Below are 57,671 nucleotides of genomic sequence, written 5' to 3'. Positions count from 1 at the left end.
GCCTGAGCCACAGAAGATGTCTGAGCAGAAACGGCGGGGGTAGAAGCAGCAGAGGCAGAAACGGCGGGAGTGTGGGCGGGCTGAGCAACCTGCGCAGGACGGGGTGCATGAGCCGCACGAGAAGAGCGAACAGACTGCGAAGACGCAGGCACACGAGAACGCCCCTGCACGGTGCGGGCGGACACGGTGCTGGCGGACGCAGTGCGGGCGGGGTGAAGTACCACCAAACCTGCCGGAAGGTGTGCAGAAGTGCCACGAGAAGCAATAGGTGCTGCAGTAGTCATTGTGGTTCCTTTCTCTCAGCTCGCCCCGGGGTTACCCCGCGGGTCTAGCAATGCCGAGCGATACCCGCTCGGAGGTCCTAGTTGAGTGATAACTATGGAGTGGTGATTGTTAGGCGATAACTATTGGGTAGCTATTCTCTAGTTAGGTCAGAGCGTCGGATGCACCAGGCTGCGCAGGGTCGCACTGGGTGACCCCGGAACCCCATCCCCTGCGCTCTCTCTTCGCCAGATGCTCCCTAGAGCATCCGAGGTAGATCATGCGAAGAGAGAGGCAGAGGATTCGAATACATTCGAACACCCATTCACTCTCCTCTCCCGAAAGACTCCGGGTTGAATCTTCGAATATTTTTCGAACATTCACCCGTAAATCCTGAATTCCAGGAGAGATTCAAGAGTATATACGAACTCTTGTTCTAAAGTCTAGCAGAGATGTACTAAAAATTTCTTCGAGTTTCGAAGAAAAAATCTAGAATATTTGTTTGAGTTTTTCGGTGTAGTGTTCTACACTGGTGTCAAGAGACGTTCCACACGCTCCTGATGAGTCCTACTCACAGCAGGTTTCTGTACCCGTTACGGTTTGATTCTGTATCGAATGCAGGTGCTGCTGACTGAGTTTTATAGGGCGGAGGCGCATACTCGTTGCCTGCGTATCGCTCCGGTATCGCTCCGGCACGGATAGAATTCCTCCACCCCCTGACGAGATAAGACCCATTTCGGCAGAACCAAAAAATTTTTAGGACTTCACCAGAAAACGTGTGAAGCACCCATCCGTGCCCCGACCGGACTGTGTCTCAAACAGACTGCAGAGACCGGAGTACAGAATTCGGGGCACAGACCGAAGGAAAAGAAATGGCAACAGCACCCCGTCCGGCGCTGACCGCGCGCCAGCAGAAGATTCTTGACGCGATCCGCACCGAGATTGAACAGAAGGGTTACCCGCCGTCCATGCGCCAGATTGGTGACATGGTGGGTCTTGCGTCCCTGTCCTCGGTCACTCACCAGCTCGGTCGCCTCGAGACCATGGGCTACATTCGCCGCGACCCCAAGCTCCCCCGTGCCATTGAGGTGCTGGATGAGAACGGCATCGGCATCCACGGTAGCGCTTCCTCTTCCCTGCCCGAGCTGCCGAACTTCGAAGTCGGCGATGAGGACCTCGTACCCGTTCCCCTGGTTGGACGAATTGCAGCGGGCGGCCCCATCACTGCCGAGCAGTCCGTGGAGGATGTGCTCGCTCTGCCCCGCCAGCTGGTCGGTAGCGGCAAGCTGTTCATGCTCAAGGTCAAGGGTGATTCCATGATTGACGCCGCAATCTGCGACGGCGACTGGGTGGTTGTCCGCGAGCAGCACACCGCAGACAACGGCGATATTGTTGCTGCGCTACTTGACGACGAGGCAACCGTGAAGGTGTTCCGTCAGGTCGACGGCCATACCTGGCTCATGCCGCGCAACTCCAACTACGAGCCGATTATGGGCGACCGCGCAACCGTCATGGGTAAGGTCGTCTCCGTGCTGCGTAGTCTCTAGAAAACCACAGCCTCTAGAAGATGCAGTCTCTGAAAGACGCGGGCTCTAAACAGCCACAGCATCTCAAAGAAGCTGTTTTAAACAACACAGCCTCTAAAAGACATAGCTACGAGGCTTTTAGCTCTCTATAGAAATCACCCCGGTGCTACGTGAATGTTCACGTATCACCGGGGTGATTTTTATATTTCCAAAGCGGAAGGTGCGGCGCTGCCAGGACTGGATCCCGCCCGAGCTAACGCTCAATACTCGCCGAAAGACGAGCCAGCGCGCCGGTCACCGCGGCCTTATTCTGCGTTGACCACATCGGCGGCATCGCCTTCATCAAGAAACCGCCGTAGCGTTTAGTCGCCACACGCGAATCCAGCACAGCCACCACGCCGCGGTCAGACACCGAACGGATCAGGCGACCCGCGCCCTGCGCCATACGAATCGCCGCGTGGTGAGCAGAAACCGCCATAAAGCCGTTACCGCGATGACGGTTCACCGCCTCTGTACGAGCCTGCGCAATCGGGTCATCCGGGCGCGGGAACGGAATGCGGTCCATCACCACCAAGCGGCAAGAGTCACCGGGAACGTCCACGCCCTGCCACAGGCTCATCGTTCCGAACAGGCATGAGTCAACGTCCTCGCTGAACTCCTCCACCAGGGCCTTGAGCGAAGACTCACCCTGCAGAAGAATGTTCAGGTCGCTGTGCTCACGCATGTATTCGGCGGCACGCTCGGCGGCGCGCTTCGAGGAGAACAGGCCCAGGGCACCGCCCTCCGACGCCTCGCACAGCTCACGCAGACGCTCCAGCTGGCCCTCGTGCACACCGAATCCCGGAGGCTTCAAATCCCCGGCAACGTACATGATGCCCTGCTTGCGGTAGTCGAAAGGCGAACCCACGTCGATGCTCGTCCAGCGCGGCGCGCCCTCGCCCTGCAGTCCCAGGGCACCGGCGGCAACGTCAAAAGAGTCACCCACCGTCAGGGTCGCACTCGTCAGAATCACGGTGCGGTCAGCGAACAGACCGTCACGTAGCTGCAAACCGACGCTCAAGGGGGCGATGTTCAGGGTCGCCGGGTCGGTATCGGAAGCAGCCACGTAGCGGCCGTTCTCCCAACCACCCTGACGAGAAATCCACAGAACGTCCTGCTCGCCCGAAGCCTCCAGAATGCGGCTACTCATGTCGTGTACCTCAGAGACACGCGAGCGCGCCATCTGCAGGCCGGCGTCAACGTCCTGACCGTCCGGCTTCGTATCGGACAGGGCGGTGCGGGCGGCATCATTGACCGCAGAAATAGCGGTCAAAAGGCGACCGTCCAGGCCCTTCAGCAGGCCCTCGGCAAGACCCTCGAACGCGGTCTCCAGGGTGCCGGCAGCCATTTCCAGTGCGCCGGAATCAGCCTTCGAATGCTTCTTCACGCTACGCGCCGCACGGCGAACCATCGCAACCGTCAAAGAACCAGACACGGCACCTGTCACGCGGTCCACCAGCTCATGAGCCTCATCAATAATGACCGTCTCGTGCTCGGGCAGAACCTTCATGCCCTCGAAAGCGTTAATCGCCAGCAGGGCGTGGTTCGTGATGACAATGTCAGCCTCAGCGGCACGGCTACGCGCCATCTCGCTAAAGCACTCTTCCACCAGCGGGCAGCGGCGGCCCAGACACTCGGCGGCGCTCACCGATACCTGAGCCCAGGCGCGGTCAGAGACGCCGGGCTTCAGCTCGTCACGGTCGCCGGTCTCCGTGCGGTCGGCCCACTCGCGCAGGCGCACCACTTCCTCACCCACGCGGGAGGTCGAAGAAGGCATGTCGAAGAGAGCATCCGGCTCGTCTTCCGGGTAGCCGCCCTCCAGCTTGTGCACGCAGAGGTAGTTATTGCGGCCCTTGAGCAGAGCCACCTGCGCCTGCGATTCCGGGCGCGGCTCCAGCGCTTGTAGAAGACGCGGAATATCGCGGTTCACGATCTGCGCCTGCAGGGCAAGGGTCGCCGTCGCAACGACAATCGGCTGGTCCGACTCCCCCACCCTCGCCAGGGCAGGAACCAGGTAGCCCAGGGACTTACCGGTACCGGTACCCGCCTGGACCAGCAGGTGACGCTGCAGTTCAAGAGCCTGCGCCACATGCGCCACCATAGTGCGCTGACCGGCACGATTCTGACCGCCAGTGGCGGCAACCGCCTCATCCAGCAGGGTCAGGGCATCCTTCGAACCGGGCAGGGTCTCAAGCTCCTGCCCGGTGAATCGGGTGCCGTCGGTTGCCGGTCCGGGTACAGTTCCCGGGGCGTTTTTGGGCGCGTTGATGCTCTCGGTCACGCTCATCCGCCCTTAGAGAGCCTCAGCAGTAGAGGACTGCTCGGAGTCAGAAGCGGTCGCTTCAGCCAGGGCGTGTGCCTCCGCAAGTTCCTCTTCCAGAACCTCCAGCAGGTCGCCCTCCAGCACATACTCGGACAGTTCGGAGGCGACATCCTCACGGACCAGAGCCACCACGAAAGTGCCATCCGATACGAAATCGGTGCTCTTAATTTCGGCGTCCCACTCGTGCAGGCGCGAAATAATCTCACCGTGCGAGTACGGAATCAGCAGCTTCACCTCAATGGAGGGGCGCGGAATGGTGTCCGCAATCTTCTGCTTCAGCTCCTCAATACCCTCACCGGTACGCGCCGAAACAATCACGTGCTCCGGCTCGCGCTGGCGCATACGCTCCAGCACGAACGGGTCGGCGGCATCCGCCTTATTCAGCACAATAATCTCAGGGATATGGCGGGCGTCGACCTCCGCGATGACCTCGCGGACAGCACGAATCTGCCCCTCCGGGTCCGGGTGCGAAGCATCCACCACGTGCAGGATGACGTCAGCGTCAGCGACCTCTTCCAGGGTGGATCGGAACGCCTCGACCAGCTGGGTCGGCAGCGAACGCACGAAACCCACAGTGTCGGAGAGGGTATAGCCGATACCGTCCGGGGTCTGAGCCTTACGGACGGTCGGGTCCAGGGTTGCGAACAGGGCGTTCTCCACGAGCACGCCGGCATCGGTCAGACGGTTCAGCAAGGAGGACTTACCCGCGTTCGTGTACCCGGCAATAGCCACCGAAGGCACGCGGTTACGGCGACGGTTCAGACGCTTCGTCTCACGCGCCGGCGCCATCGCAGCGATCTCACGCTTAAGCTTCGCCATGCGAGCGCGCAGGCGGCGGCGGTCCATCTCAATCTTGGTTTCACCGGGACCACGCGAACCGATACCCTCACCGGCTGCGGCACGGCCACCCGCCTGACGGGACAGGGACGCACCCCAACCACGCAGACGCGGCAGCATGTACTCCAGCTGAGCCAGCTCAACCTGCGCCTTACCCTCGCGGGATTTAGCGTGCTGAGCGAAAATGTCGAGAATCAGGGCGGTGCGGTCAATGACCTTGACCTTCACGATGTCTTCGAGGGCACGACGCTGCGAGGGAGCCAGTTCGGAGTCGACAATGACGGTGTCAGCGCCGGTCGCCTCCACAATGTCCTTGAGTTCCAGCGCCTTACCGGAGCCGAGGAAGGTGCCGGGGTCCGGCTTGAGGCGGCGCTGAACCAGGCCGTCCAGAACCTCGGAACCTGCGGTTTCAGCCAGTGCCGCGAGCTCACGCAGGGAGTTCTCTGCGTCCTCTACGGTGCCTTCAGTCCACAGACCAGCCAGCACCACGCGCTCCAGGCGTAGCTGGCGGTACTCGACCTCGGTGACGTCTTCAAGTTCGGTGGAGAGGTTCGCGATACGGCGCAGTGCGCGGCGCTCAGCGAGGTCTTCCTGGTCACCGTCATATTCGGAATGCTCGCGCTGAACGTCAGAAATTTCGCGCGCGCGAGTATCCAGCACACGGCGGCTATTGTTGCCGTGAGTGCTGGAAGAATTATCGCTGTGATGCGCGGTACCCGCTGCGTCATAAGTAGTGACGGAGGCGGCGACCTGGGAGCGGCCCAGAACGCGGTCTACGGTGCGGCGCAGCTGCTCATCGCTGGGTAGCTTTTCGGTATCAGATACGGGGATGTTCTTAGAATTCATACGACTCTAATTCTACCGCCGTTGCCCGCATCAGGTAGGGGGTTCGGTCGTCTGTGCGCTCAGGGCGTGCAAGCTGCCGACCCGCCCCGTGCATACTCTGCCCGTGTGCGGCGGGTTCTTGCCCTACCGGTACACTGGATAGCATGAGCGAGCAGCATTATTTCTCTGAAACCCCCGAGACCGAATTCAAGCCCCGCCCGGTGCAGGTGGAGCTTGCCGGCCGCAAGGTCACCGTCACCACAGCTAACGGCATTTTCAGCCCCTCCGGTATTGATAAGGGCACCGCTATTTTGCTGCAGGAAGCACCCGACCCGCAGGGTACACGCATGCTCGACATCGGCTGCGGTTGGGGCCCCATCACCTTGACCTTGGCGATGCTCGCACCGCAGGCGCAGGTGCACGCGGTGGATGTGAACTCCCGCTCCATTAGCCTGACTGAACGCAACGCCGCCGCTCTCGGCCTGTCGAATGTCACCGTGGGAACCCCCGAATCGGTTGACCCCGAACTGCGTTTTGACACCATCTGGTCGAACCCGCCGATTCGCGTGGGCAAGGAGGTTCTGCACGAGATCCTGCTGACCTGGCTGCCGCGCCTGGCGCCCGGTGGTGACGCCTACTTGGTGGTTCAGAAGAACCTGGGCTCCGATTCTTTGCAGAAGTGGATGGACGCGCAGCTTGAGGAGCTGCACCCCGGCGAGTTTGAGGTGTCGCGCTACGCGACTTCGAAGGGCTTCCGTATTCTGCAGGTGCACCGCTACGAGGACTAAAACCTCTGGCGCTAAATCCTCTAGCGCTTATTGCTTAAAAATATAAAAGCGGCGGGTGTTTTCTGAATGTGTTCTCAGAAAACACCCGCCGCTTTTGTCTATAAAATCTCTGGTCTAGGACTGCTCGCTACCGCAGCCGACTATCGCTGCAGGCTATCGCAGCACGACAGTCGCAACCATCTGCGCCGGACCAGCCAGAACAACATGCTCCAGGTCGTCCGGGCCCAGCACGAAAGTCACCGCGAGGGTACCGCCGGGCACATGCACCAGCCACTCATCCGGTGCTTCCTCGCCACCCCAGAAACGGGTCGCCGCAGCCGCCGCACACGCACCGGTACCGCACGACAGAGTCTCGCCCACGCCGCGTTCGTGCACGCGCATACGGATAGCGCCCACATGCGCACCGCTCTCAACGTCCAGGTCGACCGGCACCACAAACTCAACGTTCGTGCCGTTGACCGGGGCGGGGTTCACCTGAGGCAGGCTGTGCAGGTCCAGGCCGTCCAGCTTACCGTCGGAGCCGAGCATCACCACGGTGTGCGGGTTACCCATCGAAATGGACAGGCCAGCACGCGGAGTCTTCAAGCCGCGGGCAGACACCAGGCAGTCCTCGCCACCCTCGCGGGCAGCCTCACCGTGGATGAAGCTCCACGGACCCATATCAATCGCGTAACCCTCTTCGGTGCGCGCCACAGTCTTCACGCCGGCACGGGTACCAATCTTGACGGTCTCGCCCACCTCAAGCTCAATCAGGCCCTCAGTGCGCAGGTACTCCACGAACGCGCGCACACCGTTGCCGCACATTTCAGCGATAGAGCCGTCACCGTTGCGGTAGTCCATGAACCAGACAGCGTCCGGGTGCTCCTCGAGCAGCTTCTGACCCGCGCGGGAGGCGGTGCTGCGGGCAGCACGAATGAAGCCGTCCGCGCCAATTCCGAAGTGTCGGTCGCAGGCGCGGGCTACCAGCTCGGGGGTGAGGGCAATTTCTGCGTTCTCGTCCGTCAGAAAGATGAAGTCGTTACCGGTGCCGTGACCCTTGGTGAGGGTCAGGCCTGCCAGCTCGCCCCAGGTGGAAGGGTTCTCGCTCATATGCTGTCCTTAAGGTTGGTGACCTGTCCGTTTATGATTTTACCGCGCCGACCGACTCGACGAGGTATCGGTTCGGCGACGGCTCGTTATTGTGGCTTATCGGGTGCTTTCGCAGATGATGGCTTCCGCCTCATCGGCAAGGGTGGGTGAGAGCGCATCCAGCCAGTGCACACGCGGGTCCGCACGGAACCAGGTCAGCTGGCGGCGCGCAAACTGGCGGGTCGCAATGGTCGTATCCTCAATCGCCTGCTCCACGCTATAGTCTTCATCTTCAAGTACGCGAGCAAACTGCGCGTAACCAATCGCGCGGGAGGCGGTCTTACCCTCCTGCAAACCCTGCTCGTTCAGGGTGCGCACCTCGTCCAGCAGGCCGCGCTCGTGCATCAGCTCCACGCGGCGGTGCAGACGCTCGTGCAGCAGGGCACGATCCATATCCAGACCAATCTGAATACTCTCGGTCACGTACTCGCGCACCGGCATGAACGCCGAGAACGGGCGACCCGTCACCTCGAACACCTCCAGGGCGCGAATGATGCGGCGCTCATCCTTCACACGCGCAGCCGACTCCGGGTCGACCTCCGCCAGGCGGGCATGCAAAACACCAATACCCTCGGTACGTGCCTGCTCCTCCAGGCGCTCGCGCACCCGCGCATCCGTGCCGGGGAACTCCAACTTATCCAGGGCGGCACGCACATACAGGCCGGAACCACCCACCAGAATCGGGTAGCGGCCACGGCCACGAATCTGCTCAATCAGCTCACGGCTACGCTCCTGAAACTCCGCCACGGACGCCTCATCCCGCACATCCATAATGTCCAGCAGGTGGTGCGGAACGCCGCGCATCTCCTCCGCAGTAACCTTCGCGGTACCAATATCCATGCCATGGTAGAACTGCATAGAATCAGCGTTAATGCACTCACCGTTCAGGCGCAGAGCCAGCTCAATGGCGAGCGCGCTCTTACCGGTGCCGGTCGGGCCCACAATAGCGATAACGGGCAGAGTTTCGGAGATAGTCATGCGCCCCATTCTACCGGTTCCCTCACCCCCACTCGCGGTGAGGATGAGGGCCCGAAGAACAGGGCGCATGATTCGAATCTAGGTTTTAGGGGCGCAGACCGATGGTCGGCATGCCCAGACCCACCGGCGCACCGGGCACCTGGGTGGTGCCGGTACCGCAGGAATCAGCCTGGGAGCGGTCCCACGCGTCGCCGGCGCGGGTGCGGCGCAGGTGGTACTGCTCGGCGGTCGGGTCAGAAATCAGGTGGAAGGAACCAGCCTCGGTAATCGGCACGGTGACCATGTCGCCGGGGCGGGGAGTCTCGCAGCCCTCGGGCACGGAGAAGTGCACGAGGCGCTGGTCCGGGCCGCGGCCCGAGAGGCGGTGAGTCTGGTCAGCCTTACGACCGGCCTCCGCAACGACCATCAGCTCAACGGTCTTGCCGAGCTGCTTGCGGTTCTCTTCACCGGCGATGCGGTCCTGCAGGGCAATCAGACGCTCGTAGCGTTCCTGCACGACCTCCTTCGGGATCTGGTTCTCCATGGTCGCCGCCGGGGTGCCGGGGCGGATCGAATACTGGAAGGTGAACGCGGAGGAGAAACGAGCCTGCTCCACAACCTTCAGGGTGTCCTGGAAGTCCTCTTCAGTCTCGCCGGGGAAGCCCACAATGATGTCGGTGGTAATCACGGCGTTCGGGATGCGCTCGCGCACCTTGTCCAGAATGTTCAGGAACTTCTTGGAACGGTAGGAGCGGCGCATATCCTTGAGCACCTTATCGGAGCCGGACTGCAGCGGCATGTGCAGTACGGGCATGACGTTCGGGGTCTCCGCCATCGCGTCAATCACGTCATCGGTGAACATTGCCGGGTGCGGGGAGGTGAAGCGTACACGCTCCAGGCCCTCAATCTCGCCGCAGGCACGCAGCAGCTTGGAGAATGCCTGGCGGTCGCCGAACTCCACACCGTAGGAGTTCACGTTCTGGCCCAGCAGGGTCACCTCGATAGCGCCGTCATCGACCAGCGCCTGAACCTCAGCGAGAATGTCGCCGGGGCGGCGGTCTTTCTCCTTACCGCGCAGAGACGGCACAATGCAGAAGGTGCAGGTGTTGTTACAGCCAACCGAGATGGACACCCAGCCGGAGTACACGTGGTCGCGCTTAGTCGGCAGGGTGGAGGGGAAAACTTCGAGGGATTCGAGCAGTTCTGCCTGCGCCTCGTGGTTGTGGCGGGCACGCTCCAGCAGAGCCGGCAGGGAGCCAATATTGTGGGTACCGAACACGACGTCAACCCAGGGCGCCTTCTCAATGATGGCGTCCTGGTCCTTCTGCGCCAGGCAGCCGCCCACGGCGATCTGCATACCCTTGTGGGCGCGCTTGACCGGTGCCAGCTGGCCGAGGTTGCCGTACAGGCGGTTGGAAGCGTTTTCGCGGACCGCGCAGGTGTTGAAAACCACCAGGTCGGGCTGGGTGCCTTCCTCAGCGCGAACGTAGCCGCTAGCCTCCAGCAGGCCGGACATTCGTTCGGAGTCGTGCACGTTCATCTGGCAGCCGAAAGTGCGCACTTCGTAGGTGCGGGGGCTGGTTTCGGGGGTCTGGGCGGAATCGCTGAGGGTCGAAGTCATGCCCTATAGGGTATCCGATGGGGGATAATGGCTCTATGCAGGTTTCCCTTAGTAGCAACTTTCCGGCTCTGTCACCGAACGATTCTTCCGCCCCCACCCCTGACGGGGAGCGTCTGAACACCCTCATTGAGGAGGCGATTGCCGCCTACTCCCCCGTGCCGCCTCAAGCGAGCGCTGATTCTGCCTCGATGCGTCAGACCCTGATGCAACTGCTCAGCTGGGCGCATTCTTTGGAGCAGGTGGCTGCCCGCGCGGTTGAGCGCGTGCAGATTCTGGGCACCGGCATGCGTTCCGTTGTGGTGCGTGTGGTGTATGAGCCTGCCGCCGAGTCTGCGCAGTCTTTCGAGTCTACACAGTCTTTGCCGACCTCGATTATTGTGAAGCGTTACCGCCGTAAGGATTCGACGGTGAACGCGGGCGGTTTCGGGTACCTGCGTGAGCGCTACGGTTTGGAGGCGCTGAACCGGCAGGTTCCGGGTCTGTTCCCGCAGCTCTACGGCGCGGATCCTGAGCTGCGCGTGCTGGCGCTGGAGGATGTGAGCGCCGGAACCGTTGAGGGCGAGCAGTATTCGGTTGCCCACGCCCTGCTGGAGGGCACCAAACAGCAGGCGCTGGACGCGCTGAACTACTACATTGAGGCGTACCGTTCCCTTGCCGCCAGCGGCATTATGGGCGAGGCGGTGGAGGATTACCGTCTGAACCTGGCGCGTGCCGACCGCAAGGCGCAGTTCCCGGGCGCTATTGCCTCGCCGGGTTTGGCCGAGCGCGGTTTGAAGAAGCTGTACGGTGTGGCTGATGAGGCGCGCACCCCCGAGCACGATGCTGACAGCCCGGCTTCCAGCTCTGCCGCGCATGAGGACGCGCCTGTTCTTCCCGCCGCCGTTGAAGAGCTGTCCTTCCGTTTCCGCCGCGTTCTACAGCCCTTCTTCACCAAGCGCCCGCCGGTACCCGAGCAGTTCAAGCTCAACCGCGGCAGGGTATATATGCTCTCTTCGGGTGATTTTTCGCCGCAGAACGTGCTGATCGGTTCGGCAGACGGCGCGCAGGTACGCATGGTCGATGCGGAGGGCACCTGCCTGCACCACCGCGGCTTCCCCTTCGTTGAGGCGATGCTGGGATTCCCCTCCTCGCCGGAGTACCCGCGCTACCGTGTGGACCGCAAAAAGGCGCTACCGGCGCTGTACTCTGCCCTCTTTGAGGACGCCCCGCTGGATGAGCACCTGGCGGAGGATTTGGCGGTGTGCACGGCGGTGACCGTGTGCGCCCTGTTGGAGCTGTACTTTTCTTCGGCACGTTCCGATCTGTTGCCTCGTATTCGCCGTGAGGGTGCGCAGCTGATGCGCTTGCTGTTGGAGATCGCCGGTTCTCAGGATGCAACCCTCGCCGAGTTCGCGAACCGTCTGGGGGCCGTTGAATAAGCAGCAGAGTAAACAGCGGATATAGCCTTCGACAAGGCTTTTTATAAGGATCAAAAACGTAAAGGGTGAGCCCGCCACAGAGTGTGTCTGTAGCGGGCTCACCCTTTATAGTGCCTATTTTCTCGGTCACCCCGGCATGGGTCTATCCGTGCGTGCGGAATGTATTACTTCGCTCTCTACCAGAGCTCGTCCTCTGCACCGTAGGCGGCGAGTTCCTCACGAATCACCGACATCGACACCGAGGAGGAGTACCCGCGGCGAGCCAGCATCCCCAGCAGTCGGCGAGTCACCCTATCCTTTTCAGCGCGGTCGCTCAGATCCATGCCGGGGCGCAGCTTCTTACGCACCAGATCGGCGGCGTCCTCACGTTCCTGCTCGTCGGTGCGCTGAGCCAGGGCATTCTCCGCCTCTTCACCGCGCACCCCGCGTTCAGCGAGCTCACGGCGCAGCGCGGCGCGGGAGAGCTTCTTGGTGCGGCTCTTCTGCGCCACAAAGCTTTGGGCGTATTCGGCGTCGTCAATGAGTTTTGCCGCCTCGAACTTATCGAGCAGCGGCTCAATGAGCTCCGCATCGAAGCCTTCTGCCTGCAGCTTCTTCCGCAGCTGACCTCGGGTTTTTGCCGAGTACGCCAGCTGGTTGTACACGATGGTTTTAGCGCGTGTGTAGGGGCCTGTTTCTTCCGCGGCTCGGGCGGCACGCACCTTCTGCTTCCAGGAAGGCACGTTACTTTCCGGTTGTGAGGAAGCATGTCCCATCTGAGAGCCGCCCGGTTGGGAGCCGCGTGCTCGAGAACCGCCCTTTGGGGATCCAGCCGAAGCGGCACGGCGCTTTCCGGTACCAACGCCCTGCGCCTCCTCCTCGGCAATACCGCGGATGAGTGCTTCTTCGGCGGGGGTGAGTTCTTCGTTCAAGCTACTTCCCTCCCTGAATAGGTTGCTCCCCGAGCCGCGGCCCGCAGGACTCTTGCGGGTTTCCTCGTCGTCACTTCGAGCCCCAAAGGCGGGCGCGTAGGGCGAACGGCTCCGCATTTTCTCTTGCTGCACCGCGCTCATGCGGCGGAACCCACGCTTGTAGTCGGTGTTCTTGGAGGCACGCGAAGATTTGCGTTTCTTCTGCTTATCCCGCTGAGCGGCTTGCCTCTCGATCTCTTCCTTCTCTTCGGCAGTGAGCCCCGATCCGATGGAGGCGGCACCCGCTCGACTCATGCGCCCCGCCGCCATAGGGCGCGGCTCGGCACCGCCGGGGGTGAAGGCACGAGCGGGCGCTTCGTCAATGGAGACGGCGGGCAGGTTCGGGTCAACGAGCAGGCTGCGGCGCGGGGATTCACTACCTTCCTCAGAACTGCCATCTTCAAAGTTGGCGGGCACAGCCTGCAGGGGCAGCTCGGGTACGCGGAACTCCCCGGCGTAGTCGCCGCCGTTATCGCGGGCGATGCTTTCTTCAACAAAGCCGTGCGCGGCGGGGTGCCAGTCCGGGAACTCCTCAGCGGCTACCGAATCCGCGGTCCTGTTCCGCACCCACTTTTTGGGGGCGTTTTCTGTGGCCGCTGACTTCTTCTTAGGCGCTGGCTTCTTCTGAGGCGCGGGCTTTTCAGCCTGCCGCGCTTTCGGCTTGGTTTTCTGGGGTGCGGTTTCTTGGCCCCCACGCTGCTCCGCTATTGCTTCTGCGAGTGCCGCTTCGTCCGAGGGTACCCAATATTCCCCTGCGTACTCTGCTTCAATGTACGAAGGCTCTGCCGGATACGCAGGTTCGTCCTCGTAGGGAGGTTCGCCCTCATAGGGAGGCTCATCAGGGTATGGGGGTTCATCAGGGTATGGGGGCTCATCCTCATACGGGGGCTCTTCAACAGAAGGAGGTGTAACAGCGGCAGGCACCTCCCAGCTGAGGGTGGGCTCAGCCAGGGGCGCGGGTGCCTCAAAATTGAGGGCCTCGAAGCCGTCTACCTCAACCGGCGGGGCAACAGGCTCAAAGGAAACAAAGTTACCAAGCGCTGAGGAACCGAAGTGCGGTTCGGTCGCCTCCAGCGCCGCAAAACCGGCGTCGCCGTCACGCGCGCTGTTTTGCTCACGCTCTTCATGACCGTTCTGTTCCGTCATGCGCTGTTCCATCATGCACTGCTCCGTCATGTTCAGTTCCTCCTCTCCCCTGTGTTGGCGCTCGCTTGATGACCCGTGCGCCCGGCTATACAGCGCTCCCCCATTGTAACGAGGCGTTGTCCCGGCGCCCCCTGATACTCCCCTTAATGCGCACCCGTTAACGTGTTTCTTCCGTTAACGACAGATTGCCGTGCACCGTGCGGAATGCACAGCACACGGCAATTAGTCGTGGCGTTAGCAAGAAGCTACGCGGGCCGGTTTAGAACTCCTCAGCCAGCTCGTCCAGCGGGTCGTTACCCTCGGACTCAGCGGCTACCTGCTCCTCAGCTTCTTCCTCAATGATGCCCAGCTTCACCAGAACCTTGTACTGCAGTTCCTCGGTGAGCTCGGGGTTGTCCTTGAGCAGCTTACGAACGTTCTCGCGGCCCTGGCCCAGCTGCTCACCGTCGTAGGTGAACCATGCGCCGGACTTCTTGACGATGTCGTTCTCCACCGCCAGGTCCAGGATGCCGCCCTCAACGGAGATACCCTCACCGTAGAGGATGTCGAACTCAGCCTGCTTGAAGGGCGGAGCCATCTTGTTCTTCACGATCTTGGCGCGGGTGCGGTTACCGATCGGGTTAGCGCCGTCCTTGAGGGTCTCAATGCGGCGGATGTCGATACGGACCGAAGCGTAGAACTTCAGCGCCTTACCACCGGTGGTGGTTTCGGGAGAGCCGAAGAAGACACCAATCTTCTCACGCAGCTGGTTGATGAAGATTGCGGTGGTGCCGGTTGCGGAGAGGCGGCCGGTAATCTTACGCAGAGCCTGGCTCATGAGGCGAGCCTGCAGACCCACGTGGGAGTCACCCATGTCGCCTTCAATTTCGGCGCGGGGTACCAGTGCTGCAACGGAGTCGACGACCACGATATCAACGGCGCCGGAACCAACCAGCATGTCCATGATTTCCAGCGCCTGCTCGCCGGTGTCGGGCTGAGAGACCAGCAGCTGGTCGATGTCCACGCCCAGCTTTGCCGCGTAGATCGGGTCCAGCGCGTGCTCGGCGTCGATGAACGCTGCCACGCCGCCTGCCTTCTGAACGTTCGCTACAGCGTGCAGTGCAACGGTGGTCTTACCGGAGGACTCGGGACCGTAAATCTCGATGACGCGGCCGCGGGGCAGACCGCCAATACCCAGAGCGGCATCCAGGGCGATAGCGCCGGTGGAGATGACCTCGGTCTTGGTGATTTCCTTATCACCCAGGCGCATGACTGCACCCTTGCCGTAGTTCTTGTCGATCTGTGCCATCACGGCTTCAAGTGCCTTGGCGCGACCCTCTTCGGGAACGCGAGCTACGCTCTGAGACTTGGTGTTCTTAGCCACGGTAGTACCTCGTTCTTTGTGTTGTCAGTGGTTGACGGGAGTAATGTTTCTTCGGAATCGGTGGGACTCGTGATCGAGACCTTGAAGGTTTTGGCCTACCGGTTCCTTCTGAGACTACTCTAGGGTCACAGCCTGACAGGATAAGGCCATTTTTTAAAATCTGTGGAAAACTTTGAAGATTTTTCCGAAAAATTCCTGATGTGGAAAAGTCTAGCACGAGTCGAACAAAATTACGACCCAGTTTCGAATAAATCGGATAGGGTTTCGGCATATATTTTCGAAAAACCCCGGATTCTCGGCTAATTATTCGAAAATACCTCCCGCACAGGCGCTAGCACTCGAACAAATGCCAGGGAACAGACGCTAGGCCCGCCCATACGCTAGAACACGCCAGGCTCACTACCTAGCGCAACGGCTCCTTATCGGGACCCAGGCGGCGCTCCTGCGGAATCTCCTGCTCCTCACAGATTGCAAGCCACACGTCCTTCGGGTTAACGCCCTGATCCAGCGCCTCCGCAGCGGTCACATGGCCCAGCGAACCCAGCACCAAGTCACGCGCCAGCACCGGAGCATACCCAGCACCGAACTCATACTCCATGCACGCCCAAAATTCGCTCAGCTTCACAAGCGCTCCTTCCGCTTCACCGCTAGTTTGCTTCATAATTCGTCACATCGCCCGATAGTAAACCGAGAATAAGCGATGCCGCACACCCCCACCTTACGGGGATGCACGGCATCGCTTCACGTTTAGCGCGGCATGTGCCGCCTCTCGTTACTTCGAGAGAATGTAGTAATCGCTCTTGTACTGCTCAGACATTTCAGCCGGAACAGTATCCGGAATCTGAACGCCCTCGAGAACCGCCATACGGTCGGCAACCTCACGCAGCATCTGGGACATCGGAATGTCCAGAGCCTGGCAAATCCACGCCAGCAGTTCGGAGGAAGCTTCCTTCTGACCGCGCTCAACTTCGCTCAGGTAACCGAGGGAAACACGGGCACGCTGAGAAACCTCGCGCAGGGTGCGGCCCTGACGCTGGCGAACATCGCGAAGAACCTCACCGATTGCCTGTCGCAGGGGAACAACCTTAGCTTCCTCAACGACCGGGGCGACCTGTCGGGGGGTCTCCTCGATTTCCTTCCACTTAGTAATGCCATTAATCGATACGCGCTGCTTAGCCATGAGCTTCTATATCACTTTCCTGAGTAGGTATTCCCGACCTGCGGGACTGTACAGAGTTAAGCCTAACTGATTTTTGAGGCATGAGCTAGGAGCCTCGCCATTTTCGTCCTCTTCTTATGGCTTGTATCTATTCAAACAGGCGAACCTATGCCTTTATTCCTGCGGAGCTGAAAGAACCCTGTGAATATATTTGAACCGTAAATTTTTTTAGGTAGGCGCCGCACCGACGACGACACAGCCGTTCCAGGCACAGCCCAGCCCAGCCCAGCCCAGCCCTAGCACGCTACGCCAGCTCGTCCTTCAGAACCCCACCGGCACCGCCGCGCACCGCACGCGCCAGCAAAGCAATCGCATCCGCGCTCGCCGCCGCACGAATCTGCGCGCGATCCCCCGAATAGTGGCGCTCAAACACCTCAGAACCGCCAGGGGAACACACACCGATATAGACCGTACCCACCGGCTGGCCATCCGCAGAATCAGGACCGGCAACACCCGTGGTCGACACCGCATAATCGGCACCGCACACACGCGCCGCACCGACCGCCATCTGCACAGCCACCGCAGGATGCACCGCACCCTCACGCGCCAGCAGCTGAGCGTCCACGCCCAGCACCTGAGCCTTCACCTCGTAGGCATAGGAAATCACGCCGCCGCGGTAATACGCGGATGCACCCGGCACCGTACAAATCGCGCCGCCCACATCCCCGCCGGTCAGCGACTCAGCCGTCGCCACCTGCACCGGGCCCTCCTGGGCGGCGCGCAACTGCACCGCATCGCGCAGTAACAGCGCCGCCGCCTCCGGGGTACCGGAGAAAACCTCAGCGGAGGAAAGCTCAAGGGACAGAGCATCTTCAAGTACGAGGGGAACCATTATTCTCTCCTTTCAGCGGCGAACCGCCGCCCAAAACCTCACGCGGCACACAACGCGCCGCAGGTACAGCGAAGGGGAGCAGCGCACGCCACTCCCCTCGCCTCTAATGACCGCCGCCCTGGGAGGCCTGAGCCTGCAACCAGTTACGACGCAAAATATACGCATCACGCACATACACCAGGCCGGTCCACACGGTAATCGCGGTGACCGCGCCCATCAGAACCCAACCAGGAATCAGCCAGCCAAGACCCAGCTGGCCCAGCGGCAGAAGCATCAGCACCAGCGCCACCGTCTGCAGCACGGTCTTAATCTTGCCGCCCTTACTAGCGGCCATCACACCGTACTTAATGACGAACAGACGCATAATCGTAATGCCCCACTCGCGCAGCAGAATCACAATCGTGACCCACCACCACAGCTCGCCCAGCGCCGACAGCACAATGAACGCCGCGCCAGTGAGGAACTTATCGGCAATCGGGTCAGCAATCTTACCGAAGCTCGTAATCAGGTTACGCGAGCGCGCCAGGTAGCCGTCCGCCCAGTCCGTGAGCATGGCAAGAATGAAAATAATCCATGCGAGCCAGCGGTGCGTCGGATCAGCGGCACCAAAAGTACCGCCCGCAACCAGGGCAACAATGAAGAAAGGAACCGCAATAATACGCAGAACCGTCAACACATTCGGCACATTCCAGTTCGAAGGCTTCGCTGTGCTGACCGCACCGGCGGATGCGGAATTGCGAGCTTCACTCATAACGGCTCCTTACGGGTAGATGGCTTTCGACGGTGAGAGACCGCGTACGCACCGACACCTAAACGTATCGGGGATACGCAAACACCCCGTACCGTCCATTATACGTGTGCCGTAGCAGACATCACAGAGACGATACGGGGTGCATGTCGCGCACTCACTCAGCCGAGTGGACTCAGCCGAAGGGATAGGGCGCTGAAGGGCTAGCGGCCGGTCAGCTGCCAGGCGTCCTCCGAGCCCTCATCATCGGGCTCATCGAAATAGTCGGTGACCGCCTCGCCCGGGTCCACCGCGTTCGCGTACGGGTCGGCAGCCGGAGGCTCCTCACCGCGAATACGCGCCAGGGTCGCCTGCAGGTCATCCGGGCGGATGAGCACCTCACGTGCCTTCGAGCCTTCGGAGGGGCCCACCACCCCCTGCGACTCCAGCAGGTCCATGATGCGGCCCGCCTTCGCGAAGCCCATGCGCAGCTTACGTTGCAGCATCGAGGTCGAACCGAACTGGGTCGTAATCACAATCTCCGCCGCCTGCAGCAGATCGTCGAGGTCATCGCCGATTTCCTCATCAATCTGCTTCTTCGCGGCAGAGACCATCACGTCCTCACGGTAGATGGTCGGCGCCTGCTTCTTCACGTGCTCAACCACGGCGTGAATCTCAGACTCAGATACCCACGCGCCCTGAACACGCATCGGCTTCGAGGCACCCATCGGCAGGAAGAGCGCATCACCTTGACCGATCAGCTTCTCAGCGCCGGGCTGATCCAGCACCACGCGAGAGTCAGTGACCGAGGAGGTCGCAAACGCCATACGAGACGGAACGTTCGCCTTAATCAGACCGGTCACCACATCCACCGACGGACGCTGGGTCGCCAGCACCAGGTGAATACCCGCCGCACGCGCCAGCTGCGTAATACGAACAATCGCCTCTTCCACGTCACGCGGAGCGACCATCATCAGGTCGGCGAGCTCGTCAACAATCACCAGCAGGTACGGGTACTCGTGCACCGTACGCTTGCTGCCGGGATCGGGCTGAACCTTACCCTCACGCACCGCCTTGTTGAAGTCGTCAACGTGCTTGTAGCCGTAGTGGGCGAGGTCGTCGTAGCGGGCGTCCATCTCACGAACCACCCACTGAAGAGCCTCAGCGGCCTTCTTCGGGTTCGTAATGATGGGCGTAATCAGGTGCGGAATACCCTCGTAGGCGGTCAGCTCCACACGCTTCGGGTCAACCATCACCAGGCGCACCTGGTCCGGGGTTGCACGCATCAGAATCGAGGTAATCATCGAGTTCACGAACGAAGACTTACCGGCACCGGTCGCACCAGCGACCAGCATATGCGGCATCTTCGCGAGGTTCGCCAGCACGAAGCCGCCCTCAACGTCCTTACCCACACCCATGACCATCGGGTGCTGGTTCGCGTGAGCCTGCGGGGAACGCAGCACGTCGCCCAGGGCAACGGTCTCACGGTCCGTATTCGGAATCTCAATACCAATTGCGGACTTACCCGGAATCGGGGACAGAATACGAACGTCCGGGCTTGCCACAGCGTACGCAATGTTCTTGCTCAGCGCGGTCACACGCTCCACCTTCGTGGCGGGACCCAGCTCAATCTCGTAGCGGGTCACGGTCGGGCCGCGCGAGAAGCCGGTGACCTGCGCATCCACCTTGAACTGTTCCAGCACATTCGTCAGAGCCTCAACCACGTGCTGGTTCACCTCGGAAGATTCCTTGGCGGGCGGACCAGCAACCAGAATCTCCTCCGAGGGCAGCACATAGGTGCCGCGGGAGGACTGCACGACCTGCTCGCCGCGCGCCCGCTCGGTGGTCGCCACCTGAGTGTTGTTCTGCAACGGGCGGGATGCGCCTGCCTCGGGCGCTCGCGAAGCCGCGGGGGCCGCGTTCTTCGGGTGCGCACCCGGCGAGTGCATGCGGGTCGGAATCGGCGGCTGCGCCGCGGGTGCGGCAGGAGCCTGGGATGCGGAAGCCGAGGTAGCAGACTGCGCAGGGTTCACCACCTGGTGAGGCTTGGTCTGCGGTGAAGCTTCCTCAGAAGCACCGAAGCCGTCATATGCCTCAACGTCAAAGAGAGGCTCCTCGCCAGGAATACGGTTCACGCGGCCGTTCGCCACGGCGGCGCGCTGCACCTGGTCCAGGCGGGCTGCGGGCGCATCCGACGCCTCAACGTCAAAGAGGTCAGGGCTGCTCGAATAAGCACCGTTCTGTGCAGAAGAACCCTGGGCGGACGCACCCTGCGCGGCCGGTGCCTGGTTGAGGCGACCGGGCAGACGGGACAGGCGGTTTGGCTTAGCCGCCAGGCGCGCCTGCTGAGCGGATCCCTGCGCAGAATCCTGTGCAGAGTCCGCGGGCTGTACCGGCATCTGCGTGGTTTCCGGGTGAGTCTCATCCACCACGGCGCTCACGAATGCCTCATCACCGGCGTACTCGTCCAGGGAAGAATCGGTCGACGCAACGGGAGCAATACCCAACCAACCGCGCAGACGAGCGAACAGGCCGCCAGACTTCTGAGTCGTACGTGCCGGCTTCTCGTCCTCGTACAGGTAGCTGCGGTCGTGCTCCTCAGCGTTCAGGTCCACGGTCTGAGTCGCATCCGAAGGGCTATCCTTCGCGGAGGTTCGAGTCGTGCCGTTCGGCTTCTCGCCCAACGCCAGACCGACCAGGTGCAAAGTACGCGGCACCACCTGACGAATCGGAGTGTTCGTCAGAACCATCAGACCGGCAATACCCAGTAGCAGGTGAATCAGAATCTCAACGAACGCAATACCACCGCTCACACGCACAATGGGGGTGCCCAGCAGCACGCCAGCCACACCACCACCAGCCCAGACGGCGTCAAAACCATCCGCGAAGGTCGGGTGACCCGCATGGCGAGCAAAGAACAGGGAGGTCGCCACCAGAATGATGAAGGAGCCCAACGCCACGCGGTTATTACGTTTAATCAGGTCGGGTCCACGGAAAACACACCACGCCATGATGAGGCAAAGCACCGGGACCAGCAGGGCGCCCTGACCGAAAATACCGCCCAGCATGGTGTGCCAGGCGTCCAGGGGCGCACGCAACAAACCGAGGGAGGTGTGGGCACGCCAGTTGTACCACTCCACTCCGGCGCTAATCAGGCCGAACAGCAGGATGGTGAGCGCGCCGCCGTCACGGCGGTCTTCGGGCGCAAGGTCGGTGCGCACCGCGCCAATGGAGCGGAAGAGCCCACCGATAGCGTGAGCGATGCTCAGCCAGACGGAGGAGATAGCGCCCGCTACAGGGTTCGCCGCGTTGGCACCGCGCTGGGCACCGCCTCGGGAGGTGGTGCGCTTGCGGGTGGTCTTCTTAGTGTTTGCTTTAGTAGAGGTCGTGTTACGACCCTTCGTGGTCCGTGGAGCCATACCTTTTAGGGTATCAACCTTCCCGTTAATGTACCGATTCTTTCGTTATCAGTGAGCTAAAAAGTGTGCCCCGCCCTGTGTCTGTGAGGGCGTTGATAGGGCGCTGATGAGGCGCTTCTCCCCTACCGCGTTCGCTTTCGCGTAGCTTTCGCGCATACGTTCGGTAGATACACAGCAGGCGGGGCCGACACAACGTATCGACCCCGCCTTTTCGCTGTTTACGGGCAGCTAGCCTCGCGCAGAGTATTAGTTCTTCGTAGCCTTCGAGGAGTTCTCAACAACCACGGGAACAATCATGGGCTTGCGGCGCAGACGGCGAGAAATCCAGGCACCGATGGTGCGGCGCACAATCTGCTGCAGCTGCTGCACGGTGTGCACCTTCTCGGGTGCGCGGTGCAGAGCATCCTCCAGAGCAGCGGTAATCTTCGGAACAATCTCGTCGAATACTGCGTCGTCCTCCGCGATACCGCGAGCGTGAATATCCGGGCCGGTCACCACGCGCTTGGTTGCGCGGTCAATGACGGTCACGATGGACACGAAGCCCTCTTCACCCAGGATGCGGCGGTCCTTCAGGTCGCTCTCGGTGACCTCACCGACGGAGCGGCCGTCAACGTACAGGTACTCGCAGGGAACCTCGCCCACCACGGACGCCACGCCATCGCGCAGATCCACGACGGTGCCGGACTCGCAGAGCAGCACGTTCTTCTTCGGAACGCCGGTCTCCATCGCCAGGTCACCGCTAGCAATCAGGTGGCGAACCTCGCCGTGAACCGGCATAACGTTCTTCGGCTTGAGAATGTTGTAGCAGTACAGCAGCTCACCCGCGGCAGCGTGACCGGAAACGTGAACCTTCGCGTTGCCCTTGTGCACCACGTTAGCGCCCAGCTTCATGAGGGCGTTAATGATGCGGAAGACACTGGTCTCGTTACCGGGAATCAGCGAGGAGGCGAGCACCACGGTGTCGCCGGGCTCAATCTGAATCTTGTGGTCACCGTTCGCCATGCGCGACAGTGCCGCCATCGGCTCGCCCTGCGAACCGGTGCACATCATCACAATCTGGTCGGGGCGGTAGTCGTCAACCTTCTTCAGGTCCACCAGCACGTTAGCGGGGACCTTCAGGTAGCCCAGCTTCTCGGCAATGGTCATGTTACGCACCATGGAGCGGCCCACGAGCACGACCTTGCGGCCACGCTCAGCGGCTGCGTCCAGTACCTGCTGCACGCGGTGAACGTGCGAGGAGAAGGATGCCACAATGATGCGGCCGCTTGCGTCACGGAAAACGTTCGACAGCACCGGACCGATGTGCTTCTCGGTCGGGGTGAAGCCGGGAACCTCAGCGTTGGTGGAGTCCGGCAGGAACAGGTCTACGCCCTCCTCGCCCAGGTGAGCGAAGTGGCGCAGGTCGGTGATGCGGCCATCCAGCGGCAGCTGGTCCATCTTGAAGTCACCGGTGTGCAGAACCTTGCCCGCCTTGGTGCGAATGTAGACAGCCAGCGCATCCGGAATCGAGTGGTTCACAGCAACGAACTCACACTCAAACGGACCGAAACGCTCCACCTGGTGCTCCTTCACCGCGAGGGTGTAGGGCTTGATGCGGTGCTCGGCGAGCTTCGCCTCAACCAGTGCCAGGGTCAGTTCGGAACCAACCAGGGGGATGTCGGGGCGGCGGCGCAGCAGGTAGGGAACCGCGCCGATGTGGTCCTCGTGGCCGTGGGTCAGTACCATGGCAACCACGTCGTCCAGACGGTCGACAACGTAGCTGAAGTCGGGCAGGATCAGGTCCACGCCGGGCTGGGACTCTTCGGGGAAGAGCACGCCGCAGTCAACAATCAGCAGCTTGCCGTTGATTTCGTACACGGTCATGTTACGACCGACTTCGCCCAGGCCGCCCAGGGGCACCACGCGCAGGGTGTCCTTCTTCAGGCGGGGAGGGAGGGGAAGATTCGCTTCAAAGACGCTCATCGTGTGTCTCCTCTTTCTTCTATGTTTTCTTGTGATGTCTGTGATTCGTAGGCGACGCTTCGTACCGCAAGCGCTCCCGCCGGTTCGGCTCTCACATGCCGAGGAGGTGGGGTGCTGCCGGTGCGTCCAAATCACCGAAAGTATTCAAAAGTATTTGGGGGCGTAGTGCTCGGGTGCCTCTACCTAAGCTGGGCCCCTGTCTGAGTGGGTGGTCGAATCATCGACGGTAAACCGCGGCAATACGCCAGAGCGGACCCCTCACCTAGTGTTAGGTGTGGAGTCCGCGTCCGTTGGCTACATTACACACCCCGAAGGCGGGGCGTACGGTAGCCGAAGTCCTCTATATATACACGCTCTGCACGATAAGTTGTGCAGGTTCTGCGTTAAAGTTTAGGCGTTCTTCAGGGTGTGAGCGATGCTCGAGGAGAGCAGGTCAGCTCGCATAGCCTGGGCAACCTCCGGCTCGGAGAGTACGTGCGGCAGGCGAACAACAGGCTCATCCAGCACACCCTGCCAGGAAAGAATTTCCTTGGCGGCAACGCAACCGGGGGCACGGCCCATGGTTGCTCGGACAATCGGAGTCAGTTCCAGGTGAAGACGCTGCGCCTCCACCAGGTCCTGTGCAACGACAGCATCAATCAGGGCACGGAAGAGTGCGGGTGCCACATGTGCGGTCACCGAAACGAGGCCGACGGCACCCATTGCCATCCAGGGAAGGGTCAGTCCGTCGTCGCCGCTGTAGTAGTGCAGGTCGGTGGTTGCCATGACCTCGGTTGCGGCACCGAAGTCTGCCTTGGCGTCTTTCACCGCTACAATACTATCAATTTCTGCAAGGCGACGGTAGGTTTCGGGTGCGATGGGGATGCCCGCACGACCCGGAATATCGTAAAGCATGACGGGGGTCTCAGTTGCTTGAGCAACAGTCGCAAAATGGGCGTAGACACCCGGCTGAGTCGGCTTGTTGTAGTAGGGGGTTACGACCAGCAGGCCGTCCACACCAATCTTTTCGGCGCGGTGCGCCAGCTCAATAGTGTGTGCGGTGTCGTTCGAACCAACACCGGCAATAATCTTCGCACGAGAGCCGACGGTGTCCTTCACGATCTGGAAGACACGCTCGTTCTCGTCATCGGTCATGGTGGAGTATTCACCGGTGGTACCGCAGACCACCAGACCGTCGTGGCCGTTCTCCACAAGGTAGTTCGCCAGGTCCGCGACCTGCTTTTCGTCAACGGAACCGTCCTTGGCGAAGGGGGTCACCATTGCGGTCAGGAGGCGACCGAAGACGGGCTCAACAAAAGTACCGGGGTTCGAAAGGTTCTCAGACATATGTCCAGAGTACGCCCGAAATGCAGATTTTTGCTATAGAACGCATAAATTTTCATACGTGTTCTACTATTCGGACTCTTTCAAACCCGCGGTACTTCCGCGAGAGCCTATGAAACCGGGCACACAGCCTCGGCGTTATCAGCCTCATACCGAAACTAAATGCGGTACCGGCTACGGACTGCCAAGGACAGCGCCTACCGCATACCCTTCGCTGCACCGCCCGAACGCAACGCCCACGCATTACGCATCGCCGCGCGGGCACGCTTGCGCTCACCACCGGCATCGTACATGCACGCCAGGTTGAACCACGCCTTCCAGTTATTCGGCTCCTGCTCAACCGCCGCCGCGAAGCCCTCAAACTCCACCGCCGCAGCCTCACGATCCACGCGACCCGCAGGGGTGCGAGGCAGGGTATCCTCCGCCAGTTCGTCTGAAGCCGCCAGCTCCTGAGCCATACGCTGAATACGAGCGCCGAAAAGCACCTCACGCACCAGCGCCCACGCACCCAGAATCGGAAGCAGGATCATACCCGCACCAAGAACAATGCCCGCCACAGAGCCGGAGGTCAGCATCACGAACCCCTGCTGCGCAATATGCACCAGGTACAGGGTCAGCAGCGCGCAGGTCAGCGCCGCGAAGGTCTTACCGAATCCGCACGCATCCACCGTCACGAAGACGGCACTAAAAATCAGCACGCCCAGAATAGAGGCACGCGCCGTCAGCGGCAGCGGAAGAATCAGCACGGTCAGAACCATCAGCACGCATGCGCAGACGGTCCACAGGCGCAGCGACGTCCACCAGGAGCTAGGAGCCTCGGAAGATACCTGCGAGTTCTCGGGTGAAGTCTGTTCAGACATAACGCTCCCCTACGACAAATCCATGTAGGCGTCCAAGCCCACGCTCAAACCCGGATGCGCCGCCACCTCACGCACACCCAACAGCACGCCGGGCATGAAGGAGGTACGGTCAAAGGAATCATGACGAATCACGAGCTGCTGACCGGGGTCACCCAGCAGAATCTCCTGATGCGCCACCATGCCGCGCAGACGCACCGCATGTACGTGAATATCGTCGATTACGGCACCACGCGAACCCAAAGGATCGGAGGTGGTGGCATCCGGGCTTGCACCCACGCCAGCCTCCGCGCGGGCGGCAGCCACCTTACGGGCGGTGTGCACAGCGGTACCGGAGGGGGCGTCCACCTTATTTGGGTGGTGAATCTCGATAATCTCTACAGACTCGAAGTAGCGTGCCGCCTTCGCCGCGAACTCGGTGGCGAGAATCGAACCAATCGCAAAGTTCGGGGCGATGAGCACACCCACCTCGGGGTGCTCAGCCAGCAGTTCGCGCAGGGAGTTCAGACGCTCGGGGGTCCAACCGGTCGTACCGACCACCGCGTGCATACCGTGCTCCACCGCGAAACGCACATTCGCCTCGCTGGAATCGGGAACGGTCAGGTCAATAACAATCTCTGCACCAGCATCGACCAGCTCCTGCAGGTCGTCGCCGCGGCCCAGTGCCGCCACCAGGTCCATGTCTGCGGAGGTGTTGACGGCGCGCACCGCCTCAGAACCCATACGGCCCGCGGCACCGAGTACCGCTACCTTCCAGATTTTTTCGTTACCCTCGCGGGCCATCTTCTCTCCTCCGTAACTTATGAGCACCCCGACGATGGGGCAGACGCTGTGACGTACAGCCTCTATTATCCCCGTGTGAGCGCGGTGCACGCCATCGCACACGCTGGGTGAGATGCCCTGCGGAACCTCAGCGGCATAAAAAGCGAAGTAATCTAACCGTCATACAAGCCGTTTAATACGTTATCTAAAGTTAGCAACCATATAATTAGGAAGTATTTCTATAATTTCCATCCTACGGAGTGCTTTGACAGTATGAAGTCCCTCTTTACCTCCTCCGTGCGTCCAGATGAGGCTAACCGGCGTTATATTCTGCCGGGTCTGGACGGTCTGCGAGCAATCGCTGTGCTCCTCGTGATGGTGTACCATTTCTGGCCCACCGTACTACCCGGCGGCATGATCGGCGTGGATATTTTCTTCGTCATCTCCGGTTTCCTGATTACCTCCCTGCTTCTGCGTGAAGGTGCTCTCACCGGCAAAATTGCCCTGGGCAACTTCTGGATTCGCCGTGCCCGCCGACTACTTCCCGCCATTACCCTGCTGATTCTGGTCATGGGACCGGTCAGCCTGCTCATTGGCGGCGATATTCAGGTGAACCTCGGCCGACAGCTCGCCGGTGCGGCGACCTTCTCGTCCAACTGGATTTCCATTTTTGCCGGTAATGACTACTTCGCGCAGACCTCCCCGGAGCTCTTCACAAACTTCTGGTCCCTGGCAGTGGAAGAACAGTTCTACGTGGTGTGGCCGCTGCTCATTGTTGGCGCCGGCGTGCTGTTGCGCCGTTCGTGGCGTCGCTTCAGCGTGGTTATGGTGCTGGGCATTATTGCGTCACTGAGCGTTGCTACCGCTCTTCTGATGTCCGGCGCACCCATTAGCCGCGTCTACTACGGCACCGACACTCACCTGTACGGCCTGCTGCTCGGCGCCCTGCTGGCGTTTGCGCGCCCCTGGTCGCTGTACCCGCCGTTGCAGCAGTCCGTGCTGTACCGCGTGGCTCAGCCCTTCGGCCTGGTTGCCTTCGCCCGCGTCATGATCAGCTGGCTGTCCCTGTTCGCTCTGATTCCCTACGCAATTCTGGTTCCCGAGTCGGCTCCCGGTGCGATTCCCTGGGGTCTGTTCGGCGCCTCCCTGCTGGCGCTGGGCGTGATTCAGGGCATGCTTCCGGACATGCTTGCTGGCGCTTCCGAGGTGCTGCGCCGCCTGCTGAACTTCGCTCCCCTGCGTTGGGTGGGTGAGCGCTCCTACGGCCTGTACCTGTGGCACTGGCCGCTCGCCGTGGTCATGCACTACCTGATGGGTGCGGACCGTTCCCCGCTGGTAAATGTGGGCGTTTTGGTGGCGACCTTCGCGATTGCGGAGATGTCGTACCGCTGGGTTGAGACCCCGATTCGCCGCTACGGTTTCCGCGGTAGCGCTAATCGCGTGGTGGCGGCTTTCCAGTCTTCACGCACTAAGTTCCTGCCGGTTTCGGTGGCTCTGGCTGTTGTGGTGGCTGCCGCTTCGACCGGTCTGGCGGTGCACACCGCTCCGGCGATGACTACCGCGCAGCAGTCCGTTGAGGACGGCAAGCGTGCCGCCGCTGAACGCCTGAAGGCTCGTCAGGAGGCGCAGGCTGCGAGCGCATCGGCAAGCCCGAGCGCTGCGGGTAAGGACGCGAAGGCTTCGGCAAGCCCCTCGGCATCGAAGGCTGCAACCGGTTCGGTGGACTCTTCGCAGGTGACCATTGTGGGTGACTCCATTGTGGTGGCGGTATCCCCCGAGCTGTACGACAAGATGCCCGAAGCAACTATTGACGCGCAGGAAGCACGCACCATCGCTAAGGCCCTGCCGATTATTAAATCCATGGGTGCCAACGGTCAGATTCGTAAGACCTTCGTGCTATCGGTGACCGCTAACTCGACCATTCTGGACGGTCAGCTCGACGAGGTTCTGGCGGCTATGCCTGCCGATTCTAAGCTGGTGTTGGTCACCGGTTACGGCCCGCGCAACCTGACCTGGATTGACTACTCAAACGGTAAGATTCGTGAGTTTGCGGCGCAGCATTCTGATCGCGTGATTATTGCGGATTGGAACTCTGCGATTCGCCAGGCTCTGCAGACTCAGAGCGGTCTGCTCTCCTCCGACGGTGTTCACCCGGAGGCCGCCGGTCAGGAGCTCTATGCACAGGTTCTGATGGAAGCTATCGCCAAGGCGCAAAAGTAGTACTGCGCAAAAGTAGTACTGCTCAGAAGTAACGCGCTGAGGTAGCTCTCAGCGGTAGCTTTTCGGGTTCTGCCGCGCTCATGCTGAGCGTCAAAAGCATGGGCGGCAGACAGCCCGGAAGCATTGACTTCAGACAAAGAAAATGCCCGTTCCATCCCCTCGTAAGGGGTATGGGAACGGGCATTTTTGTGCTTCAGGAGCGTTGAGGGTTAGCGCACGATGGTAGTAATCATCTGCTGCTGCCCCAGGTACGCCGCCAAGTCGCGAACCTCCTCCAGGGAGACCGCGCGAATCTTCTCCAGCAGCTCATCGGTGCTGGTGAACAGTCCAGAGTCCAGCTCGGCGCGACCCAGGCGGGACATGCGCGAACCCGAATCTTCGCTACCGAGCACGGTGGAACCAGCCAGCTGGCCGCGGACCTTCGTCAGCTCTTCCTCGGTAATACCGGCGGTGGCGAGCTTATCGAACTCGTAGCCCATGACCTCACGCACCTGCTCGGTCTTAGCGGGCAGGCAGCCCGCGTACATGCCGAAGTAGCCGGCATCCGAGTACGCACCGGAGAACGCGAACGTGCTGTAGGCCAGGCCACGCTTCTCACGAATCTCCTGGAACAGGCGCGAAGACATGCCCGCACCGAATGCACTGGTCAGCACGCTCATCGCGTAGCGGCGGTCGTCACCGGCGATAATGCTCGGGCAACCCATCACAATGTTGGTCTGTTCGAAGCCCTTCTCCACCTCACGCAGCTCGCTCAGCGGAAGAATGCCGCTGTCGGTGCGTACACGACGCGGTGCCGGCGCCACGCCCTCCTGCAGGTTCCAGCCGTAGCGGGTCAGCGCCTCCAGCACGAGGCGGACCATGGTGCTGTGCTCCAGCGAACCTGCGGCAGAAATAACCAGGCGGTCCGGGGTGTAGTAGCGCTTGTAGTGCTCCCACACGGCGTCACGCGGCACCTCGGTAATCTCCTGCGGGGTACCGCCGATGGGGCGGCCCAGCGGGTTCTCACCCATAAGCTGCTCCACGAAGTTCTCGAAAGCAACGTCGGTCGGGTCGTCCTGGTCCATGGCGATCTCTTCAAGAATCACACCGCGTTCCTGTTCCAGGTGAGCCGGATCCAGCAGGGCGTTGGTGACCATGTCGGTAATGACGTCCACCGCCATGGGCGCGTCATCGTCGAGCACACGCGCGTAGTAGCAGGTGTGCTCCTTAGCGGTCAGGGCGTTGGATTCGCCGCCTACCGCGTCGAAGGAGGATGCGATGTCCAGGGCGGTGCGGGTGCCGGTGCCCTTGAACAGCAGGTGCTCCAGGAAGTGGGTGGAGCCGAGCATGCCGGGGGCTTCGTCGCGCGAGCCGACTCCCACCCAGAATCCGATGGATACGCCGCGGGTACCGGGCATTTTTTCGGTAATCACGCGTACGCCACCAGGCAGGATGGAGCGGCGCACCTCGTTACCGCCTACACCCTCGTAGATGAGGCGGCCGTGCTCGTAGTTGAGCTCTTCGGCGATGGCCTCAAGCTCGACGGGCAGGGAAATAGACATAGAGAGAAGAACCTTTCAACAGGTACGTCTGAAGGTAAGCATTCCCGCCCCACTACCTGTAGGCAGTCCCACAGTTGGTGGGGCGGGTGAGCATCAAAAGATGCAGGGCAAGCACAGCGAAGGGGCGCCCGGTGCATCCGGCGGGGAGTGAACCGCACCGGGTGCGCCGAACGCCCCTCATCACTTAGCGGGGGTTACGACTACTCGTCGTCGCCACCCTCAACGACCGGTGCCAGCGAGAGCTTGCCGCGGTCATCAATCTTGGTGATCTCCACCTGGACCTTCTGGCCCACGGAGACAACATCCTCAGCGTCAACAACGCGCTTGCCGCCGTTGAGCTTACGCATCTCGGAGATGTGCAGCAGGCCGTCCTTACCGGGGGTCAGGGAGATGAACGCGCCGAAGTCGGTCACCTTCACCACGGTACCCAGGTAGCGTTCGCCCACCTCGGGAACCTGCGGGTTAGCGATAGCGTTCACTGCCGCACGGGCAGCCTCGGCGGAGGGGCCGTCAGCTGCGCCAATGTACACGGTGCCGTCGTCCTCAATGGAGATGTCTGCGCCGGTGTCTTCCTGGATCTGGTTAATCATCTTACCCTTGGGGCCGATGACCTCACCGATCTTGGCAACCGGGATCTTCACGGAAATAATGCGCGGTGCAAACTCGCTCATCTCATCCGGTGCGTCAATCGCGCTGACGAGCACCTCGAGGATGTGCAGGCGAGCCTCACGTGCCTGGGTCAGTGCGCCAGCGAGCACGGATGCGGGGATACCGTCGAGCTTGGTGTCCAGCTGGATAGCGGTCACGAACTCGGAGGTACCTGCAACCTTGAAGTCCATATCGCCCAGTGCGTCTTCCGCGCCGAGGATGTCGGTCAGGGCTGCGTAGCGGGTCTCGCCGTCAACCTCGTCAGAGACCAGGCCCATTGCGATACCTGCAACGGGTGCGCGCAGCGGCACACCAGCGTTCAGCAGGGACAGGGTCGATGCGCAGACCGAACCCATGGAGGTCGAGCCGTTGGAGCCCAGAGCCTCAGAGACCTGACGGATTGCGTAGGGGAACTCTTCGCGGGAGGGCAGCACCGGGGTGATTGCGCGTTCTGCGAGTGCACCGTGGCCGATTTCGCGGCGCTTGGGCGAACCCACGCGGCCGGTCTCACCGGTGGAGTACGGCGGGAAGTTGTAGTGGTGGATGTAGCGCTTGGACTTGACCGGGTGCAGGGAGTCCAGCTGCTGCTCCATCTTGAGCATGTTCAGGGTGGTGATACCCATGATCTGGGTTTCGCCGCGCTCGAAGAGAGCGGAACCGTGAACGCGGGGCAGGATTTCAACCTCAGCGGTGAGCTGGCGGATGTCGGTCAGGCCGCGGCCGTCAATACGGACCTGCTCGGTGAGGATGCGCTGGCGAACAACGTGCTTGGTCAGGGCAGCAAATGCTACGGAGACCTCGTTGGAGCGTTCTTCGAATTCCTTACCTTCGCCGGTGAGAGCTTCCATGAGCTCTTCCTGCAGCTCGGCTGCGGCGGCTTCGCGTTCCTGCTTACCAGCGATGGAGTACACCTCGACCAGGCGGTCTGCTGCGAATGCCTCAACTGCTGCGTCGACGTCCTCACCGTGGCCGCCGAAGAAGGGCAGTTCCAGGGCGGGCTTGCCTGCGCGAGCCACCAGGTCAGCCTGTGCCTTGCACAGTGCTGCGATGAAGGGCTTAGCTGCTTCCAGGCCCTCTGCGACGACCTCTTCGGTGGGGGCGGTCTGGCCGTCTTCCTTGATGAGCTTCCAGGAGTTATCGGTTGCTTCTGCCTCAACCATCATGATGGCGACGTCTTCGGTACCGTCAGCCTTGGTGACGATACGACCTGCAACAGCCATGTCGAATACAGCGTTTTCCAGCTGGGAGTACTTGGGGAAGCAGACCCACTGGCCATCGATCAGTGCCATGCGCACGCCACCGATGGGGCCGTTGAACGGCGCACCGGACAGGGAGGTCGATGCGGATGCAGCGTTGATTGCGAAGGTGTTGTAGATTTCGTCCGGCTCGTAGGTCAGGACGGTCACAACGACCTGAACCTCGTTGCGGATGCCCTTGGTGAAGGCGGGGCGCAGCGGGCGGTCGATCAGGCGTGCAGCCAGGATTGCCTCGGTGCTGGGGCGGCCTTCGCGGCGGAAGTAGGATGCGGGAATCTTGCCGCCTGCGTACATGCGCTCTTCCACGTCCACGGTCAGCGGGAAGAAGTCGAAGCCCTCACGGGGAGACTTGCCGATTGCGGTTGCGGAGAGCAGGGTGGTCTCGTCATCGATGGTGACGAGGACAGAGCCAGCAGCCTGCTTTGCGAGGCGGCCGGTTTCAAAGCGCACGTGGCGCTTACCGTGAATGCCGTTGTCGATTTCGACTTCAGCAAACTTGATTTCGGGACCTTCCACGGTTCCTTCTTTCTTCTTGGCAGGCCGTACGGCGCACGAGTCGGCCTTCGATAGGAAACCACGGCACCTCTCCCCCGCCTTTTCGTATGCTCGACGTGTGTCGGTGAGGTTGCGGGGGTGGTGTTGTTCCGTAATTCGCTACCGAGGACCGCGGCGTGTGTGCCGGTACGGCCTTCTGTTCTTTCTTTCAGGTGGGACGGCGTCTTCTACCGGTTTCTCGCTGTGAATCTAGCGTTGGAATCTAGCGCTGGAATCTAGCGAGCGGAAGATGCGCCCCTCAACGCGGCAGTACGGACGCGCTGGCGCTACCCGCCTCCGAGGTGGAGGGTTGGTAGTGCTGACAGCACGTCCGCACACACCGCCTAAAGGCGATTAATCACCACAAAAGCGTCAAGACGCTCCTGTTTTATCGGCGCAGACCCAGGCGCTCGATCAGCGAACGGTAACGCTCGATGTCGACGCTCTTCAGGTAGCCGAGCATGTTGCGGCGACGACCAACGAGGATCATCAGGCCACGACGGGAGTGGTGATCGTGCTTGTGGAACTTCAGGTGCTCGGTCAGGTCGGCGATACGACGAGACAGAACTGCAATCTGAACCTCGGGCGAACCGGTGTCGCCCTCGTGGGTTGCGTATTCCTTGATGATTGCCTGCTTGACAGCGGGATCCAGTGCCACTTTTAACTCCTAGAGTTAGTACCGCATACGTCCCGTACGGACGGTTGCCGTCGGGTGGTGGGCTTACGCCCTGTAAATACACGTCGTCTACTGCGGACTGCAGACGCGTTCTTCCCATTCTACGCTACCGGGGCGCTTTCGTGGAAGGGTGAGCAGAAGCCCGGCGACAGGTAGCTCATCACACTACCGGTCGCTGGGCTTCACAGCCGGGTTCTCACGCCGGGCTCTACGTTTATTCAGAGGGCTCTACGTTTATTCGATGTTTACGCTTCAGCGCGAGCGCGCACAACCACGAGGCGGTAGTAGACCAGCAAGAACAGGCACCAGATTGCGCCCATTACCAGCGCCAGCTGGGTATCGGTGAAGCAGCCGAAGAGCACCACGATAAAGATCATGAACGCCAACGCCAGGTAGCTCAGCCACAGGGGCTGGCGCACCGGCTGCGCCTCGGTATCGGCACCGCTACGCTTGAAAGCAATGTGCGCCAGCAGAATCATGACCCACACGAACACGGTCGCGAAGGTTGCCAAGGAGGCAACCACCTCGAAGGCGTTCTCGAAGAGCACGTTTACGATTACGCCAACCGCCATGACCAGCACCATGATGAGGGTGGTCATCCAGGGTGCGCCGTTCTTCGTGACCTTCGCAAAGGAAGCCGGCGCCAGGTTCTGCTTCGCCAGGCCGTACATCATGCGGCCGGCACCGTACACGTCCGCGTTCAGCGCAGAGATGGCGGCGGTAATGATGACCACGTTCAGAATCGAAGCGGCAGCCGGAATGATCGAAGCGGCAGCCGGAATGCCCAGGCCCTCAAAGATTTGCACGAACGGCGAGTTCGCCTTCGTCACCGAGTACCAGGGGTACAGGGACATGATGACCGACAGGGTCAGAATGTAGAAGATAAGGATGCGGAACGGCACCGTGCGAATCGCCTTGGGAATCGAGGTGCGCGGGTCCTTCGCCTCACCGGCGGCAATACCGATGTTCTCGATACCACCGAAGGCAAACATCACCACGGTAAAGCAGGCGAGGAAGCCGGTAAATCCGTTCGCGAAGAAGCCGCCTTCAAGAGCCCAGAGGTTCGTGACGGAGGGCGCCACGGAGTCGTGCGCCTGCACACCCACGAAGAGCAGGGCGATACCGCCAACAATCATGGCGACAATGGCGCTGACCTTCACGAGGGTAAACCAGAATTCGGTTTCGCCGAACGCCTTGACCTTCGCCAGGTTAATGGCGAGCAGAATCAGCAGAACCGAGACGATCCAAATCCAGGAGGGGCTGTTCGGGAACCAGAACTTCATGTACACGGCAAAGGCGGTGACGTCCGCAATGGCGACCAGCGCCATCTCCAGGGCGTAGGTCCAGCCGGTCACAAAACCCGCCCAGCGTCCAAGGTAGCGGGTCGCGTATTCGGAGAACGCTCCGGAGACCGGGTGCGCCAGGGCGAGTTCGCCCATTGCGCGCATCACCATGAACACTGCCGCGCCGCCAATAACGTAGGCAAGCAGCACGGAGGGGCCCGCCAGCTGAATGGCGGATGCCGAACCGTAGAACAGGCCGGTGCCGATGGCGGAGCCGAGGGCGATGAACATGATGTGACGCAGGGAGAGTCCACGCGCTAGCTGCGGGCTCTCGGAGGTAGCCTCAGCTACGCCCTGCTGTACCGGGGATGAGTCCGGAGTGGTATTCATCTTCTTCTTTTCCTTTACCTCGTGGGGTGTACCCGCCGGTGGCGGGGAAACTTATCGGGCGGTGCCGCAGCTCAGCAGGTGGCTGAGAGCGGTACCGGTTGATTCACTCCCCATCGAGTAATGGGGCGTTGCGCGGAAGGTGTTGCCTTCGCGCGTCGCCCCGGCGCATCCCCACCCAACCGGTACGGTGGGAGGGAACGCAAAAGACGGCGGGAAGGCAACGTTGCCTTTCCGCCGTCTTTTCGTCAAAGACTACTTCTGTCGCTTACGTCCAATGACGATAGAGCACAGAGCGGTTGCAGCAGTCACGGTGTAGACTGCAGGCCACGCGCCAAGCTTCTTGGCGAGCGGATGAGCGGCGCCGAACGCGCCGAGGTAGACAGCGGTGAGGAAGGTGGCACGGCCTGCGCCAGCCTTACGCTTCCAATTCTTGTAAGCCACGGCACCGCACAGTGCCAGGATAGCGCCACCGAGCGGGCGGATGCCGGTGCTAGATGCAACCTTGTAGCCACCGAGCAGACCGGTGACGGAGGCGAGAGTCGGGCAGAACTTCACGACGTACTCCTCTGTGAGATCGGACAGTTTCCTCATTCATAGTACTCCACGACACACAGAATGTATATTCACCACGGTTAATATTTCTGCGTTTCTTACGGACCGGGTACATCAAAGTGCCTAATCAGAAAAAGACTGGGGTACAAAAACCAGTACAAAAAGACCGGCATAAAAGGACCGGGGCGCAAAGAGCGGGGCGCAAACCATTCAGGTTCACGCCCCGGCACTTGCCGCATGCGAGCTCACATCGTGCCGCATGCTCTAGAACTTTAGAGAGCCAGCTCCAGCGCCTCCAGCTGCGCCTCGGTCCACAGCTCAGCGGCCAGCTGCAGCGCGTAACGAGCCGAACGAGGAGCCACCACGTCCACGGAGAGGTGGAAGTCCTGGTCAGCCTCCGGGCCGCACAGATCAGACACGCAACGCACTCCGATAAACGGAATCTCGTAGTTGTGGCAGACCTGCGCAATAGCGGTGGTCTCCATATCGGTGCTGATGGCGCCCTCGAACGCCTCGCGGGTGTCCTTCACGTTGTGGGCGGTTACGAAGGAGTTACCCGCCAGCATCTGGCCGCGGCGCACCTCCCACACGCTCTCAGCCTGCTCACGCACCGGCTCAAGTGCGGCGAGCGCATGCTCCAGAGCATCCTGCCACTCGTCCGCCTGGCCGTCGTAGCTTTCGGGCATGCCCGGAACCTGGCCGCGCGCGTAACCGAAGGCGGTCGCGTCGGCGTCAGTGTAGGTGTAGTTCTCGCCAATCAGCACGTCGCCCACGTTAATGCCGCGAGCCAAACCGCCGGCGGTACCTGCGCTAATGACGCCCAGGCAGTTCGAGGAGTAGCTGATCGCCTCGGTGACGGCGCTCGCCGCGTTCACCAGACCGATCTTGGAGCGAACCAGCAGCAGCGGAACCTGGTCCTCACCCACCTGCAGGTAACGCGGATGGAATACCGCCGCCCCCTCGGTGAAGGACGGCTGCAGCTCCTCGGTCACCTTCAGGAAAGGTGCGAGTTCCTCATCCATTGCCACCTGAATAATGATGGCGTTGGACATGCCGTCCATCAGCTCAAACATGCTGTTGAACGCCTCAGCCGGGTCGAAAGCGTTCGGGTCAAAGTCCACCGGGTTGAAGGCGGATGCGAAAGCGTCAGGGATCTGTGCGCTCATTACGCCATCACCTGAGCCCACTCATCGCGTGCCGCGAGGAACTCGCGAGCCGCAGCCTGCGCGCCTTCGAGGGTGTGGTTGGCACCCCAACCGCACTGCACCTCGTTCGCTGCCGGAACCTCGGTCGCGTTGAGGATATCGTTGAGGGTTGCTTCCAGGATGGGGAAGAACTCCTCGGGCTCCAGGCCCAGGGTCAGCGCGTAGAAACCGGTCTGGCAGCCCATCGGGGAGAAGTCAATCAGACGGTCGGTGTGGTTGCGCATGTGCTCGGCGCTCAGGTGCTCGATGGAGTGCACAGTCGGCATTTCCAGGTGCGCGGTGTTCGGCTGAGTGAAGCGGATATCGTACTTGATGAGGGTGTCGCCACCGGGCAGAACCTTGCGGTCCGCGATACGCACGTAGGGTGCCGCCACGGCGCGGTGGTCGAGGTTGAAGGATTCGACGTTCATTTTTTCCATGACTCTATCTTCTCTTAAAACGGGGACGACTAAAACAGGGGTGCCTCACGGGAGGCGCAGAACGTCAAGGCGTGCAGCGCAGAACGTCAAGGCGTGCGGGGCACGAGGTTTCGTCGGAAGGCGCGGGCGGTCAGGTGCGAAGAAGGTGCCCGCTTTTGCGCATCCGGTCGGGTACGCAAAGGCCCCGCGGCAGATCCGAAAATCTGCCGTCGGGGCTTCAAAGCCGTTAAAGGCAAAAGCTATGAGCGCAGGCTGTTGCTCTAGAGATGAGGATGCTTCACTTCCGCCTGTACCGGGCACTCCGGCGGACAGTAGTTCTTCGCATCCTCAGCCAGCACCTCGCGGGTCTGCACCACGTCATCGTTAATCTGCTCAATCAGCGCCTCAACACCGGTGTACGCCACCATCGGACGCAGACGCTTCACGAACTCAATGAGCACACGCTGACCGTACAGGTTGAAATCCTCCACGCGCTCCTCGGGACGGTCAATCACGTGCGCCTCAACCTGGCGGTGCTCAATACCGTCAAAGGTCGGGTTGGTACCCACCGAAATAGCGGAGGGGTGACGGTTACCGTGTTCATCCACGAGCCAGCCGGCGTACACGCCGTCGGCGGGAATCAGGCCGCGCGCCTCAAGCTCAAGGTTCGCGGTCGGGAAGCCCAACTCGCGGCCGCGCGCCAGACCGTGTACGACCTCACCAGCCATCATGTGGTGGCGGCCCAGCAGCTCGGTTGCGGCGGGCATATCGCCCTCCAACAGCAGCTGGCGGATGCGGGTCGAGGAGCAGCGGGTGTTCTCATCCACCATCAGGTCCTCAACGACCACGACCTCGAAGCCGTACTTCTCCCCCAGCTCACGCATGGTGTTCAGGTCGCCGGAGTTGTTCTTGCCAAAGCGCACGTCGTCACCAATGACCACGAAACGCGCGTTCAGCGCATCCACGAAGGTGGTCTTCACGAACTCTTCGGGGGTCTGCGCAGCGAACTCCAGGTTGTAGTTCAGCAGCAGGTAGTCGTTCAGGCCCAGCAGGCACATGAAGTAGCGGCGCGAGCCCTGACCCATGATGTCGTGGTGGGTCACCTCGGGACGGTGCACCTGCATCGGGTGCGGGTCAAAAGAGACCGCGATAGAGCTCAAACCGTGCTCTTCAGCAAGGGAGACCACGCGCGAAATCACGCGGGCATGTCCACGGTGCACGCCGTCAAAATTGCCGATGGTCACGACCGAGGGGCCGTAGCCGGCGGGGACCTCGCTCAAAGCGGTGTAGAGGGTCACGGGCTCTCCTGAAAAAGATAAATGTACCTATCCATCCTAGACCACAGGCGGCAGGATGCAGAATTCAAAACGGGAATCAACAGGGAATGGAACGGCGCCCCTCGCAGGCGGTGCCTTCTCCCCCACTTTTGCGGATGCGGCGGGGTATCTAACACGCAACTGTGCAGCCTCAGCACCTGGAAAATCCATGCGCAGCACCCACCCATAAGAAAGCCCGGGCAGGCACCCCACCGTGCGGCAGGAACCTTCCCGGGCGTTACGACTACTTACGAGCCTGGTTACGAGAAGCCTTCAGCATCTCCTCGCGAATCTTATTGGACTTGTTAATCCAGCCGTACCACACCAGCAGGCACGGAGGAATCACAAGCTCAGTCACCATCAGCACGATCAGCGACCAGTGCGGGGTGCCGAAGAACGCCCACGACAGGATACGACCCACGCCGCCCAAGAAAACCACCAGGCAGGAGAACACGAGCATGTTCACCCACTTGAACTTCAGGGCAATGAACACGAAGGACAGGCCCACACCCACATAGGCTGCCGCGAAGAACACGTAGTTCGACTGCACCGAGGCGTTCGCAAAGTCCTGAGGCGCATCCGGAATGACGCGGACACCGCCCAGAACCTGCCACACACCGTACGCAATCATGAACAGACCGTACAGCGCCACCGCCGCGCGGAACGCCGCACGGTTCTGAGGCTTAGCCGCCTCCTCAAGGCTCTTGGGGCGGGCAAACGCCTCGCGGGTTGCCTTCTTCTCAGCCTTCTTATCGGCCTTCTGCGACGCCTTATCGCCGGACGCCGGTGCGGCTACGCGAACACCCTCGGGTGCCTTCGCCGCAGAAATAGGCTCAGCGTTCTTAGCACCGGCAGCCTTCGCGGCACCGCTCTGAGTAGCAGCCCCGGTTACGGTAGCTTCAGCCTGTGCAGACTCCACTCGGGGTACCGGCGCGGTACGAGGCTCACTCGCCTTCTTAGCAGAGCTCTGGTTCTCGCTCATCTTCTCTCCTTCAGCAGGGCCGGGCGGCACCCGCACGAGTAGTCATGTGTGTTCAGGGGTTGTTTACGTTAGCGTGTTGAATGAATAGGGGGCGCACATTCGGTAGGGCGCATATTCAATAGGCACTGGATCAATCAGGCTTGAGGAATCAGGCTTGAAGGAATCAGGTGTGGGCAGGCGCAAACGCCGAACCCTCTTCGCCCATCATAAGCCCTCAACGCCTAGTTGAAGGAACGATTCGCCTCAAAAACCAGCACCGGGGCGGCCTGCACCTTCCCGCGCTGCTTCTTATTCTCCAGGAGGGCAACCAGGGTACCGTCCGGGGCGAAGCCCGCCACAATACCCTCAACGCTGGCATGCTGCACCGCGCCGGACTCATCCGCGCTCGCGTGCACGGAACGCTTCACCACGGACCCGTCACCGCTGGGGCTAATACGACGGCCGTAAGAAATATCGCTCGCCTCCGCGGCAGAGAGCTCACGCGCACCAAAGATGCGGCGTGCTGCCTCCTCCAGGGGAAGCAGCGGCAAATCTTCCAGCGGTGCATCCGACTCTTCACGGCGCTGCTTCAACTGCGCCAAATCGGCGGCATCCTCAAGCACCACCGCGCCCACACGGGTACGGCGAAGAGCCGTCAGGTGGCCACCGGTGCCCAGAATCTTGCCCAGATCACGCGCCAGGGCACGAATATAGGTGCCCGAAGAGCACGAAACCGTCACCTTGCAGTCAATCACGGGAACCGAGGTTGCCGCGTGTTCGCCCTCGTTCTCGGGGTCCTCAATCACGTACTCGGCAAAACCAGGGTTGATGGAATGTACCGTGAACTCGCTAATCGTCACCGGACGCGCCGCCAACTCAACCTGCTCACCGCTACGCACACGCGCATACGAGCGAACACCGTTGATCTTGATAGCGGACACCGCAGAAGGAACCTGCAGAATATCGCCGCTGAGCTGCGCCACAGCCTCCAGGATGCGCGCACGCATCTGCTCAGCGTTCAAACCGGTCAGCGCCTCAACGGCACCAGGATGCGCGGCGGTGTGCTCGCCCTCGGCGTCCTCAGTCAGCGTCTCAATGCCCAGGCGAATCGTCGCGTCATAGGTTTTATCCTGACCGACCAAGTAGGTCAGCAGCTTGGTCGCCTTATTGATGCCCAAAATCAGCACGCCGGTCGCGGCGGGATCCAGCGTACCGGCGTGACCAACCCGCCGGGTACCAGCAATACGACGCATCTGAGAGACTGCGTCGTGGCTGCTCATCCCGGCGGGCTTATCAATGACCATCAGGCCGGACGGGCCCTGAGGTTGCTTCTTCGCCACTTAGGCGTCCTCACCCTCGGCAGGCTCATCCTTCTTGTAGGGGTCAGCCTCACCAGCGTACTCGGCACCCTCAGCTGCAGCAGCCAGGGCGGCGTCGCGCTCGCGAGTCTCACGCAGAAGCGCCTCAATGTGGAAGGCGTTCTCGGGAACCTCATCAGCGACGAAAGTCAGGGTGGGGGTCAGGCGGGCTGTGATGTTCTTACCCACCTCGGCGCGCAGAATACCCTTAGCGGATTCCAGCGCCTTCTTGGTGTTTGCGGCGTCCTCTTCGGAGCCGAACACGGTGTAGTACAGGGTTGCGTGCTGCAGGTCGTTGGTCACGCGGGCATCGGTAATGGTCACAAAACCGAGGCGGGGATCCTTAACACGACGCTCCAGCGCCTTCGCCACAATTACCTTGATGCGGTCGGCAAGTCGTGCCGCGCGGGCTGCATCAGCCATGTGTTTCTCCTTGAAATATCGTGGCGCCTTCCGCGAACACTCGGGGTGTTACGGAGGCGTTCCAGGTAATGCGGAAGCGCCCGCCCCGCCAGCATCCGCCCCGCAGGCTCTAAGTTTTAGAAGCCTGCGGGTGCGGGAACACTAGCGGGTGACGGGCGCATCAGCGTGTGAGTCTTAGACACGCGGCTTTTCGCGCATCTCCCAAGTCTCGATAATGTCGCCTTCCTTGATGTCGTTGAAGGAGCCGAGGCCAATACCACACTCGAAACCTTCGCGAACCTCGGTAGCGTCGTCCTTGAAACGACGCAGCGACTCGATGGTGAGGTTGTCTGCCACCACGGAACCGTCGCGCACCAGGCGTGCCTTGGCGTTGCGCTTGATGATGCCGTTCTTGACGATTGAACCTGCGATGTTGCCCCACTTGGAGGAGCGGAAGACCTCACGGATCTCTGCGGAGCCGAGCTCCACTTCCTCGTACTCGGGCTTGAGCATACCCTTGACGGCCTGCTCAATTTCCTCAATCGCACGGTAGATGACCGAGTAGAACTTCATCTCGACGCCTTCGCGGTCGGCAAGTTCTGCAACGCGCTCTGCCGGGCGGACGTTGAAGCCGATGATGACCGCGTTGTCCACGGTAGCCAGGTTCACGTCGTTCTGGGTAATAGCACCCACACCGCGGTGGATGACGCGCAGCTGAACCTCGTCGCCACCGGCGTCGATCTTCATCAGGGACTCTTCCAGTGCTTCCACAGCACCGGAGACGTCACCCTTAATAATCAGGTTCAGGGTGTCCATCTTGCCCTCAGCCACAGCGGCGTCGAAGGACTCGAGGGTCACGCGCTTACGACGCTTAGCCAGCTGAGCGTTACGATCAGCAGCCTCACGCTTCTCAGCAATCTGACGAGCGGTACGCTCTTCCTCGGTGGAGAGGAAGGTGTCGCCTGCACGAGGAACGGTGGACAGACCCAGCACCTGAACGGGGCGGGACGGGCCAGCTTCCTTCACAGCCTGACCGTTCTCATCGAACATTGCACGAACGCGACCGTGAGCAACACCGGCAACGATAGCGTCACCGACGTGCAGGGTACCGGACTGAACCAGGACGGTGGAAACCGCACCGCGGCCCTTGTCCAGGTTTGCTTCAATAGCAACGCCGCGCGCTTCCTTGTTCGGGTTAGCGGTCAGTTCGAGCACGTCAGCGGTCAGGGTGACAGCCTCAAGCAGCTCGTCGATGTTGGTGCCGTTGCGAGCGGAGACGTCCACGAACATGGTGTCGCCACCGTACTCTTCGGGGATCAGACCGTACTCGGTGAGCTGACCACGGATCTTGTCCGGGGACGCGCCTTCCTTATCGATCTTGTTCACAGCAACCACGATCGGCACGTTAGCTGCCTGTGCGTGGTTCAGTGCTTCAACGGTCTGGGGCATAACGCCGTCATCAGCTGCGACCACGAGGATTGCCACGTCGGTGACCTTCGCACCACGGGCACGCATAGCGGTGAACGCCTCGTGACCGGGGGTATCGATGAAGGTAATCGCGCGGTCTTCACCCTCAACGGTGGTGTGGACCTGGTATGCACCAATGTGCTGGGTAATGCCGCCGGCTTCACCCTCAATGACGTTGGTGTTACGGATAGCGTCCAGCAGGCGGGTCTTACCGTGGTCAACGTGACCCATGACGGTAACAACCGGGGGACGAACCTCCAGAACGTCCTCGCCCTCAGCTTCTGCTTCGGCTTCGAGGTTGATGTCGAAGGACTCGAGCAGCTCGCGCTCCTCATCCTCCGGGGAAACGATCTTGATGACGTAGCCCAGTTCGGCACCCAGCAGCTCGAAGGTCTCCTCGTCCAGGGACTGAGTCTGGGTAGCCATCTCACCCAGGTGGAAGAGAACCGTAATCAGCGATGCCGGGTTTGCGCCAATCTTCTCAGCGAAGTCCATGATGGACGCGCCACGGCGCAGACGAATCTCGGTCGAGCCGTCGCCGCGAGGAACAACCACGCCACCGGGTGCCGGTGCGTTCAGCTGCTCCTGCTCATGGCGGCGAGCTGCCTTGGACTTGCGGCCCTTACGCTTGGAGCCACCGCGACCGAATGCACCCTGTGCATTACCGCGACCGCCGGGGCCGGGACGACCCGGACCGCGGTTGAAGCCGCCGGAACCGCCGCCGCGACGTGCGCCGCCGCCGTTACCGCCGCCGTTGTTGGAACCGGACGCGCCGCCACCAACGTTGGAAACCTTGGGCATCATCGAGGGGTTCGGGCGTGCGCCGCCGCCACCAGCCGGACGGGGTGCACCGGGACGTGCGCCAGCTGCCGGACGGGGGCCACCGTTACCACCGGGACGTGCGCCACCTGCGGGGCGGGGACCGCCGTTACCGCCGGGGCGTGCGCCACCGTTGCCACCGGGACGACCGTTACGTGCCGGACGGGGACCGCCGGAACGCTGGGAGTCGCCGCCGCCACGCTTCATACCCTGCTGGGATGCGAAGGGGTTGTTACCGGGGCGAGGACCGGGCTTGGGGCCGGGCTTCGGAGCGGCAGGCTTGGGTGCTGCCGGCTTCGGTGCAGCCTCGGGGCGTGCCATGCCCTGCTGGGATGCGAAGGGGTTGTTACCCGGGCGGGGGCCGCCGGGCTTGGGTGCTGCTGCCGGCTTTGCGGCGGGCTTAGCTGCTGCAGGCTTGGGAGCTGCGCTCTCAGCTGCGACAGGCTTAGCTGCAGGCTTAGGTGCCGGCTTAGCGGCAGGCTTTGCCGCTGCGGGCTTGGGGGCTGCCGCAGGCTTAGCGGCGGGCTTTGCTGCTGCGGGCTTGGGTGCCGGCTTAGCGGCAGGCTTAGCTGCCGACTCCGCGGGTGCTGCCTTTGCGGCAGGCTTAGCGGCTGCGGCGGGGAATTCCGCGCGCAGCTTCTTCAGAACCATGGGGTTCAGGGTGGAAGAGGAGCTCTTAACGAACTCGCCCATATCCTTAAGCTTGGCAATAACTTCCTTGGAAGGTACGCCTACTTCTTTAGCAAACTCGTGTACTCGAGGCTGAGCCAAATTTTCTCCATTCCCGGTCCGCACCGGGAATGGTGCGGACACTAATGTTTACGGGGTGCACGCCCGAAGGCGCGCCAATTCGTGAAATTGCCGGTGGGTGAGCACGAAAGGGTACTCATTTCGCGGCACTCATTAGATATCCATCAGTTTTCTGACTCGCTTTCAGATAAGAAGTCGTCAAACTCGTTGACTTACAGAGGGCATATACCCGAAAAGCGTCTATGAGGGGGTCGAGTCCGCAATAACGGCTCGAATCTGCTCACAGCACGCCTGCAGCTGGGCTGCAGGGACCGCTTTTTTGAAGGCGCGCGCCAGACCGTTCTTTTTCTGCAGAGCGGCTACGCACTTTTCGCTCGGATGGATCCAAGCGCCTCGTCCGGGCATAGTTCCCGCCGTATCGGGCTGATAGGGCGGGGTGTCCGCCTGCTCGGTAGCAGACGTGACGGGTGTGCGGGCGATGCGCAGCAGGTTGCGCTGTTCATCGCGGGCACGGCATCCGATGCAGGTGCGGACCGGTCCTTCAAACGCTTCGGAGGTTGCGGTGAGGTCGTGATTGCTCATGGTCCTCTCCCCTCTCTAGCGTGTGTAGAACCGCGTTCGCAGTACATTCGTGATGCTCTATCCGGTGCGCGTGAGGGCACGATAAAGCGCCCGGTTACGCACCGGCACATCTTAATAGTGTATCCCGTTTTTAAGAATCATGGGCAAAACTGTGACGCAGGCGCAAGAACACCGGGCACGTTGCTGCCCGATCTCTTGCGCCTGCATCAAAAGGATATGCCGCGGGATACGCCCCTCACCGGGGCTAATGCTTATTCAGCGTCCTGTGCGGACTCTTCTGCTGCTTCTTCAATTGCCTTCTCAGCGGAAGCTTCTTCAGCCAGGCTACGAGCCACGCGAGCTGCAACCTCTTCCTCGGCACGAACCTGAGCGTACTTGGACTCGGAGAGAATATCGATACGCCAGCCGGTCAGCTTCGCTGCCAGACGCGCATTCTGACCCTCACGGCCGATAGCCAGGGACAGCTGGTCATCCGGAACCACGGCACGAGCGGAATACTCACGCGGGTTCGCGATAATGACCTCGGTGACCTTCGCCGGGGACAGTGCCGCAGCGATGAAGGTTGCCGGATCGGTCGAGTAGTCGACAATGTCAATCTTCTCGTCGTTCAGCTCGGCAGCAACCGCACGCACGCGGGCACCCATATCGCCGATGCACGCACCCTTAGCGTTAATGGTCGGGTTCTTCGCGGACACAGCAATCTTGGAGCGGTGACCAGCTTCACGTGCGATGGAGTTAATGGAAACCAGGCCCTCAGAGATTTCGGGAACCTCGTGCTCGAACAGGCGCAGAACCAGGTTCGGGTGCGAACGAGAAACCACAATCGAGGGGCCCTTGGGGCCGCGGCGAGCCTCAACCAGGTAGGCGCGCAGGCGGGAGCCGTGCGGGTACTTCTCGCCCGGAACCTGCTCATTGCTGGGCAGAACAGCTTCAACGGTGCCCAGGTCAACCTGAACCATACGCGGGTTGTTGCCCTGCTGAATCACGCCGGACACCAGGGTGCCCTCACGGTCCTTGAACTCACCCAGAACGGATGCGTCCTCAGCGTCACGCAGACGCTGCGAAAGCACCTGACGGACGGTTGCGGCAGCGATACGGCCAAAGTTGTTCGGGGTATCGTCGAACTCGTCAATCTTCTGGTTGTCCTCATCAAGCTCAGGAGCCAGAATGACGAACTCGCCGGTGGTGTGGTCGATGACGGCACGAGAACCCTTAATGGCGCCGGGCTGCTTCATGTACGCGAGCAGCAGGGCGTTCTCAACCAGGGTGAAGAGCTCCTCCATGACGAGAGAGCGCTGCTTCGCCAATGCGCGCAGTGCGCCCAGGTCAATAGTTTTAATATCCTCCACGCTTTTCAGCCTTTCCCAGTTAGCACGGCGCCGGGACGCTCAATGCGCCCCGGCTCCCGAACGGTATATACCTGACACGGAACACCCCGTGCCTGAAGCTTTAATAACTCTATTCTACCGGCTCAGCGGGCGAATTGAAGTCAATCTCGACGTGAGCAGAAGCAATATTTTCCCACGGAAGCAAGCTCGGCTCGTGGTACGACTCCTTCTGGCCCTTCTTCGTGTTCTTCTTACGAGCCAGCACCGGACCCTCATCCTGCACCTCGTGCAGACGCGCCAGGTACTCGGTGCCGTCGGGTGCGGTGACCGCAATCAGGCGGGTACGGGCACGCTCCCAGTGGCGGCGCTCAGTCAGGGCGCGGGTAGCACCGGGCGAGGACACCTCCAGCTCGTAGGGGAAGAACTCGTCGTTTTCATCCGCACGGTCCAGGGCGCTCGAAATCGCACCGGAAATCTCCGCGAGGGAATCCAGCGACAGCGAATCGGTACGCTCAGCGGTGTAGTCCACCGTAATCTTCACGGTACGGTTCGCCGCCGGGCCCGAAATCTTCAGGCCCTCCAGCACCAGCGAGAACTCGGAGATAACCGGGGCAATCGCCTCGGCAACCTCTTCCTCACGAATTGCGCGGGTACCCACGCGCACCGGTGCCTCCACCACGGGCTCGCTCTCAACGCGAGTGCGGGGAGTGTTCACACCATTCGCCACGCGGGATGCGGCACGGCGCGCGCGCGCATTCGGGGCGCTCTTCTTAGAGCCAGAACGCTTCGGCTTGTATGCCATAGTTCTCTTCTTTCATTCTTCCGCCGCCTACCCTGCCCCACCTCTTAGGAGGCGGGGCAGGTGGCAACGGTTATACGTCTCTGCGGGCTAGTGGCGCACCTTAGGCGCCGCGCACCTCAGCGATGACCTCAGCCACCGCATTCTCGACGGACACCTCGCGAGCCTCACCGCTGCGGCGATCCTTCAGTTCCAGCACGCCGTCCTTGAAGCCGCGACCAATCACCAGGATGGTGGGCACACCCAGCAGCTCGGCGTCGCCGAACTTCACGCCGGGGCTGGTCTTCGGGCGGTCATCCAGCATGACCTGCAGGCCGGCGGATTCCAGGGATGCGCTGAGCTCTTCAGCGTACTCGTGGGATGCTGCGTCCTTGCCGGTGATGACAATGTGCACGTCTGCCGGTGCCAGGTTACGCGGCCAAATCAGGCCCTTCTCGTCGTGGTTGCCCTCGGCGATAGCAGCCAGTGCGCGGGTCACGCCCACGCCGTAGGAGCCCATGGTCACGGTCTGCAGCTTGCCGTTCTGATCCAGAACCTTCAGACCCAGTGCCTCAGCGTACTTGCGGCCCAGGGCGAAGATGTGGCCCATCTCGATACCGCGGGCTGCCACCAGCTCGCCGGAGCCGTCCGGTGCCGGGTCGCCTTCGCGCACCTCGCACGCCTCGATCACGCCGTCGGCGGTGAAGTCGCGGCCGAAGACCAGGTTCGCCACGTGCTTGCCCTCTTCGTTTGCGCCGGTCACCCAGCGGGTACCGCGCACCACGCGGGGGTCAACGAAGAAGGGAATGCCGGTTGCGGAAGCTACCGCATCCTCGTCCTCAGTGTGCGCACCGAAAAGGGGAGCGTCCAGGCTCAGGCCGGGGCCAATGTAGCCCTTGACCAGCTGCGGGTATGCCTTCAGGTCCTCTTCGCTGGCTGCCTCAACCTCAACCTCGCCGCCGATGCCCAGAAGGGCGCCGATGTTGACCTCAACGCGGCCCAGGTCCACGGCACGGTCGCCGGGAACGCCCACGGCGAAGACCTTACGCTCGCCGGAGGGGGTGATGACGGTGCCCAGGAAGCACTTGAGGGTCTGCGAAGCATCCAGGGTGCCGCCGATAACCTCGGAGTGCAGTTCGTTCATGCGCTCCACCAGGGTCTCAATGGTGGCGGAGTCGGGGGTGTCCACAACGAGTGCCGCCGGGGTGTCCTCGGTGATTTCGATTTCCTCGGGAACCACGGTGGTGACGGCCTCAACGTTTGCCGCGTATCCGCCTGCGGAACGCACGAAGGTGTCCTCACCGATGGGGGTCGGGTGCAGGAACTCTTCACTGCGGGAGCCACCCATCGCGCCGGACTGTGCGGTCACAATGACAATCTCCAGGCCCAGGCGCTCAAAGATGCGCTGGTAGGCGGCACGGTGAGCCATGTACGCCTCGTTCAGGCCCTCATCGTCAATGTTGAAGGAGTAGGAGTCCTTCATGACGAACTCGCGGCCGCGCAGCAGACCCGCGCGGGGGCGCGCCTCGTCGCGGTACTTGGTCTGAATCTGGTACAGGTAAACAGGCAGGTCCTTGTAGGAGGAGTACAGGTCCTTAACCAGCAGGGTGAACATTTCCTCGTGAGTGGGGGCCAGCAACATGTCTGCACCCTTGCGGTCCTTGAGGCGGAAGAGGTTGTCACCGTACTCGTCCCAGCGGTTGGTTGCCTCGTAGGGTTCGCGGGGCAGCAGTGCGGGGAAGTGAACTTCCTGCGCACCAATGGCGTCCATCTCTTCGCGGATGATGCTCTCGACCTTGCGCAGTACCTTCAGGCCCAGGGGCAGCCAGGTGTACACGCCGGGGGCTGCGCGGCGGATATAACCGGCGCGGACCAGCAGCTTGTGGCTGGCGACCTCAGCGTCTACGGGGTCCTCGCGCAGAGTGCGCACGAAGAGGTTGGAAAGGCGAAGTACCACGATTCTCCTTGAAAGGTCGATAGGTTTAGGTAGGGTGCCCGAGGCTCACCGGGTGAGCCGTAAATAGGCACAGTCGTCTTTAATTTTATAGCGTTTTAGGGTTCGGCGTGTTTAGCGCTCAAAAATGATGGTCGAGAACTGCCCAATCTGCTCCCAACCGGTCCCCCGATACATGGCAAGAGCACGGGCGTTGTAGTCGTTCACGTACAGGCTCAAATGCGGGTAGCGGCGCTGCAGAACCTGCGCGGCGGCGGCAAAGAACGGCTTAGCCAGCCCGTAGCCGCGGTAGTCCGGATGCAGCCACACGCCCTGCACCTGCGCGGCGTCCAGGTTCACGATGCCCGCATCCGCCTTGAAGATCACCCGCCCGTTCACATCGGCGACAATGGCGCTGCGCTGACCGGCAATGAGCGTGCGCAGGCGCGCCGCATAGCCGTCACCGTAGCGGGCAATCGGGTCGAAGCCGACCTCCTCGGTGAACATGGCGGCCGCGGCGGGCAGAAGCTCCCCCAGGTCCGCGGAGGTGGCAAGGCGCGCATACCCGGCAGCCTCACCGCTGAATTGGACAGCGCCGGCGGGACTCTCCCCCGGCTTGAGGGGCCTGGGTTTGATGGGCACGGGTTTGAGAGGCGCGGGCAGGTGCGCCGGCAGCTCAGGAAGCTCCGCCTCGTAGAAGCGGGCGAGGTCCTTCTCCGGCGGCAGATACAGCAGCGGTTGATTGGGACGCTCCGACAGAACCCGCGCACGGTGATCGCAACCGTCGCCCAGGCTCGGCTGCAGCATCTGCAGTAGCGGGCTCTTACCGCTGCGAGTCTGCTCGCACAGCTCCTGCATGCGCGTCCACAGGGGCATCACGAAGGCGCTCTCACCGAACATGGAATCCAGGCGAGAACCCACCTGCAGTAGCAGCTGAGCCAGCGCGTCACGATGCGCGAGCGCCGTAGCATCCAGCGCCACTGTGTCCAGGGCGGGAGTGTCCAGGGTGGTGGCATCCGCCGCTTCAGCAACGGGAGAATCCACATCGTGCTCAGCATGTTCAACAGCGACATGTTCAACTGCGACATGTTCAATTGCGGCACCGCACAGCCGCACCGGCACCACATTCGAACCCAACAGCAGCACACAGCACAACTGCCCGTCACGCGCACAACCCACAAAGCCCTGATAGTAGTGTAGCGGAATACGCGGGGACCTCACCGGAAGAGGGCACGCCAAATAATGCTCAATGGAGTACAGATTCGGGACCGGGTCGCTGAACAGGACCTCCTCCAGCTCATCGCACCACCGAGCATCCAGAGCAAAAACGTGTTCCTTCACGCGATCAGGCATAGGGGAAGAATCCATCGACGAAACAGCAGCAGACGAAACAGCAGCACGCCGGGCACGATTAGCCTTACGGCGGCGAGAAAAAAGAGTGAACATGACCTGTTGAGTGATAGAGAATGAGCGACAAAAAAATAAGTGAAAACACGGGGACACGCACCCCCGAAAAAGTAGCCGAATCAGGCGGCCACAACCGGCAGCGGCAAGCACCAAGCCCGCCACCACCATAACCGGACATAACCGGAAAAGCGCGGAGGCGCCCTCACCAGGGCGCCTCCGCGCACAAAAGCTAACTAGCTCACCGAAACAGCCGGGGAACCCTCGGGAACATACTCGCCCGAAGCCTCCATCTCAGCAGCAATACGGGTCGCCTCTTCAATCAGAGTCTCAACAATCTGATCCTCAGGCACAGTCTTAATGACCTCACCCTTCACGAAAATCTGGCCCTTACCGTTACCGGACGCCACACCCAGGTCAGCCTCACGAGCCTCACCCGGACCGTTCACCACGCAACCCATCACGGCAACACGCAGCGGAACCTTCATGTGCTCCAGGCCCTTAGTCACGTTCTCAGCAAGCTCCCACACGTTCACCTGCGCACGACCACACGACGGGCAAGACACGATATCCAGCTTGCGGGGGCGAAGGTTCAGCGACTCCAGGATCTTGGTGCCCACCTTCACCTCCTCAACCGGAGGAGCAGACAGCGACACGCGAATAGTATCGCCAATACCCTGAGACAGCAGAGTACCGAACGCCACCGAGCTCTTAATAGTGCCCTGGAACGCCGGACCAGCCTCAGTCACACCCAGATGCAGGGGCCAGTCACCGCGCTCAGCCAGCTGACGGTACGCCTCCACCATCACCACAGGGTCATTATGCTTCACAGAAATCTTGAAATCACGGAAACCGTGCTCCTCAAAGAGCGAAGCCTCCCACACAGCAGACTCAACCAGAGCCTCCGGAGTAGCCTTACCGTACTTCTCCAACAGACGCTTATCCAGCGAACCAGCATTCACACCAATACGCAGAGAAACGCCGTGGTCCGAAGCCATCTGAGCGATTTCCTTCACCTGGTCATCGAACTTACGGATATTACCCGGGTTCACACGCACAGCACCGCAACCAGCCTGAATAGCCGCATACACGTACTTCGGCTGGAAGTGAATATCAGCAATCACCGGAATACGGGACTGCTTCGCAATAATGGGCAGAGCCTCCGCATCCTTATCAGTCGGGCACGCCACACGCACAATATCGCAACCGGCAGCGGTCAACTCAGCAATCTGCTGCAGAGTCGCACCAATGTCGTGGGTCTTAGTGGTCGTCATCGACTGCACCGAAATCGGAGATTCAGAACCAACACCGACAGAACCCACCTTAAACTGGCGAGTCTTACGACGCGGGGACAGAACCGCGGGAGCGGGCTTCGGCATACCAAGGCTGACCGACAAGGTTTTCCTCCATACATGGGTTATGAAGGACGTACGACGCATCCTTCGTTCAACTTTTTATTGTGCCACTGACGCGAAAGAAACCACTAATACGGGTACCCTTACCGCGTGCAACAACACACTAAAACAGGGTGATGGGCTTAACAATATCCGCCACAATCAGAATGACAGACATCACAATGAACGCGCCAGCCACCACATACGTCAACGGCAACAACTTCACCGGATCAAACGGACCCGGATCCTTACGCCCAGTCAAACGCGCAAAGAAACGACGCACACCCTCCCAGAGGGCACCCAACACGTGGCCACCATCCAGAGGCAGAAGCGGAATCAGATTAAACGCAAAAAGCATCAAATTCATATTCGCCACCAGCGAGACCAACATCGCAGCCTTCGCCTTCACATCAATACGGTCAGTAGCCGTCACCTCACCAGCAATACGACTCACACCAACCACAGACACCGGCGACTCAACACTACGCTCACCACCAGTCACCAAAGTCACCGTCAACTCCCACACACGCTGCGGCAACGACAACATCGACGAACCCACGCGCGAGAGCGTATCGCCCACCATCGCAGGCACCTCAGTAATAGAACCCGGCACCAACTCACTCGACGGCGAAACACCCACAAAACCGCCACGAGTCGTCGCAATCGAACCGTCCGCAGCACGCGCATACTGGCCCTTACCATCAGAAACCGGGCGGATCATCTCAACCGGAGTCACCGACAAATCCAGACGCTGACCATTACGCTCCACCGTCAAAGTGCTCGGGTGAGAACCCGCCGCACGAATCGCCGAAGACACAGCCTCCCACGAACCCGTCGACGCACCATTCACAGCAACCACACGGTCACCCACCTGCACACCAGCAGCCTTCGCAGGCGACGGAGTGGACTTATCCGTACACTCGCCATAGCTAATCGAATCATGAGTAACATTCACGCTCGGCACGCACTCAGACACCGCCGACACCTTATTCGTCACCTGCGCCGTACCAAAACCACAAATCAGCACAGCAGTACACACCACACCAATCAGCAGGTTCATGGTCGGGCCACCCAGCATAATCACCATGCGCTTGAGCACCGGCAACTTATAGAACAGGCGGTCCTCATCACCGGGCTTCAGGCGCTCAGCATCCGCCGCACGAGCCTCCTCAGCCAAGGACGCAAACGGGCTGGTACTGCCCGAATGGCCCTCCTCATGGTGCTCCTTCACCTCAGCAGGGCTCGGCGGGTACATGCCAATCATCGAAATGTAACCGCCCAACGGGATCGCCTTGAAACCGTACTCGGTCTCGCCGCGGCGGAAAGAGAACACGGTCTTACCGAAGCCAATCATGTACTGCGGAACGCGCACATTGAACAGCTTCGCGGGCACCAGATGCCCCACCTCGTGCAGGGCAATCGAGACGGCAATAGCGATTGCCATGAGGATAATGCCCACAGCGTACAGCAGGATTTCCACGCTTTTTCTCGTTTCGGTTCGGGGATACGAAGCTTCTAGGATACTCGCTTAGCCTGTGAAGGCGCCCTCCCCCGCCTCATGTGACTATGCAGGACGGTGTGGGTGGGTACGCTATACCCTTCCTCCGGTGAGGTGCGGGCATGTGGAGGGACGGTGTTCGTCCTCGTTCCTACAGGGGCACCCGCCCTCGCTTCGCTTCGGGCACCCTGATGTCACTACGGACGACACCGCCCCTCAGCACCTGCTCAGCGCGACTAGCCTGCCGCCAGGGTCTGAGCCGGATCAATACGCGAAGCCTTCGCCGCCGGGTACAGACCAGCCAACACGCCAACCAGTGCGCCAGCACCCAGGCCCAACAGGATAGTGTCAGCACTAATAATCGGCGTCCAATGGTTCAGCAAAGACACAATCGAGATGCCGTTAACCGCCAGCACAATACCAGCCACAGCACCCAGGATACCGGTCAGCAGCGCCTCCGCCGAGAACTGCAGCAGAATACCCGAAGGGCGCATACCAATAGCCAGACGCAAACCAACCTCACGGCGACGCTCCATCACCGCAACCAGGAACGTATTCATAATGCCCATCGCACCAATTACGAGGGTAATAACGCTCATCGCAAGAAGCATAGTGCGTTGCTGCTGGTCGACAGCCTCACGAAGGGTCTTCGGCTCCGGCGGAACACTCACGCTATACAGAGCGGGACGTTCCGGCGAGAGCGCGTACGGTGCTTCCTCCGCAATCTGGTTTGCGGCACCGGCAACAGTACTCACCACAATCTGAGTGGAACGCTTACCGGTCTGCGCCGCAACGGCACCGCCACCGGCAGCGGGCTGTGCTTCTTCAAGATCGGCACCAGGCTTCGCGCCCAGAGGCAGGTAGACCGAACCGTACGACAGAGTCAGCGAGGGATTCTCCCGCACCACGCCGATGACGGTGTACGGCTCATCGTGAATATAGACCGTAACTCCGGGGCTATAGGGCAGCGCAAGCTGGCGCATCACGCTTTCGCTGAGCACCACGACCTTATCGTTCCGCTCCACATGCCCCTCGTCGAAAGTGCGGCCCCACACCAGTTCATGACCCTGCACGCTAAAGATGCTGGGGGTTGCCGCACGGACGGCAGCCGTCACGTTAGCACCGCGCTCACCGAAGTTGTCGGGGCCGCGCTGAATATCGGTGGATTCATCCAGCTGATCCACCAGCGCGGTACCGGTCACTCCGTTCAGCTGGCTAACACGCCGATAATTCTCGCTCGCCGCCAGGCTCAATAGTTCACCGCGGCTCATGGATTCGGTTCGGGTCGAGCTTATCGTCAGGTGCTTAGCCCTAAAAATGTCGAAGCTGTCAGCCAACTGCCCAGAAATGGTGGCGGTCAGACCAACGGTCAGCACGAGCGAAGCGATACCCAGCACCACACCAAGCATGGTGAAGATATTGCGCCTCACCCGGTGCACGGTAGCGTCCCAGGCTTCTTTGAGGGAGGCGAGCGCCCAGGGTGCACGCCCACTGCCCTGCGGCTTAGAAACTTGTTCCTCAGCAAAGCTAGGCAGGTTCAGAGACGCGCGGTCGGTCGTTTCTTCCTGCCGCTGTGCATCCTGCTCGATGAGCTGCCCCTCGTGCATACGTAGCACCCGGTCGCAGTGCTCCGCCACGAGCGGGTCGTGAGTAATCACAATTGTGCTTTGCTGATCGCCCGTACATTCGCGGAGCAGGTCAATGACTTCGCGGGTGAGCTCTTCATCCAGCGAGCCGGTCGGCTCATCGCAGAGCAGCAACGCCGGTTCCCCAATGAGCGCACGAGCAATAGCTACACGCTGCTTTTCACCGCCTGAGAGAGTGGTGATGGGTGCATCCGTCCGGTGGCTCAACCCCAGCAGGGCGAGAGTATCCGCAACACGTTGCGCTCGCTCCGCTTTGGGCACGCCACGGTAGATGAGCGGTAGCTCAACGTTGCGGTACACGTTCTTATGCTCGATGAGGTGGAACGCCTGGAAGACGAAACCGATGTTGTCCAGGCGCGCTTCAGCTCGCTGTGCCGCGTTGAAGGTTGCGGTGTCTGTACCGTCCAGCAGGTAGCTGCCGGAGGCGGGCATGCTGAGCAGACCGAGGATGTTCAGCAGGGTTGATTTGCCGCTGCCGGACGGTCCCAGGATTGCGACGACTTCTCCGTAGCGGACTTTCAGGTCAATATTTTTGAGCACGTCAATTCGGGTGTCACCCTGCATAAAGTGCTGGGACACTCCCTGAATATCGACGCTATAGGCTGGTGGGTGCGCGTGAGCGGCGCGGGAGTCAGTCATGTCTACTCCCTACTTTTTCTCGCGCATGATTTTGACGCTGTCGCCTTCGTGCAGGTCACCGGTGACGGCGTTCTTGCCGTTGGCGTTGCTGATGACGGTAACGGTTACCTCGCGTTCTTCGCGGGTCTTCGATCCGTTGGAGCTTTCGGGGCCGAGCACGATGACTCGGGTCTGTCCGTCACGGGTGTAGAGCGCCGATGAGGGTACAACCAGGTGCGCTTCGGGGGTTTCTTCGAGGGTGAGTTCCGCGTTGACGGCGCCTCGGAGGCTGTCCGCCTTATCCCCTACGTCGAGGGTGAGGATGCGTTCCCCTTCGGTGCTTCCTGCCGCACCTGCTGCGCCGTTGAGGTTGGAGCCAGCCGCGCCTTCTGCGCCGTTGGCCTGGCGACCGGCCTGGCTGTTGCCTGCGGCACCGGCGGCTTCGGTGGTGTTCTTGTATCCGAGGGTTGCGACGTACTCAGTATCGCCGAGGGAGGGCACGGTTACCTTCTGACCGCTACGAGCTTCGGGGGTGAGCCTGCCGGTGGTTCCGGTGCAGCTGAGAGTCTTGTTACCTTCTGCGATGGTGGCTACGGGACCATCTGCGATAGCGCCGGTTGCGCGGGGGTTGCCGGTGACGACTCCGGCACGGTTGATGATGAGGAAGTAGCGGGCGGGAATGGGCTGGTCAGTCTTGACGGGCGCGTAGCCGAGGCTGTCGAGGAGGTTGTTGAGAGCCTCGTAGGTGTCTTCGGTGATGCGCGCGGGCTGCGGGCCCTGGCGTCCCATGGCGGTTAGTGCCTCGTTGAGGAGTGCGGCGTCGGGGCCGCTGTCGTCGAGTTTGAGGTCGCGGTAGAGCGCGAAGCCGCCGGTGAGGGTGATGAGCGGTTCACCGTTGACTTCTGCGATGAGGGTGCCGTTGCCAACGGTGTCACCGTGTTTGATGGTGGAGGGGTCCGGGGGTGCCGCTTCTGCGTCTTTTTGGGCGGTGGTTTTGATGTTTTGGGCGCTGATGAGCGTGCCGACGGTGATGATGAGGAGCAGGGCGATAATGCCGTAGAGCCAGAGGGTTTTCTTCTGGCGGGTGGGGGTGGCGCTCATGGTGTCCCTTCTTTGGGTGCGCGTGTGGGAACGCTATTGTCTGTGCCGTTTGGGCTTAGGGGCGGCGATGCCGTGTGGGGTTAGCTTGTGCCCGGCACGGGGATACGTGCCGGGCACAATACGCTGTGATGAGGTGTAGCCGTTGCAGCTACTCTGTACGCCTGTTCTGGTTAGTCCGGTCTGATTAGTCCGCAGGATTAGCTCAGAATCTTTCGGGCGTTCTCTTCAGCAGTTTTCTTGGCGGTGGTCACCTGTTCGATGAGGCCCTGCTCCTTTTCGAGGAAGGAACTCAGGTAAGCGATAGCAATCTTTCGCTGTTCGGCATCCAGCCCGGTTGCTTCACGGCAGGTCGCATCGTTAATCGCCAGTTCGTGGGTGTCTTGGTTGTTCTGGCGGTACTGTTCGCGAGCCATAACCGGCGTGGTGTAGTCTCCCCCAAAGCGTTCCTTCATACACTGTGCCCACTTCTCGGTGGCAGGCTCAAGGTCTTTGAAGATTGCGTCGTTGTTGAGGTAGTGAACCGCGGTAATGTGGACCCTTCGTATGGTCGCGCGGGATTCTTCTGAACCAAAGACTGCACGGGTGGCTTCTTGTTGGCAACCGCCCTTTCCTTCAGTACCGTTAAGAGCCTGCATTTCAGCGTCGCTCATAGTACGGCTCTGCTCTTCCAGTGCTGTAGTAGCCGCAGAGTAGCGCTCTTCGTATCCGCGAGCGCGGGCGTCCGCAACGGTGAGAGGTTCAAGATCAGCATGCAGAAGCAACGGGATTTCAGTTTTTCCTGCAGGAACCTTGTAGTTCGGGAATCCGCGTTCAGTCATGCACTGGCTCAGGGAACGCTGGTAGGCACGAACAACGTTGTCAGAAAGCGAGGCGAGGTTCTCTACTTTTTCGATAGCTTGACTATCGGGGCTCTTGGAGGCGCTATACGCCTTCTCAGCGTTAGCGGACGCCGAGGAGTCGGCACTGGGCTGCCCGGATGCGCAGGAGCTAAGCGCCAGGGTCAGCGGGAGTAGAGCCCCGGCGAGGGTTCGTAGGGTGTTCTGTCGACGCATAGGGGCACTTCCTCGTGAAATATAGCTGCATCTTTGTCCGCTCGTTCAGGGGCTCTTCGTTGTTTGCCCTTGAGAGAAGATGATTTGAACACTAGCCTACTATGCGCCGGGGGGGGAGGCAAGGGGGGACGGTGTTTATCCTCGCCTCTCTGGTGGGGATGGCACGCCGTATGTTTCTCAATCGGGATACGGCTGGAGGGGCGGTGTTCGTCCTCATTCTGCACCATAGCGTTTGGGGAGGCACGCCGCATATTTCCTCCGCGCCTACGCAGGGGCAC

At 61.1% G+C, this 57,671-nt stretch carries 43 protein-coding genes (1 of these 43 only partly in view); 4 read left to right on the top strand and 39 right to left on the bottom strand.

Annotated elements, in window-relative coordinates; all coding sequences use genetic code 11:
• Nucleotides 1–284: the 5' portion of a LysM peptidoglycan-binding domain-containing protein gene (locus HMPREF2942_RS09235; RefSeq protein WP_083313446.1), read on the bottom strand. Its footprint begins 370 nt before the window's first position; 284 of the gene's 654 nt are visible here — the first part of the coding sequence; the start codon lies at nt 282–284; its stop codon lies beyond the left edge, outside the window.
• A gap of 849 nt (nt 285–1,133) precedes the next feature.
• Between HMPREF2942_RS09235 and lexA the strand changes: the two genes are divergently transcribed.
• Nucleotides 1,134–1,808, top strand: coding sequence for a transcriptional repressor LexA (gene lexA / locus HMPREF2942_RS00715; RefSeq protein ID WP_049341736.1), 675 nt, complete (start codon nt 1,134–1,136; stop codon nt 1,806–1,808).
• A 232-nt stretch (nt 1,809–2,040) separates the two neighbouring features.
• On the opposite strand, the gene HMPREF2942_RS00710 is transcribed toward lexA, so the two are convergent.
• Together HMPREF2942_RS00710 and hflX are read right to left on the bottom strand one after the other, a co-directional pair.
• The gene (locus HMPREF2942_RS00710) at nt 2,041–4,113 is read right to left on the bottom strand and encodes an ATP-dependent DNA helicase (RefSeq protein ID WP_070687931.1); all 2,073 of its coding nucleotides are present in this window, start codon (nt 4,111–4,113) and stop codon (nt 2,041–2,043) included.
• 6 nt (nt 4,114–4,119) lie between these two features.
• Nucleotides 4,120–5,832, bottom strand: a complete 1,713-nt coding sequence (hflX, locus tag HMPREF2942_RS00705) for a GTPase HflX (RefSeq protein ID WP_070687929.1) — start codon at nt 5,830–5,832, stop codon at nt 4,120–4,122.
• Nucleotides 5,833–5,975: 143 nt separating this feature from the next.
• Here hflX and HMPREF2942_RS00700 point away from each other — a divergent pair, with 143 nt between their 5' ends.
• Complete coding sequence (locus HMPREF2942_RS00700) at nt 5,976–6,599, top strand: class I SAM-dependent methyltransferase (RefSeq protein ID WP_049345322.1); 624 nt, start codon at nt 5,976–5,978, stop codon at nt 6,597–6,599.
• Nucleotides 6,600–6,752: 153 nt separating this feature from the next.
• On the opposite strand, the gene dapF is transcribed toward HMPREF2942_RS00700, so the two are convergent.
• The 3 genes from dapF to miaB all read right to left on the bottom strand — a co-directional run bounded on the left by dapF (nt 6,753) and on the right by miaB (nt 10,305).
• Nucleotides 6,753–7,688, bottom strand: a complete 936-nt coding sequence (dapF, locus tag HMPREF2942_RS00695) for a diaminopimelate epimerase (RefSeq protein WP_049345095.1) — start codon at nt 7,686–7,688, stop codon at nt 6,753–6,755.
• A 96-nt stretch (nt 7,689–7,784) separates the two neighbouring features.
• The gene (gene miaA / locus HMPREF2942_RS00690; RefSeq protein ID WP_070634971.1) at nt 7,785–8,705 is read right to left on the bottom strand and encodes a tRNA (adenosine(37)-N6)-dimethylallyltransferase MiaA; all 921 of its coding nucleotides are present in this window, start codon (nt 8,703–8,705) and stop codon (nt 7,785–7,787) included.
• An 85-nt stretch (nt 8,706–8,790) separates the two neighbouring features.
• A complete protein-coding gene (miaB, locus tag HMPREF2942_RS00685; protein WP_070665708.1) occupies nt 8,791–10,305 on the bottom strand; it encodes a tRNA (N6-isopentenyl adenosine(37)-C2)-methylthiotransferase MiaB in 1,515 nt (504 codons plus the stop codon).
• 35 nt (nt 10,306–10,340) lie between these two features.
• Between miaB and HMPREF2942_RS00680 the strand changes: the two genes are divergently transcribed.
• The gene (locus tag HMPREF2942_RS00680) at nt 10,341–11,723 is read left to right on the top strand and encodes a hemin ABC transporter substrate-binding protein (RefSeq protein ID WP_070687927.1); all 1,383 of its coding nucleotides are present in this window, start codon (nt 10,341–10,343) and stop codon (nt 11,721–11,723) included.
• Between the two features lie 176 nt (nt 11,724–11,899).
• Here HMPREF2942_RS00680 and HMPREF2942_RS00675 read toward each other — a convergent pair whose 3' ends face one another.
• The 11 genes from HMPREF2942_RS00675 to dapB all read right to left on the bottom strand — a co-directional run bounded on the left by HMPREF2942_RS00675 (nt 11,900) and on the right by dapB (nt 26,304).
• Entirely contained in the window at nt 11,900–13,849 is a 1,950-nt protein-coding gene (locus HMPREF2942_RS00675; protein ID WP_246823708.1) for a regulatory protein RecX, read from the bottom strand.
• 229 nt (nt 13,850–14,078) lie between these two features.
• A complete protein-coding gene (gene recA / locus HMPREF2942_RS00670) occupies nt 14,079–15,182 on the bottom strand; it encodes a recombinase RecA (RefSeq protein WP_060823733.1) in 1,104 nt (367 codons plus the stop codon).
• A 403-nt stretch (nt 15,183–15,585) separates the two neighbouring features.
• On the bottom strand, nt 15,586–15,807 hold the full coding sequence (locus HMPREF2942_RS00665) for a DUF3046 domain-containing protein (protein ID WP_005507110.1): 222 nt from the start codon (nt 15,805–15,807) through the stop codon (nt 15,586–15,588).
• A 147-nt stretch (nt 15,808–15,954) separates the two neighbouring features.
• Nucleotides 15,955–16,362, bottom strand: a complete 408-nt coding sequence (locus HMPREF2942_RS00660; RefSeq protein WP_005507109.1) for a helix-turn-helix domain-containing protein — start codon at nt 16,360–16,362, stop codon at nt 15,955–15,957.
• 283 nt (nt 16,363–16,645) lie between these two features.
• Nucleotides 16,646–17,236: a CinA family protein gene (locus HMPREF2942_RS00655; RefSeq protein WP_070687925.1), complete on the bottom strand. Its 591-nt coding sequence runs from the start codon at nt 17,234–17,236 to the stop codon at nt 16,646–16,648.
• A gap of 100 nt (nt 17,237–17,336) precedes the next feature.
• Nucleotides 17,337–17,984: a CDP-diacylglycerol--glycerol-3-phosphate 3-phosphatidyltransferase gene (gene pgsA / locus HMPREF2942_RS00650; RefSeq protein WP_012903912.1), complete on the bottom strand. Its 648-nt coding sequence runs from the start codon at nt 17,982–17,984 to the stop codon at nt 17,337–17,339.
• Between the two features lie 200 nt (nt 17,985–18,184).
• Complete coding sequence (locus HMPREF2942_RS00645; RefSeq protein ID WP_070687923.1) at nt 18,185–21,379, bottom strand: FtsK/SpoIIIE family DNA translocase; 3,195 nt, start codon at nt 21,377–21,379, stop codon at nt 18,185–18,187.
• A 246-nt stretch (nt 21,380–21,625) separates the two neighbouring features.
• Nucleotides 21,626–23,341, bottom strand: a complete 1,716-nt coding sequence (locus HMPREF2942_RS00640; RefSeq protein WP_070687921.1) for a ribonuclease J — start codon at nt 23,339–23,341, stop codon at nt 21,626–21,628.
• A 390-nt stretch (nt 23,342–23,731) separates the two neighbouring features.
• Entirely contained in the window at nt 23,732–24,667 is a 936-nt protein-coding gene (dapA, locus tag HMPREF2942_RS00635) for a 4-hydroxy-tetrahydrodipicolinate synthase (RefSeq protein WP_005507104.1), read from the bottom strand.
• A gap of 194 nt (nt 24,668–24,861) precedes the next feature.
• Nucleotides 24,862–25,524 carry a tetratricopeptide repeat protein gene (locus HMPREF2942_RS00630; RefSeq protein ID WP_070687919.1) on the bottom strand — a complete coding sequence of 221 codons (663 nt, stop codon included), beginning with the start codon at nt 25,522–25,524 and terminating at the stop codon, nt 24,862–24,864.
• A 9-nt stretch (nt 25,525–25,533) separates the two neighbouring features.
• Nucleotides 25,534–26,304 carry a 4-hydroxy-tetrahydrodipicolinate reductase gene (gene dapB, locus HMPREF2942_RS00625; RefSeq protein ID WP_049345105.1) on the bottom strand — a complete coding sequence of 257 codons (771 nt, stop codon included), beginning with the start codon at nt 26,302–26,304 and terminating at the stop codon, nt 25,534–25,536.
• A gap of 252 nt (nt 26,305–26,556) precedes the next feature.
• Between dapB and HMPREF2942_RS00620 the strand changes: the two genes are divergently transcribed.
• Entirely contained in the window at nt 26,557–28,503 is a 1,947-nt protein-coding gene (locus tag HMPREF2942_RS00620; RefSeq protein ID WP_070687917.1) for an acyltransferase family protein, read from the top strand.
• A gap of 209 nt (nt 28,504–28,712) precedes the next feature.
• On the opposite strand, the gene HMPREF2942_RS00615 is transcribed toward HMPREF2942_RS00620, so the two are convergent.
• From HMPREF2942_RS00615 to HMPREF2942_RS00510, 22 genes are all read right to left on the bottom strand, one after another.
• A complete protein-coding gene (locus HMPREF2942_RS00615) occupies nt 28,713–30,044 on the bottom strand; it encodes a M16 family metallopeptidase (protein ID WP_070633922.1) in 1,332 nt (443 codons plus the stop codon).
• 200 nt (nt 30,045–30,244) lie between these two features.
• Nucleotides 30,245–32,464, bottom strand: a complete 2,220-nt coding sequence (locus HMPREF2942_RS00610) for a polyribonucleotide nucleotidyltransferase (RefSeq protein ID WP_070687915.1) — start codon at nt 32,462–32,464, stop codon at nt 30,245–30,247.
• Nucleotides 32,465–32,870: 406 nt separating this feature from the next.
• The gene (rpsO, locus tag HMPREF2942_RS00605; protein WP_005507098.1) at nt 32,871–33,140 is read right to left on the bottom strand and encodes a 30S ribosomal protein S15; all 270 of its coding nucleotides are present in this window, start codon (nt 33,138–33,140) and stop codon (nt 32,871–32,873) included.
• A 263-nt stretch (nt 33,141–33,403) separates the two neighbouring features.
• Complete coding sequence (locus HMPREF2942_RS00600; protein ID WP_070687913.1) at nt 33,404–34,831, bottom strand: amino acid permease; 1,428 nt, start codon at nt 34,829–34,831, stop codon at nt 33,404–33,406.
• Between the two features lie 252 nt (nt 34,832–35,083).
• On the bottom strand, nt 35,084–35,422 hold the full coding sequence (locus tag HMPREF2942_RS00595) for a hypothetical protein (protein WP_049344379.1): 339 nt from the start codon (nt 35,420–35,422) through the stop codon (nt 35,084–35,086).
• A gap of 233 nt (nt 35,423–35,655) precedes the next feature.
• Nucleotides 35,656–36,549: a 5'-methylthioadenosine/S-adenosylhomocysteine nucleosidase gene (mtnN, locus tag HMPREF2942_RS00590; protein WP_049341700.1), complete on the bottom strand. Its 894-nt coding sequence runs from the start codon at nt 36,547–36,549 to the stop codon at nt 35,656–35,658.
• A complete protein-coding gene (locus tag HMPREF2942_RS00585; RefSeq protein ID WP_005507094.1) occupies nt 36,549–37,007 on the bottom strand; it encodes an S-ribosylhomocysteine lyase in 459 nt (152 codons plus the stop codon). Before HMPREF2942_RS00585 ends, mtnN begins: the two co-directional genes overlap by 1 nt.
• A gap of 260 nt (nt 37,008–37,267) precedes the next feature.
• Nucleotides 37,268–38,284, bottom strand: coding sequence for a bifunctional riboflavin kinase/FAD synthetase (locus HMPREF2942_RS00580; RefSeq protein ID WP_070687911.1), 1,017 nt, complete (start codon nt 38,282–38,284; stop codon nt 37,268–37,270).
• A 262-nt stretch (nt 38,285–38,546) separates the two neighbouring features.
• Nucleotides 38,547–39,284, bottom strand: a complete 738-nt coding sequence (locus HMPREF2942_RS00575; RefSeq protein ID WP_049338490.1) for a DUF4345 domain-containing protein — start codon at nt 39,282–39,284, stop codon at nt 38,547–38,549.
• 221 nt (nt 39,285–39,505) lie between these two features.
• The gene (gene truB, locus HMPREF2942_RS00570) at nt 39,506–40,603 is read right to left on the bottom strand and encodes a tRNA pseudouridine(55) synthase TruB (RefSeq protein WP_070687909.1); all 1,098 of its coding nucleotides are present in this window, start codon (nt 40,601–40,603) and stop codon (nt 39,506–39,508) included.
• Entirely contained in the window at nt 40,604–41,044 is a 441-nt protein-coding gene (rbfA, locus tag HMPREF2942_RS00565) for a 30S ribosome-binding factor RbfA (RefSeq protein ID WP_005507090.1), read from the bottom strand.
• Nucleotides 41,045–41,218: 174 nt separating this feature from the next.
• Nucleotides 41,219–44,080 (bottom strand): translation initiation factor IF-2, encoded by a 2,862-nt coding sequence (infB, locus tag HMPREF2942_RS00560; RefSeq protein WP_049355113.1) that lies wholly within the window; start codon nt 44,078–44,080, stop codon nt 41,219–41,221.
• A gap of 219 nt (nt 44,081–44,299) precedes the next feature.
• The gene (locus HMPREF2942_RS00555; protein WP_049341695.1) at nt 44,300–44,641 is read right to left on the bottom strand and encodes a YlxR family protein; all 342 of its coding nucleotides are present in this window, start codon (nt 44,639–44,641) and stop codon (nt 44,300–44,302) included.
• Between the two features lie 251 nt (nt 44,642–44,892).
• Nucleotides 44,893–45,990 (bottom strand): transcription termination factor NusA, encoded by a 1,098-nt coding sequence (nusA, locus tag HMPREF2942_RS00550; protein WP_049328007.1) that lies wholly within the window; start codon nt 45,988–45,990, stop codon nt 44,893–44,895.
• Nucleotides 45,991–46,099: 109 nt separating this feature from the next.
• Complete coding sequence (gene rimP, locus HMPREF2942_RS00545) at nt 46,100–46,771, bottom strand: ribosome maturation factor RimP (RefSeq protein WP_049341694.1); 672 nt, start codon at nt 46,769–46,771, stop codon at nt 46,100–46,102.
• 100 nt (nt 46,772–46,871) lie between these two features.
• Nucleotides 46,872–48,704, bottom strand: coding sequence for a proline--tRNA ligase (locus HMPREF2942_RS00540; RefSeq protein ID WP_049341693.1), 1,833 nt, complete (start codon nt 48,702–48,704; stop codon nt 46,872–46,874).
• A gap of 111 nt (nt 48,705–48,815) precedes the next feature.
• A complete protein-coding gene (locus tag HMPREF2942_RS00535) occupies nt 48,816–50,126 on the bottom strand; it encodes a GNAT family N-acetyltransferase (protein ID WP_070687907.1) in 1,311 nt (436 codons plus the stop codon).
• A 194-nt stretch (nt 50,127–50,320) separates the two neighbouring features.
• Nucleotides 50,321–51,463, bottom strand: a complete 1,143-nt coding sequence (ispG, locus tag HMPREF2942_RS00530) for a flavodoxin-dependent (E)-4-hydroxy-3-methylbut-2-enyl-diphosphate synthase (protein WP_044142245.1) — start codon at nt 51,461–51,463, stop codon at nt 50,321–50,323.
• A gap of 139 nt (nt 51,464–51,602) precedes the next feature.
• Nucleotides 51,603–52,958 carry a M50 family metallopeptidase gene (locus HMPREF2942_RS00525; protein ID WP_049328003.1) on the bottom strand — a complete coding sequence of 452 codons (1,356 nt, stop codon included), beginning with the start codon at nt 52,956–52,958 and terminating at the stop codon, nt 51,603–51,605.
• A gap of 254 nt (nt 52,959–53,212) precedes the next feature.
• Nucleotides 53,213–55,261: an ABC transporter ATP-binding protein/permease gene (locus tag HMPREF2942_RS00520; protein ID WP_070687905.1), complete on the bottom strand. Its 2,049-nt coding sequence runs from the start codon at nt 55,259–55,261 to the stop codon at nt 53,213–53,215.
• Nucleotides 55,262–55,270: 9 nt separating this feature from the next.
• The gene (locus HMPREF2942_RS00515) at nt 55,271–56,341 is read right to left on the bottom strand and encodes an efflux RND transporter periplasmic adaptor subunit (protein ID WP_070687904.1); all 1,071 of its coding nucleotides are present in this window, start codon (nt 56,339–56,341) and stop codon (nt 55,271–55,273) included.
• A gap of 197 nt (nt 56,342–56,538) precedes the next feature.
• Complete coding sequence (locus HMPREF2942_RS00510; RefSeq protein ID WP_070687902.1) at nt 56,539–57,393, bottom strand: hypothetical protein; 855 nt, start codon at nt 57,391–57,393, stop codon at nt 56,539–56,541.
• Nucleotides 57,394–57,671: the final 278 nt, after the last annotated feature.

Source organism: Rothia sp. HMSC071C12, from assembly GCF_001813895.1.
Lineage (GTDB): Bacteria > Actinomycetota > Actinomycetes > Actinomycetales > Micrococcaceae > Rothia > Rothia mucilaginosa.
Note: the sequence above shows the minus strand (reverse complement) of the source record. Positions and strands in the feature narration are given on the sequence as shown.

What these genes read in the sequence shown, in the direction of transcription:
- lexA (WP_049341736.1), top strand. Translation starts at nt 1,134, where the DNA reads ATGGCAACAGCACCCCGTCCGGCGCTGACCGCGCGCCAGCAGAAGATT.
- HMPREF2942_RS00575 (WP_049338490.1), bottom strand. Translation starts at nt 39,284, where the DNA reads ATGAGCGAGAACCAGAGCTCTGCTAAGAAGGCGAGTGAGCCTCGTACC.
- dapF (WP_049345095.1), bottom strand. Translation starts at nt 7,688, where the DNA reads ATGAGCGAGAACCCTTCCACCTGGGGCGAGCTGGCAGGCCTGACCCTC.
- HMPREF2942_RS00640 (WP_070687921.1), bottom strand. Translation starts at nt 23,341, where the DNA reads ATGAGCGTCTTTGAAGCGAATCTTCCCCTCCCTCCCCGCCTGAAGAAG.
- HMPREF2942_RS00555 (WP_049341695.1), bottom strand. Translation starts at nt 44,641, where the DNA reads ATGAGCAATCACGACCTCACCGCAACCTCCGAAGCGTTTGAAGGACCG.
- HMPREF2942_RS00675 (WP_246823708.1), bottom strand. Translation starts at nt 13,849, where the DNA reads ATGACGGAGCAGTGCATGATGGAACAGCGCATGACGGAACAGAACGGT.
- HMPREF2942_RS00595 (WP_049344379.1), bottom strand. Translation starts at nt 35,422, where the DNA reads ATGAGGAAACTGTCCGATCTCACAGAGGAGTACGTCGTGAAGTTCTGC.
- HMPREF2942_RS00700 (WP_049345322.1), top strand. Translation starts at nt 5,976, where the DNA reads ATGAGCGAGCAGCATTATTTCTCTGAAACCCCCGAGACCGAATTCAAG.
- HMPREF2942_RS00680 (WP_070687927.1), top strand. Translation starts at nt 10,341, where the DNA reads ATGCAGGTTTCCCTTAGTAGCAACTTTCCGGCTCTGTCACCGAACGAT.
- HMPREF2942_RS00510 (WP_070687902.1), bottom strand. Translation starts at nt 57,393, where the DNA reads ATGCGTCGACAGAACACCCTACGAACCCTCGCCGGGGCTCTACTCCCG.
- HMPREF2942_RS00710 (WP_070687931.1), bottom strand. Translation starts at nt 4,113, where the DNA reads ATGAGCGTGACCGAGAGCATCAACGCGCCCAAAAACGCCCCGGGAACT.
- pgsA (WP_012903912.1), bottom strand. Translation starts at nt 17,984, where the DNA reads ATGAGTGAAGCTCGCAATTCCGCATCCGCCGGTGCGGTCAGCACAGCG.
- HMPREF2942_RS00585 (WP_005507094.1), bottom strand. Translation starts at nt 37,007, where the DNA reads ATGGAAAAAATGAACGTCGAATCCTTCAACCTCGACCACCGCGCCGTG.
- HMPREF2942_RS00630 (WP_070687919.1), bottom strand. Translation starts at nt 25,524, where the DNA reads ATGTCTGAACAGACTTCACCCGAGAACTCGCAGGTATCTTCCGAGGCT.
- mtnN (WP_049341700.1), bottom strand. Translation starts at nt 36,549, where the DNA reads ATGAGCGCACAGATCCCTGACGCTTTCGCATCCGCCTTCAACCCGGTG.
- HMPREF2942_RS00535 (WP_070687907.1), bottom strand. Translation starts at nt 50,126, where the DNA reads ATGTTCACTCTTTTTTCTCGCCGCCGTAAGGCTAATCGTGCCCGGCGT.
- ispG (WP_044142245.1), bottom strand. Translation starts at nt 51,463, where the DNA reads ATGCCGAAGCCCGCTCCCGCGGTTCTGTCCCCGCGTCGTAAGACTCGC.
- hflX (WP_070687929.1), bottom strand. Translation starts at nt 5,832, where the DNA reads ATGAATTCTAAGAACATCCCCGTATCTGATACCGAAAAGCTACCCAGC.
- HMPREF2942_RS00620 (WP_070687917.1), top strand. Translation starts at nt 26,557, where the DNA reads ATGAAGTCCCTCTTTACCTCCTCCGTGCGTCCAGATGAGGCTAACCGG.
- HMPREF2942_RS00515 (WP_070687904.1), bottom strand. Translation starts at nt 56,341, where the DNA reads ATGAGCGCCACCCCCACCCGCCAGAAGAAAACCCTCTGGCTCTACGGC.
- miaB (WP_070665708.1), bottom strand. Translation starts at nt 10,305, where the DNA reads ATGACTTCGACCCTCAGCGATTCCGCCCAGACCCCCGAAACCAGCCCC.
- miaA (WP_070634971.1), bottom strand. Translation starts at nt 8,705, where the DNA reads ATGACTATCTCCGAAACTCTGCCCGTTATCGCTATTGTGGGCCCGACC.
- rimP (WP_049341694.1), bottom strand. Translation starts at nt 46,771, where the DNA reads ATGGCATACAAGCCGAAGCGTTCTGGCTCTAAGAAGAGCGCCCCGAAT.
- HMPREF2942_RS00645 (WP_070687923.1), bottom strand. Translation starts at nt 21,379, where the DNA reads ATGGCTCCACGGACCACGAAGGGTCGTAACACGACCTCTACTAAAGCA.
- HMPREF2942_RS00600 (WP_070687913.1), bottom strand. Translation starts at nt 34,831, where the DNA reads ATGAATACCACTCCGGACTCATCCCCGGTACAGCAGGGCGTAGCTGAG.
- HMPREF2942_RS00660 (WP_005507109.1), bottom strand. Translation starts at nt 16,362, where the DNA reads ATGGCTAAGCAGCGCGTATCGATTAATGGCATTACTAAGTGGAAGGAA.
- dapB (WP_049345105.1), bottom strand. Translation starts at nt 26,304, where the DNA reads ATGGCCCGCGAGGGTAACGAAAAAATCTGGAAGGTAGCGGTACTCGGT.
- rbfA (WP_005507090.1), bottom strand. Translation starts at nt 41,044, where the DNA reads ATGGCTGATGCAGCCCGCGCGGCACGACTTGCCGACCGCATCAAGGTA.
- HMPREF2942_RS00615 (WP_070633922.1), bottom strand. Translation starts at nt 30,044, where the DNA reads ATGTCTATTTCCCTGCCCGTCGAGCTTGAGGCCATCGCCGAAGAGCTC.
- dapA (WP_005507104.1), bottom strand. Translation starts at nt 24,667, where the DNA reads ATGTCTGAGAACCTTTCGAACCCCGGTACTTTTGTTGAGCCCGTCTTC.
- HMPREF2942_RS00520 (WP_070687905.1), bottom strand. Translation starts at nt 55,261, where the DNA reads ATGACTGACTCCCGCGCCGCTCACGCGCACCCACCAGCCTATAGCGTC.